At 38.5% G+C, this 57,671-nt stretch carries 56 protein-coding genes and 3 pseudogenes (1 of these 59 running past the window's edge); 16 read left to right on the top strand and 43 right to left on the bottom strand.

The window, feature by feature from the left end; all coding sequences use genetic code 11:
* The 7 genes from tagU to KI363_RS01745 form a co-directional block, all read right to left on the bottom strand.
* Positions 1–91, bottom strand: the 5' end (the start) of a protein-coding gene (gene tagU / locus KI363_RS01775; protein ID WP_158323619.1) for a polyisoprenyl-teichoic acid--peptidoglycan teichoic acid transferase TagU. It extends 839 nt beyond the left edge of the window; the window shows 91 of its 930 coding nt (coding positions 1–91); the start codon lies at positions 89–91; its stop codon lies beyond the left edge, outside the window.
* 590 nt (positions 92–681) lie between these two features.
* Entirely contained in the window at positions 682–1,293 is a 612-nt protein-coding gene (locus KI363_RS01770; RefSeq protein WP_212965158.1) for a YesL family protein, read from the bottom strand.
* A gap of 754 nt (positions 1,294–2,047) precedes the next feature.
* Positions 2,048–3,721, bottom strand: a complete 1,674-nt coding sequence (locus KI363_RS01765) for a glycoside hydrolase family 13 protein (protein WP_212965156.1) — start codon at positions 3,719–3,721, stop codon at positions 2,048–2,050.
* 86 nt (positions 3,722–3,807) lie between these two features.
* A complete protein-coding gene (locus tag KI363_RS01760) occupies positions 3,808–5,289 on the bottom strand; it encodes a glycoside hydrolase family 32 protein (RefSeq protein WP_212965154.1) in 1,482 nt (493 codons plus the stop codon).
* A gap of 282 nt (positions 5,290–5,571) precedes the next feature.
* Positions 5,572–6,390 (bottom strand): carbohydrate ABC transporter permease, encoded by an 819-nt coding sequence (locus KI363_RS01755; protein WP_212965152.1) that lies wholly within the window; start codon positions 6,388–6,390, stop codon positions 5,572–5,574.
* Positions 6,390–7,250 carry a carbohydrate ABC transporter permease gene (locus KI363_RS01750; protein WP_212965150.1) on the bottom strand — a complete coding sequence of 287 codons (861 nt, stop codon included), beginning with the start codon at positions 7,248–7,250 and terminating at the stop codon, positions 6,390–6,392. Before KI363_RS01750 ends, KI363_RS01755 begins: the two co-directional genes overlap by 1 nt.
* 358 nt (positions 7,251–7,608) lie before the next feature.
* Positions 7,609–8,901, bottom strand: a complete 1,293-nt coding sequence (locus KI363_RS01745) for an ABC transporter substrate-binding protein (protein ID WP_212965149.1) — start codon at positions 8,899–8,901, stop codon at positions 7,609–7,611.
* Positions 8,902–9,354: 453 nt separating this feature from the next.
* Here KI363_RS01745 and KI363_RS01740 point away from each other — a divergent pair, with 453 nt between their 5' ends.
* Positions 9,355–10,344 (top strand): LacI family DNA-binding transcriptional regulator, encoded by a 990-nt coding sequence (locus KI363_RS01740; protein ID WP_212965148.1) that lies wholly within the window; start codon positions 9,355–9,357, stop codon positions 10,342–10,344.
* A gap of 202 nt (positions 10,345–10,546) precedes the next feature.
* Positions 10,547–11,293 carry a sulfite exporter TauE/SafE family protein gene (locus KI363_RS01735; RefSeq protein ID WP_212965351.1) on the top strand — a complete coding sequence of 249 codons (747 nt, stop codon included), beginning with the start codon at positions 10,547–10,549 and terminating at the stop codon, positions 11,291–11,293.
* 685 nt (positions 11,294–11,978) lie between these two features.
* Here KI363_RS01735 and KI363_RS01730 read toward each other — a convergent pair.
* From KI363_RS01730 to KI363_RS01710, 5 genes are all read right to left on the bottom strand, one after another.
* On the bottom strand, positions 11,979–12,101 hold the full coding sequence (locus KI363_RS01730) for an AgrD family cyclic lactone autoinducer peptide (protein WP_212965146.1): 123 nt from the start codon (positions 12,099–12,101) through the stop codon (positions 11,979–11,981).
* Positions 12,085–12,684, bottom strand: coding sequence for an accessory gene regulator ArgB-like protein (locus tag KI363_RS01725; protein ID WP_212965144.1), 600 nt, complete (start codon positions 12,682–12,684; stop codon positions 12,085–12,087). The genes KI363_RS01730 and KI363_RS01725 overlap by 17 nt, the downstream gene beginning before the upstream one ends.
* Positions 12,685–12,748: 64 nt before the next feature.
* Positions 12,749–14,014 (bottom strand): hypothetical protein, encoded by a 1,266-nt coding sequence (locus KI363_RS01720; protein WP_212965142.1) that lies wholly within the window; start codon positions 14,012–14,014, stop codon positions 12,749–12,751.
* 38 nt (positions 14,015–14,052) lie between these two features.
* Positions 14,053–14,835: a sensor histidine kinase gene (locus KI363_RS01715; RefSeq protein WP_212965140.1), complete on the bottom strand. Its 783-nt coding sequence runs from the start codon at positions 14,833–14,835 to the stop codon at positions 14,053–14,055.
* A gap of 432 nt (positions 14,836–15,267) precedes the next feature.
* Complete coding sequence (locus tag KI363_RS01710) at positions 15,268–16,221, bottom strand: alpha/beta hydrolase (protein WP_212965137.1); 954 nt, start codon at positions 16,219–16,221, stop codon at positions 15,268–15,270.
* 237 nt (positions 16,222–16,458) lie between these two features.
* Here KI363_RS01710 and serC point away from each other — a divergent pair, with 237 nt between their 5' ends.
* The 3 genes from serC to KI363_RS01695 all read left to right on the top strand — a co-directional run bounded on the left by serC (position 16,459) and on the right by KI363_RS01695 (position 19,384).
* Positions 16,459–17,547, top strand: coding sequence for a 3-phosphoserine/phosphohydroxythreonine transaminase (gene serC, locus KI363_RS01705; RefSeq protein WP_212965135.1), 1,089 nt, complete (start codon positions 16,459–16,461; stop codon positions 17,545–17,547).
* 112 nt (positions 17,548–17,659) lie between these two features.
* Positions 17,660–18,223, top strand: coding sequence for a Uma2 family endonuclease (locus tag KI363_RS01700; RefSeq protein WP_212965133.1), 564 nt, complete (start codon positions 17,660–17,662; stop codon positions 18,221–18,223).
* A gap of 144 nt (positions 18,224–18,367) precedes the next feature.
* Positions 18,368–19,384 carry a Gfo/Idh/MocA family protein gene (locus KI363_RS01695; RefSeq protein WP_212965131.1) on the top strand — a complete coding sequence of 339 codons (1,017 nt, stop codon included), beginning with the start codon at positions 18,368–18,370 and terminating at the stop codon, positions 19,382–19,384.
* Between the two features lie 294 nt (positions 19,385–19,678).
* Here the strand turns inward: KI363_RS01695 and KI363_RS01690 are convergent, their stop codons facing one another.
* Both KI363_RS01690 and KI363_RS21905 read right to left on the bottom strand, forming a co-directional pair.
* Positions 19,679–20,143: a UPF0158 family protein gene (locus KI363_RS01690; RefSeq protein ID WP_212965129.1), complete on the bottom strand. Its 465-nt coding sequence runs from the start codon at positions 20,141–20,143 to the stop codon at positions 19,679–19,681.
* A gap of 151 nt (positions 20,144–20,294) precedes the next feature.
* Positions 20,295–20,690, bottom strand: a complete 396-nt coding sequence (locus tag KI363_RS21905) for a YbyB family protein (protein ID WP_246516685.1) — start codon at positions 20,688–20,690, stop codon at positions 20,295–20,297.
* An 84-nt stretch (positions 20,691–20,774) separates the two neighbouring features.
* Here KI363_RS21905 and sspL point away from each other — a divergent pair, with 84 nt between their 5' ends.
* Positions 20,775–20,933, top strand: a complete 159-nt coding sequence (gene sspL, locus KI363_RS01680; RefSeq protein WP_212965127.1) for a small, acid-soluble spore protein L — start codon at positions 20,775–20,777, stop codon at positions 20,931–20,933.
* 95 nt (positions 20,934–21,028) lie between these two features.
* Here the strand turns inward: sspL and KI363_RS01675 are convergent, their stop codons facing one another.
* Together KI363_RS01675 and KI363_RS01670 are read right to left on the bottom strand one after the other, a co-directional pair.
* Positions 21,029–21,346 (bottom strand): DMT family transporter, encoded by a 318-nt coding sequence (locus KI363_RS01675; protein WP_212965125.1) that lies wholly within the window; start codon positions 21,344–21,346, stop codon positions 21,029–21,031.
* A gap of 1 nt (position 21,347) precedes the next feature.
* Entirely contained in the window at positions 21,348–21,686 is a 339-nt protein-coding gene (locus KI363_RS01670; RefSeq protein WP_212965123.1) for a DMT family transporter, read from the bottom strand.
* A 179-nt stretch (positions 21,687–21,865) separates the two neighbouring features.
* Here KI363_RS01670 and KI363_RS01665 point away from each other — a divergent pair, with 179 nt between their 5' ends.
* Complete coding sequence (locus KI363_RS01665) at positions 21,866–23,113, top strand: serpin family protein (RefSeq protein WP_212965121.1); 1,248 nt, start codon at positions 21,866–21,868, stop codon at positions 23,111–23,113.
* Between the two features lie 66 nt (positions 23,114–23,179).
* Here KI363_RS01665 and KI363_RS01660 read toward each other — a convergent pair whose 3' ends face one another.
* Both KI363_RS01660 and KI363_RS01655 read right to left on the bottom strand, forming a co-directional pair.
* Complete coding sequence (locus KI363_RS01660) at positions 23,180–23,413, bottom strand: hypothetical protein (RefSeq protein WP_191967512.1); 234 nt, start codon at positions 23,411–23,413, stop codon at positions 23,180–23,182.
* 4 nt (positions 23,414–23,417) lie between these two features.
* Positions 23,418–23,666, bottom strand: coding sequence for a hypothetical protein (locus tag KI363_RS01655; protein ID WP_212965119.1), 249 nt, complete (start codon positions 23,664–23,666; stop codon positions 23,418–23,420).
* A gap of 498 nt (positions 23,667–24,164) precedes the next feature.
* Here KI363_RS01655 and KI363_RS01650 point away from each other — a divergent pair, with 498 nt between their 5' ends.
* Positions 24,165–24,629 (top strand): Hsp20/alpha crystallin family protein, encoded by a 465-nt coding sequence (locus KI363_RS01650; protein ID WP_158323026.1) that lies wholly within the window; start codon positions 24,165–24,167, stop codon positions 24,627–24,629.
* 4 nt (positions 24,630–24,633) lie between these two features.
* Here KI363_RS01650 and KI363_RS01645 read toward each other — a convergent pair whose 3' ends face one another.
* Entirely contained in the window at positions 24,634–24,855 is a 222-nt protein-coding gene (locus tag KI363_RS01645) for a hypothetical protein (protein WP_158323027.1), read from the bottom strand.
* 55 nt (positions 24,856–24,910) lie between these two features.
* On the opposite strand from KI363_RS01645, the gene KI363_RS01640 reads away from it, so the two are divergent.
* The 3 genes from KI363_RS01640 (at position 24,911) to KI363_RS01630 (ending at position 27,803) form a co-directional block, all read left to right on the top strand.
* Positions 24,911–25,693, top strand: coding sequence for a V-type ATP synthase subunit I domain-containing protein (locus KI363_RS01640; protein WP_212965117.1), 783 nt, complete (start codon positions 24,911–24,913; stop codon positions 25,691–25,693).
* Positions 25,694–25,872: 179 nt separating this feature from the next.
* Positions 25,873–26,574: a FadR/GntR family transcriptional regulator gene (locus KI363_RS01635; RefSeq protein ID WP_212965115.1), complete on the top strand. Its 702-nt coding sequence runs from the start codon at positions 25,873–25,875 to the stop codon at positions 26,572–26,574.
* A complete protein-coding gene (locus KI363_RS01630; RefSeq protein ID WP_212965113.1) occupies positions 26,571–27,803 on the top strand; it encodes a CynX/NimT family MFS transporter in 1,233 nt (410 codons plus the stop codon). Before KI363_RS01635 ends, KI363_RS01630 begins: the two co-directional genes overlap by 4 nt.
* A 251-nt stretch (positions 27,804–28,054) precedes the next feature.
* On the opposite strand, the pseudogene KI363_RS01625 reads toward KI363_RS01630, so the two are convergent.
* Both KI363_RS01625 and KI363_RS01620 read right to left on the bottom strand, forming a co-directional pair.
* A pseudogene (locus KI363_RS01625) lies at positions 28,055–28,207 on the bottom strand (MFS transporter); the annotation flags it as partial.
* A gap of 74 nt (positions 28,208–28,281) precedes the next feature.
* Positions 28,282–28,737 carry a CBS domain-containing protein gene (locus KI363_RS01620; RefSeq protein ID WP_212965112.1) on the bottom strand — a complete coding sequence of 152 codons (456 nt, stop codon included), beginning with the start codon at positions 28,735–28,737 and terminating at the stop codon, positions 28,282–28,284.
* Positions 28,738–28,910: 173 nt separating this feature from the next.
* Between KI363_RS01620 and KI363_RS01615 the strand changes: the two genes are divergently transcribed.
* A complete protein-coding gene (locus KI363_RS01615) occupies positions 28,911–29,342 on the top strand; it encodes a MarR family winged helix-turn-helix transcriptional regulator (protein ID WP_212965108.1) in 432 nt (143 codons plus the stop codon).
* Positions 29,343–29,507: 165 nt separating this feature from the next.
* Here the strand turns inward: KI363_RS01615 and KI363_RS01610 are convergent, their stop codons facing one another.
* The 5 genes from KI363_RS01610 to trhA all read right to left on the bottom strand — a co-directional run bounded on the left by KI363_RS01610 (position 29,508) and on the right by trhA (position 34,238).
* Positions 29,508–30,794, bottom strand: a complete 1,287-nt coding sequence (locus KI363_RS01610) for an ABC transporter substrate-binding protein (protein ID WP_212965106.1) — start codon at positions 30,792–30,794, stop codon at positions 29,508–29,510.
* Positions 30,795–30,847: 53 nt separating this feature from the next.
* Positions 30,848–31,570, bottom strand: coding sequence for a glycoside hydrolase family 76 protein (locus KI363_RS01605; RefSeq protein ID WP_246516681.1), 723 nt, complete (start codon positions 31,568–31,570; stop codon positions 30,848–30,850).
* Positions 31,571–31,595: 25 nt separating this feature from the next.
* Positions 31,596–31,928 (bottom strand): hypothetical protein, encoded by a 333-nt coding sequence (locus KI363_RS01600; RefSeq protein WP_212965101.1) that lies wholly within the window; start codon positions 31,926–31,928, stop codon positions 31,596–31,598.
* Positions 31,929–32,120: 192 nt separating this feature from the next.
* The gene (locus KI363_RS01595; protein WP_212965099.1) at positions 32,121–33,269 is read right to left on the bottom strand and encodes a GntR family transcriptional regulator; all 1,149 of its coding nucleotides are present in this window, start codon (positions 33,267–33,269) and stop codon (positions 32,121–32,123) included.
* Between the two features lie 321 nt (positions 33,270–33,590).
* Positions 33,591–34,238 carry a PAQR family membrane homeostasis protein TrhA gene (gene trhA / locus KI363_RS01590; RefSeq protein ID WP_212965097.1) on the bottom strand — a complete coding sequence of 216 codons (648 nt, stop codon included), beginning with the start codon at positions 34,236–34,238 and terminating at the stop codon, positions 33,591–33,593.
* Between the two features lie 138 nt (positions 34,239–34,376).
* On the opposite strand from trhA, the gene KI363_RS01585 reads away from it, so the two are divergent.
* Positions 34,377–34,955 (top strand): DUF1836 domain-containing protein, encoded by a 579-nt coding sequence (locus KI363_RS01585; protein ID WP_212965095.1) that lies wholly within the window; start codon positions 34,377–34,379, stop codon positions 34,953–34,955.
* A gap of 103 nt (positions 34,956–35,058) precedes the next feature.
* Here the strand turns inward: KI363_RS01585 and KI363_RS01580 are convergent, their stop codons facing one another.
* The 4 genes from KI363_RS01580 to KI363_RS01565 form a co-directional block, all read right to left on the bottom strand.
* Positions 35,059–35,598: a chromate transporter gene (locus KI363_RS01580; RefSeq protein ID WP_246516679.1), complete on the bottom strand. Its 540-nt coding sequence runs from the start codon at positions 35,596–35,598 to the stop codon at positions 35,059–35,061.
* Between the two features lie 12 nt (positions 35,599–35,610).
* The gene (locus tag KI363_RS01575; RefSeq protein ID WP_212965093.1) at positions 35,611–36,243 is read right to left on the bottom strand and encodes a chromate transporter; all 633 of its coding nucleotides are present in this window, start codon (positions 36,241–36,243) and stop codon (positions 35,611–35,613) included.
* Between the two features lie 158 nt (positions 36,244–36,401).
* Positions 36,402–37,541, bottom strand: coding sequence for an ROK family transcriptional regulator (locus tag KI363_RS01570; RefSeq protein WP_212965091.1), 1,140 nt, complete (start codon positions 37,539–37,541; stop codon positions 36,402–36,404).
* 213 nt (positions 37,542–37,754) lie between these two features.
* The gene (locus KI363_RS01565) at positions 37,755–38,699 is read right to left on the bottom strand and encodes a formylglycine-generating enzyme family protein (RefSeq protein WP_212965089.1); all 945 of its coding nucleotides are present in this window, start codon (positions 38,697–38,699) and stop codon (positions 37,755–37,757) included.
* 320 nt (positions 38,700–39,019) lie between these two features.
* On the opposite strand from KI363_RS01565, the gene KI363_RS01560 reads away from it, so the two are divergent.
* Together KI363_RS01560 and KI363_RS01555 are read left to right on the top strand one after the other, a co-directional pair.
* On the top strand, positions 39,020–39,667 hold the full coding sequence (locus KI363_RS01560; protein ID WP_158323045.1) for a DsbA family oxidoreductase: 648 nt from the start codon (positions 39,020–39,022) through the stop codon (positions 39,665–39,667).
* A 57-nt stretch (positions 39,668–39,724) separates the two neighbouring features.
* A pseudogene (locus tag KI363_RS01555) lies at positions 39,725–40,818 on the top strand (NADH:flavin oxidoreductase).
* Between the two features lie 197 nt (positions 40,819–41,015).
* Here KI363_RS01555 and KI363_RS01550 read toward each other — a convergent pair.
* A complete protein-coding gene (locus KI363_RS01550; RefSeq protein ID WP_246516677.1) occupies positions 41,016–41,288 on the bottom strand; it encodes a UTRA domain-containing protein in 273 nt (90 codons plus the stop codon).
* Between the two features lie 31 nt (positions 41,289–41,319).
* A pseudogene (locus KI363_RS01545) lies at positions 41,320–41,784 on the bottom strand (amidohydrolase family protein); the annotation flags it as partial.
* 162 nt (positions 41,785–41,946) lie between these two features.
* On the opposite strand from KI363_RS01545, the gene KI363_RS01540 reads away from it, so the two are divergent.
* Positions 41,947–42,429, top strand: a complete 483-nt coding sequence (locus tag KI363_RS01540) for a C39 family peptidase (protein ID WP_212965087.1) — start codon at positions 41,947–41,949, stop codon at positions 42,427–42,429.
* A 132-nt stretch (positions 42,430–42,561) separates the two neighbouring features.
* On the opposite strand, the gene KI363_RS01535 is transcribed toward KI363_RS01540, so the two are convergent.
* From KI363_RS01535 to KI363_RS01485, 11 genes are all read right to left on the bottom strand, one after another.
* The gene (locus KI363_RS01535) at positions 42,562–43,707 is read right to left on the bottom strand and encodes an oligogalacturonate lyase family protein (protein ID WP_212965085.1); all 1,146 of its coding nucleotides are present in this window, start codon (positions 43,705–43,707) and stop codon (positions 42,562–42,564) included.
* A 176-nt stretch (positions 43,708–43,883) separates the two neighbouring features.
* Positions 43,884–45,239 carry a sulfatase family protein gene (locus KI363_RS01530; RefSeq protein WP_212965083.1) on the bottom strand — a complete coding sequence of 452 codons (1,356 nt, stop codon included), beginning with the start codon at positions 45,237–45,239 and terminating at the stop codon, positions 43,884–43,886.
* The gene (locus KI363_RS01525; protein WP_212965081.1) at positions 45,226–48,495 is read right to left on the bottom strand and encodes a glycosyl hydrolase; all 3,270 of its coding nucleotides are present in this window, start codon (positions 48,493–48,495) and stop codon (positions 45,226–45,228) included. Before KI363_RS01525 ends, KI363_RS01530 begins: the two co-directional genes overlap by 14 nt.
* A gap of 109 nt (positions 48,496–48,604) precedes the next feature.
* A complete protein-coding gene (locus tag KI363_RS01520) occupies positions 48,605–49,696 on the bottom strand; it encodes a rhamnogalacturonan acetylesterase (RefSeq protein ID WP_212965079.1) in 1,092 nt (363 codons plus the stop codon).
* A 375-nt stretch (positions 49,697–50,071) separates the two neighbouring features.
* Positions 50,072–50,971, bottom strand: a complete 900-nt coding sequence (locus KI363_RS01515) for a glycine betaine ABC transporter substrate-binding protein (protein WP_212965343.1) — start codon at positions 50,969–50,971, stop codon at positions 50,072–50,074.
* A 337-nt stretch (positions 50,972–51,308) separates the two neighbouring features.
* Positions 51,309–51,947 (bottom strand): YesL family protein, encoded by a 639-nt coding sequence (locus KI363_RS01510; RefSeq protein ID WP_212965077.1) that lies wholly within the window; start codon positions 51,945–51,947, stop codon positions 51,309–51,311.
* A gap of 68 nt (positions 51,948–52,015) precedes the next feature.
* On the bottom strand, positions 52,016–52,888 hold the full coding sequence (locus tag KI363_RS01505) for a carbohydrate ABC transporter permease (RefSeq protein WP_158323051.1): 873 nt from the start codon (positions 52,886–52,888) through the stop codon (positions 52,016–52,018).
* A gap of 3 nt (positions 52,889–52,891) precedes the next feature.
* Positions 52,892–53,803, bottom strand: a complete 912-nt coding sequence (locus tag KI363_RS01500; RefSeq protein ID WP_158323052.1) for a carbohydrate ABC transporter permease — start codon at positions 53,801–53,803, stop codon at positions 52,892–52,894.
* 42 nt (positions 53,804–53,845) lie between these two features.
* On the bottom strand, positions 53,846–55,120 hold the full coding sequence (locus KI363_RS01495) for an ABC transporter substrate-binding protein (RefSeq protein ID WP_212965075.1): 1,275 nt from the start codon (positions 55,118–55,120) through the stop codon (positions 53,846–53,848).
* 1,207 nt (positions 55,121–56,327) lie between these two features.
* Positions 56,328–57,341, bottom strand: a complete 1,014-nt coding sequence (locus KI363_RS01490) for a sugar kinase (RefSeq protein WP_212965073.1) — start codon at positions 57,339–57,341, stop codon at positions 56,328–56,330.
* Positions 57,338–57,487 (bottom strand): hypothetical protein, encoded by a 150-nt coding sequence (locus KI363_RS01485; protein ID WP_212965071.1) that lies wholly within the window; start codon positions 57,485–57,487, stop codon positions 57,338–57,340. Before KI363_RS01485 ends, KI363_RS01490 begins: the two co-directional genes overlap by 4 nt.
* Between the last annotated feature and the right edge of the window lie 184 nt (positions 57,488–57,671).

The raw sequence follows: 57,671 nt of genomic DNA, 5'->3' as shown, positions 1-57,671 counted from the left end.
CATACCCTACGATTCCCAATACCAATATTAAAAGAACAGAGAGGAATATCTTTAAACCTGTCCTTTTCTTTTTTTGCTTTGCTCTTTGCATTTTTTATATTTCCTTTCCCTTTAAAATTTAGATTCAACCTCTTCGTTGATCATGTATGAGTCATAAGTACAGTTATCTAAAGAATAGACGTCTATTGTCACAAAAAGTTACATTTCGACCATTTTTTCAAAACTATAAACCTATCCTTAATTATACGAAACTTTGCAAGGCGAATTCAATATTAATTTTGTCTAATTTGTGTCACACTATAACTCACCAATGGAAACAACCTCGCTATCGACCGAATTTCCGCATAGGTATTACTCTTACATTTTCTCCAGCCAAAAAAAGGAAAAGGCATAACCACTTCCTTATCCAAGTGCTCTCGCTGTTTAATTAATGGGCGTCGTAACGATCAAAGGCTTGTTAATCAGGATAAGGATCCTCCGTTAAAACCGCAGATTTGGTCCTTTTTGAGCACACACTTAAAAGCTTTTTTAGCGACAATTTCTTCGTTTATCCTTTAAAAAGTGACGAGCAAAATATGTAGAATATTTAAGAATGAAAATGCTAATAACCGAAAATTGCGCTTTTTATTGTTTGCTGTGGAACAGCTTTTAGTGTGGCAGTTGCTTCCATACCATTTTTTATTATCCCTCCGTCTCTGTTACAAATCCAAGAAAAGCATGTAATGCAATTTGAATCCATAAATACGCTACGGGTGCAATGAGAAATACAGCTAGAATAATAGAAATTTTATAGCCGATCCAGCCCAATGCAATAATCATCAAAGCGACAGCGACTGTATGAAAAGGACGAATTAATGTAATGATAGAGGAACCTCTAACTATATTTTTAAATGTGATTTCCATATGTACGATAGACGGTATTCCATGAATAAATAAAACGAGTAAAATGGCTTCAATTAGGTAAGATCCATAAATAAGCACTTGACTAAAAGCCTCATCTACTTGCCGAAAATGCTGGATGTTGATGAGTAATAACACAGCAACCGCCATTAAGGGGAGACCGAATACATTTGCTTTTACAAACATTTCCTTATAAAAACGCCAAAACATTTTTACTATCGATAGTTCCGCTGTCTCTCGTATATATTGCCTAGCTACCGCCATTACAGCCAAAAGAGACGGAAAAAAGCCAAATATCCCTAAACCCAGTACTGTAAAAACCATGAATAATGCTTGTAAAATCATCACTCTTCCTACTACCTGACTGAAGTTCCGCAAAGATTCAGTCTGCATAGAACCACTCCCCCTTACCTGAATTGTGCCTGTTATTCATCTTTTTTGACAACTGTTTCTTAATAATCAAATTTGTAGGAATTTCTATTTTAAAGGAATTTATCTACCTTGAAAACGGTTATTAAATAAAGCAGCTAGCTTATCTTCTATTTATAGTAAGCGTTTTTATATGCTTGAGCAAGTAATGGGTCATCCGACAGCTCTATGAATATTTTTTTAATAGGTGGAAACCTTCAGGACGATCATGATCATGATCACGATCGAGCTCGAATCGTGACCGAAATCAGCAAGAAACTCTCAATGTAGGCACGATTGGGGGCGAATCGTACCCAAAATCAGGTGGAAACCCTCAGCGTGGTAACAATCATGGTTGAATCGTGCCCGAAATAAGGCGGAAACCGTCTGGATAGTCACGATTGGGTTCGAATCATAACCGAAATCAGCAGGAAACGCTCAGGATAGTCACAATTAAGTTCGAATCGTACCCGAAATCAGAAATTCAAATTGGAATGATCTATTGAAATACGAAAAAGGAGCCTTCAAAGCCAGTTCTTTGACTTTTGAACAGCTCCTTCTTATTTCCAAGTTCACTCTTTAAAGCCGGTCATTTTTGGATTAAAGAATTTTTTCGGACTAGAATTTCCCGGGAAATTGTCATTTCGGGAGAAATCCTGATGGTGTTTTCAGCACGAATATTGCGGAATTTGGGCGCAGCTTCCCGTTCTTCCTCTCCGACGTGTCTTTGTCCATTCTTTTACACTTTATAAACTCTAGCTTCAAATGGTTTTAAACTTATATTTTTCACAGCATCATGATCATTTACTTCAAGATTCGCCAATAACAATTGGCTAGATGTTACCTCAAAAGGTAAATCCTCATTCATATTAGCCGTTTGATCTGTCAAATTAACAAGAATCACGACTTTTTCCTCCCCCGTTGTACGGGTATAGGCATAAATTTGCGGATGATCTGGTAGTAGAAGATCATAAGTCCCATAAGTAAAGATTTCATGTTCCTTTTTAAGCTTGATCATCTTTTTATAAAAATGAAGGATGGAATGTTGATCATGTAATTGCTTTTCAACATTGATTGTTTTGTAATTAGGATTGACACCTAACCATGGAGTGCCTGTTGTAAAACCTGCTTGTGGTTCATCTGACCATTGCATAGGTGTTCGAGAATTATCACGACTAGAAAGCCAAATTCCCTTCATGATTTCCTCATGAGGCACCCCTTCTTCACGCTTGATCCGATACATATTTTTATCCGCTACATCATTATAATCTTCGATGGAATCAAACTTCACATTCGTCATTCCAATTTCTTGGCCTTGATAAATAAAGGGCGTTCCTTGCATAAGGAAGTACATTGTTGCTAAAGCCGTCGCACTTTCATACCAATACTCTTGATCATTTCCCCATGTGGAAACTCGGCGCGGTTGATCGTGATTTTCAATAAACAAAGCATTCCAACCTTTATTTTCAAGCGCTTTTTGCCATTTCGTTAAAGCTTTTTTCAATCCAACAATATCAAGATCGGTATTCCCTTCTGTATTCCATAAATCTAGATGTTCAAATTGGAAAACCATATTAAACTTTCCTTTTTCTTCACTGATCCACTCATACAAATCTTCTTGATTTTCTACCTTTACACCATTGGCCTCTCCAACCGTCATGATGTCGTATTTTGAAAATGTCTCTTCTTTTAATTCTTGAAGATATTCATGAATTCCAGGTACGTTCATATGTTTATCAAATGAGGGCACATACTTTAATCCCTCTGGATTCGGCATATCCGTAAGCCCTTCTTCTTTGTTAATATGGCTGATCGCATCTACACGAAATCCATCAATGCCTTTGTCTAACCACCAATTGATCATATCGTGTAAAGCGTGACGAACGTCCGGATTTCTCCAATTTAAGTCTGGCTGCTTTTTTGAAAAGATGTGCATATAGTACTGTTTCGTTTGCTCATCATATTGCCATGCCGATCCACTGAAAATACTTTCCCAGTTATTCGGTTCTTTACCGTCCTTTCCATCGCGCCAAATATACCAATCTCGTTTTGGATTATCTTTTGAAGAACGAGATTCAATGAACCAAGGGTGTTCATCACTTGTATGATTAATCACTAAATCAATGATTAACTTCATACCCCTTTTATGTACTTCTTCTAATAACTGATCGAAATCAGCCATCGTACCAAACTCATCCATAATATCTTGATAATCACTAATATCATAGCCATTATCATCATTTGGCGATTTATACATTGGGCAAATCCAAATCACATCAATACCTAAATCTTGAATATAATCTAATTTCGAAATCATTCCTTGTAAGTCACCAATTCCATCACCATTGGAATCCATAAAACTACGCGGATACACTTGATAAGCTACTGCTTCTTTCCACCAAAACTTTTTCATTTATTATCCCTCTCTCTTAGCCCCGTATTGTTTTAGGACTGCCCCACACCTTTACTTAATGGGGACCTCCTTACCTACTGTCTTATTTAAACACTTTGTTTTAATGACCATTTTTCAAGTTGAATCATTTCTATTGCTGCATCTGAGAAAAATTCAATCCCTGTTGAATCACGCTCCGGGTAGATGCGCGCACTCATGACTTTTTCTCCATTTTGCATAAAAATTTCTACTGAAGATTTATCTATAAACAAATGAAGTTGAAGCTTGCCATTCTGTAATGCAAGCGGCGCTTTCCGAACACCACCTGGTCCTTTACCCGATTTTGAGCGATCTAGTACGATCTTTTCTTCGTCAACATAATAAGTCAGGTTAGTTCGCTCAGTTCCTGTTTCATTCATACGTAAATTCAAGCCAAATTTCGTTGCCTCTTTCGCATCAATCGACACTTTCATTTCTAAGCAATCTCCGTGAACCCCATCTAATTTCTTGTTTTGATCCACGATCAACTTTTGATAGCGGATCGGATCATAACGTAGTGAAGCTAATTCAGGAATCGGATCGATTCTCAACTTTTCCTTTTCTATCGATAAAATACAGGGAATGGTCATCGCTCCAGCCCAATCTTGCTTTTGTTCAGGCATTTCGCTTTCCCACATGGCCATCCAGGCGATGACGATCCGTCTTCCTTGTTCGTCTAGCATCGTTTGTGGGGCATAGAAATCAAAACCGTGGTCCAAAATCTGCCATTTTTCAGAGGTGAAATTTCCTTTGTCTTGATGGAAGTGGCCCATTACGGCTACAGATTGATGAAGGTTATGATAGTAATCCCCTTCAGGGTGAACACCTTGTGGGGACATAACCAAAACATCCGTGTCATCTAGCTGAAATAAATCTGGGCATTCCCACATATACCCTTGGTTTCCTTGCCCTTTTGCAAGTATGTTAACAAATTCCCAATGAATCAAGTCGCTGGATTGATAAAGGAGCGCCTGTCCCATTCGATTCTTTGTTTGCGAACCGAGGACACAATAGTACATGTCGCCTTTTTTCCACACTTTTGGGTCACGAAAATGAAAAGGGTGAACATCCCCATCGGGTGCTTTGTCGATGACTGGATTTTCGTTTATTTTTTCAAAATGAATCCCATCTTCACTCACTGCCAAACATTGAACTTGCTTTAAATCAGTCTCTTGATCTGGCCCAGTCCATTGATTTCCTGTATAAAACAAATATAATTTTCCATCTTTTTCTATAGCACTTCCTGAAAAGCAACCATCCTTGTCATACGATTCGCTAGGAGCTAATGCAATCGGCAACCTTTCCCAGTGAACTAAATCTTTACTTTTCACATGCCCCCAATACATCGGTCCCCATTCAGGGGAGTATGGATGATGTTGATAAAATAAATGATATTCCCCATTCCACATACAGAAACCATTCGGATCATTCATCCAATTAGCTTCTGGCATAACATGGTAATGCAAACGCCAATCATCCTGACTTACTGTCCGACTTTTTTCATTTATTAGGGAATGTGCCTTTGCAATTTCCTGTTGATGTTTATTCATTTAAAATCTCCTTCATACTACTCGCTTTTTCCAATTTCATCACAATCCATATGAAAATTGAGCCTTTGTAGAATACTTGTGTATCTACATCGACTCAATTTTTTAATGAATGCCCAAAATCCAGATACTCATTCGAAATTTTTGCTCTATTGCGCTACTTTCCCGCCTTATTGCGCAAGTTCGTCTTGTGCATCTTCCTGCTTGATTTGCAGAACTCTTCTCCTCATTGCGCAACTTCAAGCTCCTATTGCGGAACTGCGGGCACTTATTGCGAACTTCTCTTTATTTTACGGCTCCTTCAGACACACCTTTGATGATTTGTTTTTGTGCAAAGAAATAACCAATGATGACAGGAATAATCGCAAGGGTTAATCCGGCTAAAGCTAAATGCCATTGCTTCGTATACTGTCCAAAGAAGAAGAACATTTTAATGGGGATGGTCGCTCTCGCTTCTCCCAAAATTAAGGATGGCAATAAATAGTCATTCCAAATCCAAATTACATTCAGAATCCCAACTGTAACCGAAATTGGTTTCAGTAAAGGGAAGATGATATACCAGAAGATTTGGAAACGATTAGCACCATCAATGACAGCTGCCTCATCAAGCGATTTGGAAATTCCCGTCATGGCGCCATGATAGAGGAAAATCGATAGACTACAACCAAACCCTAAATACATGAAGATTAATCCAGCTTTATTTAACATGTTCACACTTCCAAATAAGGAAACAAGTGGAATCATAACGGATTGGAATGGAATTAGCATCGCTGCAACAAAGATTAATAAGAAAAGACCACTTAATTTACTTTTATTACGTGCTAATGCATATCCGGCCATCGACGAGAAAATAACAATGATGATGATACTACAAACCGTAATTAATACGGAATTCCCCAAAGATTTAATAAAATCAAGGTCCTCGAAAGCACGTGAGAAGTTTTCCGTTGCCAATTCAGTAGGCAATCCTAAAACATCTGTAAAAATTTCCTTTTTGGTTTTAAAGGCATTCACAAAAATCAAGTAAAACGGGGAGAGCCAAAGTAATCCGAGCAAAATGCCAAAAGCTTCTACTAAATATAAATTTCGCTTCCTGCTCTTCACTATAAGTCGACCTCCCGCTTCTTATTGTAATAAACTTGTGTAAGGGCAATTACTGCTACAATAATAAAGAAAATGACAGCCTTCGCTTGTCCAAGTGCCATATCATTTTGTGTAAAAGCTGTTCTGACAATATCCATTGCCACCATTTGTGTAGAATCATAAGGTCCTCCATTTGTGAGTGACAAGTTTTGATCATAAATTTTAAAAGAATTGGATAAAGTTAAGAACAAACTAACTGTAAAGGCAGGGGCAACGAGTGGAAATGTAATATTTTTGAATCGTTGAAAGCTATTCGCACCATCGATTTTGGCGGCTTCAATCAAATCCTGTGGAATACTTTCTAGATAAGCGATATAAATAATCATGATATAACCAGCCATTTGCCAGCAGGTTAGGATCACAATCCCCCAAAATCCTGTGTTCGTCGTTGACAACCAGCCAGTCAGAGCTTCAATCCCAAGAGATTTCCCAATATCACTAAACACACTTACGAAAATAAACTGCCAAATAAACCCTAGAATCAGTCCACCAATTAGGTTAGGCATGAAAAAAACAGTTCTTAAAATATTGCTTGATTTCAATTGTCTTGTCACTAACAGGGCTAACCCTAGTCCAAGAACATTTAGTAATATGACTGTGACAACCGCGATTTTTATCGTAAACCAAAGAGCTGGCAAGAAACTATTATCTTTAAATGCATTTACATAATTTTCAAATCCGATAAATTGACCTACTTCCAATCCATCCCAATCAGTAAATGAGTAAAAAATCCCCATAATAAGAGGGATAAAAACAACAATGCCTAATCCGATTAAGGCAGGCCCTAAAAAAATCCAGAATGATAAATCTTTGTTACGCATACTCACCCCTCCTAAGAAAAGCGCAAGCGCCCGTTTAGCGACGTACAAATTTGGAGCATAAGGTTCAAAGGCTAAATACGCGACGTCCTGTCGCTTCGTCTGCACTAGTACATCCATGTACGTCGCAACGCCTTTGTGACCAACGTCCTATTGGCCTGAGATAAAGGAAACACGGCGAAGAATGAGCCAATGTTGACTTATCGTAGGAAGAAGGCGTAAATTTGCTAGTCGCTGGGCGCTGGAGCTGGATCCAACATTAGCCCAAATTTATAATTTCTTATTCCTGAATCAAAAAACCGGGAGAGCAGCTGATCTCAGTCCTATTCATCTTTGCCAGCTGCTATTCCTCGGTTCCTAATTATTTACGTTTTGCTTCCCATTTTTTAATGGAATCAGATTCGACATCTTCCCAAGGCATTTTACCGTCTAGATATTTTTGCATGTTGGCGGCAAGTTCATCTCCCCAGCCATTAGGATATCCAAGGAATACCCAACCGATTGTTTTTCCATCGGATGCTCGTTGGTAAATTTCCTTCGATAATGGATCGGCAATTTTGTTTGTATCAAAGTCTTCATAAGCAGGGATAAATTTAAGCTCTTCCAAAACAGCTGCTTTTCCTTCATCAGAGGTATAGAGCCAATCTAAGAAATCTTTGGAAGCTTCAATTACCTTGTCATCACTATTGCTGTTGACAGCCCAATAGTTTGGAACACCAACTGGAAGACTTCCTTTATAACCTTCTAAAGGAATCGGTAAAATCCCGATATTATTTTCTGCGAAATCAGGATCCATTTCATATATAGATGGGTAAACCCAATTTCCTTGTTGAATCATCGCTACTTGCTCAAGTGAGAAGTATTCCTCTACCTGTTGAGAATAATCGAGACTTAGAGATGGTTGAATAGAGTATTTATTTTGTAAATCTAACATTCTTTGTAGCTCGGATCCACGGTCAAGTTTTACCGTGTCTGATTCATAAGCATTTAGAACTTGATGATCGAACTCTGGTGCAATATAAACATTGGCCAAATGGTTGCCAAGCACCCATTTTTCTTTTGCTGGCAGGGCAAAGACTGCTTCAATATCAAGGTCTTTCTTTTTACTATCGATTGTTTTTACAGCTTTTTCTAAATCTTCGTAAGTAAGAATTTCATCGGGATTGATACCGGCTTCTTTAAAAACCTTCTTATTGTAAATAAACCCGTAACCTTCTTGATTAAATGGTAATCCTTGCAGCTTTCCATCTTTGGTTACACCTTCAAGTGTCCCCTCTAATGCAACTTTTGCCGCTTTTGTATCCGATAAATCAGCTAAATTCTTTTCAAACTGGGCTGCTTCAGATGGTCCCGCAATACTGAAAATATCAGGTTCATCCCCTGATGAAAATTGAGATTTCAAAGCACTAAGATAGTCAGATCCGCCACCTACACTTGTGATATTAATTTTTACATCTGGATTTTCTTCTTCATATTTCTTAGCTAGATCCTTAAATTGCTTGTTGAATTCTACTTTCCCCTGAAGAATATCAATCGATACTTTATCTTTAGATGATTCCTTTGTACCTCCGCCACCTGAAGAACATCCAGCTAATAATAGACCTGAAACTGCCAATGTTGCGACAACTTTCGATAAAACCTTTTTTCCCTTCATTCTGTTCACTCCTCTTTTTGGTAGTATGTAACGCAAAGAATGTGCCCATTCATTTTCGACAACATTCACTGCTATTTCTTAGAATGCGTGAGGTAGGAAAACTACTCTCACTTTTTACCTTACTGCCAGTGATTATACTACCGTACTTTTTGTGTGTCAAACGTTTCCACACCAATTTTTCGTGAAAAACTAGGTATTTATACCTTTATTATTATTAAATCCACTAGAAAATCAACTTTTTAAGGGTGAAAAATATTCCTCTATATGATAACGATTGACATATTATATAATGAGTGTAAGATAAAATTCTATAGTAGTATACCTTACTCATGCTTTACCTTGTAAATTTAAATGAGAACTCTTTATAAAACAAAGATGAAAGCGCCTATTATTGGTTAAGAAAAGATAGGATATACTTTATAATAGAATTAAAATGATAGGGGGTGTGAAGAAATGGCCAGTATAAAAGACGTGGCAAAATTGGCTGGTGTTTCTGTCACAACCGTTTCAAGGGTATTAAATAATCGAGGATACATAGGAGATGAAACACGCCAAAAGGTAGAAATGGCGATTAAAGAATTAGACTACCAACCGAATCAAATCGCCCGTGCGCTATTGAAAAACCAATCTAATCTTATTGGCATGATTGTGCCTGACCTAAGCCACCCACTATTTTCTGAATTGATTCATTGGGTAGAAGCATTTGCGAATGAAAAGAACTATAAACTTCTAGTTTGTAATTCCTTACAAGAATCGGAAAAAGAAAGTAATTACATTAGCATGTTGCGGCAAAACCGGGTAGATGGAATTATTATGTGTAGCCATTCATTAGAAGTGGAGGAATATTTAAAACTATCTTTGCCACTCGTTTCGTTCGACCGTATTATTTCTCCTTCTATTCCCTATGTTGCTAGTGATAACTATAAAGGAGGAGAGTTAGCTACTACCCATTTAATTGAAAAAGGCTGTCAAAAAATCCTTCATATCTCAGGACCTTTACAGTACGATTTATTAGCCAATCGCCGAACAGATGCATTTCAATTAACCTGTATGAAAAAAGATATTCCATTTGTCACCCTTGAGGGTGCTCATGTGAAAGCTGATTTTCAAAGCAATTGGGAATTTATTGAAAGGGAATTGGCGAACCAACTCACCGATTTTGATGGTGTTTTTTGTAGCAATGACATTATGGCCTACACTCTTTATGTCTACGCTACGCAACACGGAATAAAAGTCCCCGATCAATTAAAAATAATTGGCTATGATTATCATAATTTTACAAGGATGCTTCAACACCCCCGGCTTACCACGGTCAAACAGCCTTTAAATCGTATTGGTAAAGCCCTCTGCTCATCACTAATCGATCAAGTCGAAAATGGAAAAATAGATGACACGAATAACATCGTTATCGATGTTGAACTAATCCGAGGAGACACTACTTAATTTAAAAAAATGAACAGGATCCCCCCTTTAAACAAGCATTTGGAAGAAGCAACCATCTTAGACGGCCGCTTCTTCTAAAAACTGCTTACTGCAAAACTCTACCTTTTCAATCAAATGCCATTGATCTATATTGATAGAAAAACTAATATAAAAATAGATAAGAAGCTTGTTGTTTTACTCAGAGGAGTTGGATGTTTTGCAAATGACGCTTGAATTGATTTTTGTTATGCTTTTGACCGGGTTATTATTAGGCTTTATTGGAGCAGGCGGGTCAGGATTTATGATCGCCATTTTAACAGTTGGATTTGGTTATCCCATTCATATAGCTATGGGAACGGCGCTTGCGGCTATGATGTTTACTTCATTGTCTGGTGCGATTAGCCATATTCGCGAAAAGAATGCAGATATTATCAGTGGTGTAATTGCGGGATTTATAGGGGCTGTGGCGGCATGGTTCGGAGCGGGCATCGCGATTACCATTCCCGAATCGGTGATCACTTGGTTAACAGCTAGTATGTTAGCTTTATCAAGTATCGCTCTTTTTTTACGTTTGGTTTTAGCAACAGGTGACTCCGTTCCATTGAATAAAAAGACCCTTCGTTATCCCATTGCTGTTGTTAGCCTTGGTTTAGTAACCGGCTTTTTATCAGGCACATTTGGTATTGGAGCAACTCCGTTTATTCAATTAGGCCTGATGTTGTTACTTGGATTACCCATGCGTTTAGCCGCTGGTACCTCCATGCTAATCATTTTACCGATCGCCGCAGCAGGAGGAGCGGGATATTATTGGGCGGAGAGCCTGGATGTTCAATTATTGCTTACAGTCCTCGTTGGGACGATGACCGGCTCTTATCTTGGGGCCAAGCTAACAAAACGTGCCCCACAGAAGCTGCTTAAAACCGGGATCATCGCTACTCCACTGGTAGCAGCATGCCTCCTAGTTTTTTAGAATAGTTTAATTGAAACAATTACAAACTGATGAACAAGTAACCTACCTGGTAAGAACACGACGTCCTGTCGTAACTTCGAGTTTCCACCTGATTTCGGGCTCGGGCCGGCCTTGATCATGACCACTCTGAAGGGTTCAAACTGATTTCGGACACGATTCGAACCTGATCGTGACCACTCTGAGCGTTTCCAACTGATTTCGGGCACGATTCGAGCACGATCGTGACCATCTCTTGATTGTTTATCCAATCCTATAGCCTAGCCTATTTAAAGAACAAAAGCGCAAGCGCCCGTTTAGCGACGTACAAACTTTTTAGGGGCCTGACGAGATAAAGGAAACACGATGAACCACGAAATGCGGAAGGCGGTTGCTTAGGGGCGACAAGCAAATGTTCCTGAACCTAGGAAAGGCGGTTTTTCCCTTCCTAGGTTCAGGGTTATTTGACCTCGAGCCCCTACCGCCTGTAGCTAGACACCGAAGGGTGAATCGATGTTGACTTATCGTAGGAAGGCACCGAAAGTTTGCTAGTCGCTGGGCGCTGGAGCCAGACGTCAATACCCACTTTTAGAACTTATCCACAAGCTAGAATTTTATAGTTTCCTAAGCAATAAAAAATCTCAGCGGGACATGGATATGCACCACTGAGTTTTCGTTTGGTTTCTTTTCATAGAAACCCTGTTTCCATTTATTTTGTTTTCTTTAAGCTTGCCGGAATCTTAGGTGCGTGTACCAATGGACTAGATGCGGAGACAAATGTTGAAGCAACGACATGAGTAGCCTTTGAAACATGTTTAGCCAGTTTTTTCACTTTTATCACCTCCTTTAAAGAGTTGGTTTACGATATGATCCAATGCATGAATCGATTTTATTCCCATTGGGGTTAGTAATAGAGCTTGAAGAAGAGCCCCAAAAATAAAGCCTGCTTGCCCCAAATACAAGTAAAAGATAAGAGCCAAAAGTAACCATACTAGAGCGAATATCTTCTTTTTCCTCTCCCACTGTGCCGAATGTTTCAATTGATGTTCCTCGTAGTAGGGAGCAAATTTTAAAATAAGAAGCAAACTAAACAACCAATAACAATAGATATATATGTTCTTTTCCGGTACCCAAATAATGGCGGCCAATAATAGTAAACTTGTGATTGAACAAGCAAGGGATTGATGAAGATGGGCGCCACCGGTTAAAATACGCAGGATCATAAAGGAAAGTCCAACCTGTAAAATCAAGAAATACGCATCCAATATCCAGCCAACAACCATGATTAATAGAACTGTAAATAACAAGTTAAAAATAATCGTAAAGCCAAAGACAAGCACATCATGGGGCGCTGTTTCTTCCGGGTTGGCTCTTTTTATTTGGTCGGCAAACGCAATCGCCCATTTTTCAAACATCTGATCACTTCCTTTATCCCCCATTAACCTGGCAGTAAAATCCTCCACTGAAGAAAGTTTCACATTATAAAATCGGAGAGCGAATGGATAGATTAATAGGTTGAAAATCCGATTGAATGACAGCTCCGAGATGTTTTAACTGTATCAAAGCATCATAATAACTTATGCTTTCATCTACTTTCTCTTCAATGTGGAAAGGACTCGTAATTGTAAAAGCAATAGATTCTTCTTCCCTCATATCTATATGAAAATGAATCGTTTTATCTTGTTCCTCTGATGCTTGGAACAGCATATAGATAAAATCATCCATCACCCTACTAATACAAACAATTTGTTGAAGTGAAATAGACACCTCTTGATGAACCTCTCCTGATACCTCAATGGAAACACCGAAAAGCTGACCTAATTTTCTTTTATTAATTAAAAAGATGTAAAGCAATTCATCAAGTTGTGGGGACAAATTTTGGTCGACAAAAGAAAGTTTGGATGGTGCTTTATCTAAATGATTGGCTTCGATATAATCGGGAATCAGATCATAGGCCTGTCGTTCAGTAAGTTTGAGAATGGCTTGGAAATGTTGGATTGATTCTTCCTTTAAATTTTCAACACGATCAATGATCTGCTGTTCTTGATCGAGAAAAAGCTGTTTCGCCTCCAAAATCTGTTGTTTTTGAAACTGAATATGTAAAAACAAATAGAAGGATAAAATAATAAAACCAAGAACCATCACTAACAAAATGACCAATTGTTTGTTGGGAGATTCTTCACTTAATAGTGTGTAGGCCGTGAGATAGATAAAAGCAACCGTAGAAATGGCGATCAACGTAATAAGGATTCGATACTTCTTATTCATCCTTGGACCTTTAATGATAAAACGGACCTCATTCAATTGATAGGTTGAAAACCGTACGATCATACTGATTACGAATAAAAATAAAATGGTTAACAATTGAATCGTCGTCTTATTAAAAAAGATGAAAAAGAAAATAAAATGATCCAATTGAAAAGCTCTTACAAGAATCTCCATAAAAATCATTTGTATAAAAATATAAAAACCATAGCCAATACTTGTAATGACAAATGCTTCTAAGATTTTGTTAGCCAAAAGCCATCTGACTAAAAGAAATGCAGAGATAATTTGCAGAATAATAATGTACGTAATCGAAATCGAACTATGATGTAGAGAAAGTGAAAGGACACTCATAATCCCTGCACTCGATATAATCGCTTTATAATGCCTTTTCCAAGAATACCCCAAGATCATAATCGGGAATAAAAACAAACATACCCATTCAAAAAAGGAGAGGATGAGCGTGATGATTATATTCATAATCTGAACTCCTTTTCAATATTAGTGTTTTATGTTTTTCATGGTGCGTTCTTTATTAACGGAAGCCGTATTCGAACCTGAGTACCTTTAGGTTGTTGATTTTGAATAGACAATTCTCCATTCAATGTTTCAACAATCGCCTTGCAGATCGGCAACCCCACACCTGTTCCATCCTCTTTAGTTGTGAAAAATGGAGAAAATAAGTGGTCAATTAAATCCTCAGGAATTCCTTTTCCATTGTCCGTTATGAAAATCCATACATCCTTATCCTCTTTTTTTAAACGGGTATGAATCACACATTCCCCTTCAGATGCTTCAATGGCATTATTCATCAAGTTGACGAGTAATTGTTTCATACGTGATTCATTTCCTGTAATATAAATTTCATCTAGTAAATCCGTAGAAAATTGTACATTTTCATATTCTGGTTGCATTTTAAAAACGGCAATTGTCTTTTCCACCATATATTTCACATTAATAATGGAAAGATGATCTTTCTGAAAATCTGTTGTTGCTAGAACAAGAAGCTCTTGAATTAACGACTCCATCCGCAAAGCTTCATCTTTAATAATGGAAAGATATTGACTAATCTTTGGGTTCGTTTTAACAGTCTGATCTTGCTCAAGGAATTGACTAAACCCAATAATAGAGGTCAGTGGGTTCCGAATTTCATGGGCAAAAAAGGCCGCTAAACGCCCAATAATCTCATCATGGCTTTCCTCTTTTTTCTCTTTCACTAGTATCTCGGATTTATTTTTTTGTTTTTTAAGTGGTAGCATCTTTTTCCAAATCATTTGATTAAAAAAAGGCCAGTTGTTCATAGATGTTCATACTCTCCTACGATCTATGGAACATCCTACTCTTCCGGATTCCATTTTTTTGGTAATTATTACCTCTACTAGACATTCTACAATAGCTTTTTTAAAAAGGCCGTCGAAATTCGTCGACTCCTTAAAAAAATTTACAATTTTCCACCAAATTAGTTTTCCTTCAAAATAATTGTTATTCTCTCCCGAGAACACCACTCTATTAGACGTAAGGATCACGTTATATTTTCTCCCTCTTCTTTTTCTGTTTAGCATCTATTCTTCTTCGAAAGTCAAAAAAAGGTATCCAATATGTCGATTTCGACAATTGCATACCTTAACCTTTGCCAAAAGGTTCTTTATTGAGGAAGAAGTAAACCTCTTTTAAACAAGAATGCTATCCCCATTTCAGACAGAGGAACTTGCTTTCATCACTTTCGAATACTACTAATTTATTATTATCCGATCTAAAAATTCTTTTAGTCGGCTTTCATATTCTTCCGTTACATTATCAAAAGCTTTTGTATGGCCTGCATCTGGAACGATCCATAATTCTTTTTCTCCACCTGCCGCTTCATATAATTCGTGCCCCATAGCAGTCGGAACAAGATCATCAGCATCTCCATGAATTATGAATAATGGCCGAGTATTTTTTTTCACTTGTTTCACAGCTGAGGCCTCTTCAAAGGTATATCCCGCTTTTATGTTTGTAATCACACTCGTCACATTTAAAAGTGGGAAAGACGGAAGATGATAGATGTTTTTTAATTGATGTTGAAGCTCAGCCTTAACAGAACTATAGCCACTATCGGCAATAATTCCTTTGACTTCACTTGGTAGATTTTCTCCACTTGTCATTAGAACCGTTGCGGCCCCCATCGAATTACCGTGTAGCAGGATTTCCGTTGCCCCATACTCATCGATTAAAAGCTGAATCCAATCAAGATAATCAAGCCTTTCATGCCAACCATAGCCAATGTAATTTCCTTCGCTCTCCCCATGTCCCCGAGCATCCGGCAACAAAATATCAAAGCCTTCCTGATAATAAAACTTCGCTAATTTGCCCATGTCATCTCCAGTATTCCGAAACCCATGCGCTAATATTACTGCTTTTCCTGTCTTTTGCTCATTTTGAATGTATTTTGCTTTTAGCCTTAGACTATCAAATGAGATCATTTCCAGTATTTCAGGACTCTGGTCATCATACCATGCTTTTGCCTCGGCTAAGAGAATTTGATCCCCTTCACTCGCCATTGCATTGACCGTTGTTGCCTCTTTATGGATTTCAATTTCAGTCCCTCTTTTTACGCCTTGCCCATAAAAATAATTCCCTGCGATCACTAAAGCGATAAGCAAGATCCCAATGATACTTCCTAACGTAATCCATATTCTTTTTTTCAACTTCCTACCCCCTATACACCCTCTTCAATTGTCCCCTTGTGCTGAAAATATGTCATTAGTAAATTAATATGCTCGATTTCTTTCATCCCCCTCATTATATCATGTCAAAAGAGGACGGGATGCACCAAAAGCGTAAGCGCTAAAAAGTGAAATCGATATTTTTGTCTATTTTTGCCCTCTCTTCCCCTTGAAAGGTGTATAATGCAATCAAGATTAAAATCTCAGGAGTGATACATATTGAAACAACGAGCTTATAATTTTAACGCGGGGCCTTCTGCGCTTCCGCTCGCTGTATTGGAAAAAGCCCAAAAGGAATTTGTTGATTTCCAAGGGACTGGGATGTCTGTAATGGAACTAAGTCATCGTAGTGCCGCTTATGAAGAGGTACATAATCAAGCGATTGCACGCTTAAGATCTTTGCTCTCTATTCCTGACCAATATGAAGTACTTTTCTTACAAGGTGGGGCTAGTTTACAATTTTCGATGATTCCAATGAACTTCTTAAGCTCTGGGCAAAAAGCCGGCTATATCACGACCGGATCATGGTCTGAAAAAGCCTTCAAAGAAGCAGAATTATTTGGTGAGCCCTATCATATTGCAAGCTCAAAAGAGAATCATTATCGAGATATCCCAGCCCTCAGTGAATTAACCTTCAATGAACAGGATGCCTACATTCATTTGACATCCAATAATACGATCTATGGTACGCAATGGAAGGAGTTTCCTCAAACAGAGAATGTCCCTTTAATTGCGGATATGTCTAGTGATATTCTGTCTAGGCCAATTGATGTTAGCCAATTTGGACTTATTTATGCTGGTGCACAAAAAAACCTTGGTCCAGCTGGTGTGACGGTCGTGATTATTCATAAGGATCTATTGGAAAAAGCAAACGCTGAGGTCCCAACCATGTTGAAATACAGCACCCATGCGAAAACAAACTCGCTTTTCCACACTCCTCCTACATTCGGAATTTATATGCTTGGAGAAGTGTTGCGATGGGTTGAAGAGCAAGGCGGGCTCGATGTCATTTCACAAAAAAATGAAAAAAAAGCCAATATTATTTATGATACGATTGATCATAGTAATGGTTTTTATTACGGTCATGCAGAAAAAGATAGCCGTTCTCTTATGAATATCACGTTCCGTTTGGGTAGTGAAGAATTAGAAAAGAAATTTTTAGCAGAAGCCAAAGAAGCCGGATTTGTCGGTCTAAATGGCCATCGTTCCGTCGGTGGCTGTCGCGCATCCGCCTATAATGCTGTACCAAGAGAAGCTTGTGAAGCATTAAGTGAATTTATGGTTGAATTTCAACGAAAGAACAGCTAAATTTTGCGGGAGAAGTGTTTTTACCTACTTCTCCCTTTTTTGGAATAAGCCTCTATGTTGCGGCAACGCATTTGCTTTTATACAAAGGTTGGATGTTTGAAGGGGGATTCAAATGACTAATTTAGACAAAAGTAAAACCTATACATTAGATGAATTTTTATTATGTGTGAAAGAAGAACGCGCAGAATTATATGAAGGTATACCTGTTTTTATGTCGCCAGCCTCCTATGAGCACGAAGGTGTCGTTGCCAATTTGATTGGAGAATTCATGAATGCTTTGAAAGGAAGCACATGTCAAGTATTTGGGAGTAATCTCCAAGTAATCTTTCCCTTTAAAGACGATGTAACGGTTTTGCCCGATATATCGATTATTTGTGATAAAAATAAACTGCGTAATAAGCGCTGCTATGGGGCGCCGGATATGGTTGTAGAAGTGCTCTCCCCTAGTACAGCACGAAACGATCGTTTGCGTAAATATCATTACTATGAAAAAGCAGGTGTCCATGAATACTTAATTATTGATTATCAAAATCAAACAATCGAAAAATACGTACTCCATGAAGGGCACTATCAATTAGAAGAAATCTATTCCAACGAAAATAAGCTTTTCCGTTCCACACGATTCTCTGATATTACTTTTTCTATTGATGATATATTTTCCTTTTTAAATGAATAAAAGCACTTTAACATTTGAAGAACAGTCTCAGCGTTTCGTTACTGGATCGGACAATGACTAGGCAGGTTCATGGGTTATTTTATTGAAAACAATCCCGTGAAGGAGATTTTATCCCCAATCCAAAATAAAGGAGCTACTTAAAAAATGAATTCATTTAAAATTATTGTTGCTGGCTGTGGAGGCATGTCGAATACGTGGTTGGATTATGCGGCGCAAAGGGAAGATGCTGAAATTGTAGGACTAGTAGATGTCCATTTAGAAGCTGCAAAGAAAATGGCGGAGCAGCGGAATTTAATGGTCCCTACATTTTCTGATTTATCCCAAGCGATTGAAGAAACGAAGGCTAACCTTGTCTTTGATGTCACCATCCCTGCCGCTCATAAACAAATTGTTACAACGGCATTAAAAGCCGGCTGCCATGTTTTTGGAGAAAAGCCAATGGCGGAATCGCTGGAGGATGCGCAGGCTGTTTTAGAAGTGGCCGACCAAACTGGAAATAAATATGCTGTCATGCAAAATCGAAGATATTTAAAACAAATTAGAGCTTTTCACGACCTTCTTTCTAGTGACACAATTGGAACAATCGGTTCCCTTCATGCAGATTTTTTCATCGGGGCTCATTTTGGAGGTTTTCGCGATTTAATGGATCATCCTCTAATTTTAGATATGGCGATCCATACTTTTGATCAAGCGCGTTTTATAAGCGGAGCTAACCCCGTATCTGTTTATTGCCATGAGTATAATCCACCGGGATCATGGTATAAAGGCAACGCTTCCGCCATCTGTATTTTCGAAATGAGTGATGGATCAGTATTTTCCTATAATGGTTCTTGGTGTGCAGAAGGAATGAATACATCATGGGAAGCGGACTGGCGTGTCACAGGAAGCAAAGGGACTGCATGCTGGGATGGAAACAGTAATCCTACCTACGAAGTGATTGATTCCAATCAACAATCCAGTTTTATTAATCCGATGAAAAAGGGAATAGTGGAATGTGATTGGAATGGGCAGGAAGGGCATTGGGGATGTTTAGATGAAATGTTTGCCTCCCTAAAAGAAGATCGTTTAGCTGAAACTGATTGTCATGATAATATCGAAAGTATGAAAATGGTTTTTGGTGCAATTGAAAGTGCAAAAACCAAACAAAAGATTATGTTTTAGATTTTTGATCATAAGAGTCAGTGGGGTTTTCCCATCCCCACTGATTAACGAGGGCGGACAATGTCTAAATTCGCAACATGCTGTTGGAATCTTCAAAGTGGGAACGCAAATCGTGCCCGAATTCTTAGGAGAAAGCTCGAAGCGGGAACGGCCGAGTGCGAATCGTTCCCGAAATCAGGGAAGGGAGTCTGAGCGAAAACACTCCAGTACGAATCGTGAAAAAATTCATTCACATAATAAAATTTATACTCCCCCGTGGTCCTCAGGTTTAAGCCTCCTGTAAACAAATCATCATCATTTGTATTCTAAATCATAATCTTGACACCATCGTATGGCAATTTCTTTATAGGCATTATCGCGAAAAGTATACCATTCTTCTTCAAGGTCCAATTGAAAAACAAGATCTTTAAACCTTCTGAAGGCTCCTCTTCCCCTTATAGCGTTTAATAATTTATTCTTTTTATTTCCGTCGGAAAGGACGTAGCAAAAGTCTTCCATCATTTGGTATTCATTAATATCATATTTTGTCGGAAGTTCTACGTAATTCTCAAAGTTTTCAACCACATCAATTGCTATTTTCAGATCTTCTTGTTGCCAATCAGGCAAATGATCAATAGGTTCATCTTCTTCAGCTGCCCGCAGATCATTTTGTGAAACCGAAAGAACTTCTCCCGTACTTCTATTGAGGTATGTATTCCATTCATCAAATTGCATTTCCATCCCATCGATAATATCACGCAAATTTACTTTTGCTTTCATACACGGCATCTCCTTCCTACAAATAAATTATTCCTCTTTATAATGATTTCCCCCCTGATCATCTTCCATAACCTAAATAAATGGGTATTGGAGAAATATCCCTTTAATATTATACACAAAAAGATCACCTCTACTGGTGATCTCCACTTTTCTATTCTTCATCCGATTCCTCTTGTTGTTCATTGTAATACTTTACACTTGTCATCGCGCCTTCATCTACCATCTTGGCATCTTCTATTTCAGAAGGTTTCCCCAGGCCTCTCATATAGGATGAATTGAACTTACTGACCGCTTTCGTAAATTGGCTTTTGATTTTTTCTCGATTTCCACTACTTGATAAGTAGGCAGCACCGGCTACTGCTCCGGCCACTCCGATTATTTTTCCAAATTTCCCCATTGATATCAGCTTCCCTTCTTGTTTAGCAAATCCAATAAACAAATGAACAGATGCCATTTTCCAATCGACAACTCCAAAATCGGCAACGAAACTAAAATCGTACCAACTTAATCTTAAAGATCCTTTTACAGGATATGCATGTTTGGGCAAAATGACATAACAATTTCATGTCTCATAGATTTCCTATCTTCGGAAATAATAAAAGGTGAATTCATATTAAATGAGGTGAAAGCAATGACAAGGGAAAAAAATACTCCAAGAAAAAAACTTCATACCCAAAATAAAGGAAAAACTGCTCCAAGTGTTACGCCACAAGGCTACGCTGATACGGAGCTTGCGGAAGAACCAAAAAGCAAGCTAGAAAATGCAGCGAAGAAAAAGAACACAAAATAAAATTGGGACTTACGTAAATGGTCTCAATCGTTTACTGCGTCTTATCAGAACTGCACCCATTAATGAGGTGCAGTTTTTCAATATTGAAACGTACATTATCCTCCCAAAACCTTTAAGCCGACGGCTCCGGTAATAATACAAAACAGAAATAGGATCCGCTTCCAGCCTGCCGATTCTTTAAAAAAGAGAATTCCGATGAGGACAGCCCCGACAGCGCCTAAGCCTGTCCATACCGCGTAAGCCGTTCCCAATGGGATTTCCCGCATCGCCATGGAGAGAAAAATAAAGCCGCCTCCAAAGGTACCAATAATAGCGAGGAGCCAACCAATCGATTTATGACGTAAATAGAGATTAATGCTCATCACACCAAATATCTCACCAAAGCTTGCAATAATTAAGTAAATCCAAGCCATTTTAATCCCCTCCCTTTGTTGCTGGCTCTTCATCAGGCGTTGTGACTTTAATCCCAATCACTCCAACGATAATTAACCCAATGAAGAAAACCTTCGCGAGCGAAAATTCAGCATCAAAAATGAGAAAATCAATCAAAACGATGGCCGCAGCACCTGAACCCGTAAAAACAGCATAAACGGTACCTGCTGGAAGTTTTTCACACGCTTTAATAATAAAATAGAAACTGAGCACAATCACAATTCCAGTTCCAATCCACTCAATGATAGAACTAGAATATTTTAACCCAATCACCCAAAACACTTCGACAATTGCGGCTAAAAGCACATAGATCCAAGCCAATTCTATCTCCTCCTCTATTCCTTGCATTTTAGCACATCCCCACTACTTTATCCTTGAAAAATCCTTTGGATGACCCTAACATCTTAAGCAAGCCTTTTCAATTAATTTTAAGATTGATTTAAAAAAACTGTAACGATTTTCCACCGGCGAAGTCTAATCTATAAAGGAAGGTGATCCATTTGAAAAACATAGTTGTGATTCCCCTATTGGTCGTAGCTTTAATCTTACCTCTGATGGGATGTGGTACAGTGGCAAATAAAGATGGTTTAGCTATAGCGAGCGACGTAGACTATGGGAAAGATGATTATCAAAAAATTAATTCTGCCAATAATGAGTTAGGTTTTCGTTTATTATCGAAGGTAGATTCGGATGAACATGGGAATATCTTTATTTCTCCTACTAGTTTATTGATGGCTCTTTCCATGGTCTATAATGGGGCAGATGGTGAAACAAAAGAGGAGATAGCAAAGGCATTACAAGCGGAAGGGATCGATGTCGAGGATTTAAATAAAGCCAATGCCTCCCTTATGTCCATGCTTCATGATCGTTCTGAAGATATTGAGTTAAATGTGGCCAATTCTATTTGGTTGAATGACCATTTCCATTTTCAAGATCCTTTTAAAGCCAATACTGAGGATTATTTTAACGCGATGATCGAAGAAGTCGATATACGTGACAGCAAAACGCCCGATGCAATCAATAACTGGGTAAAAAAATCAACCAATGGAAAAATCGAAGATATCGTTGATTCCCCATTAGATCAAAATATTGTTTCGATTCTCATCAATGCGATTTATTTTAATGGAAATTGGACCCATGCATTTAATGAGGAGTTGACTGAAGATCGTCCCTTTTATTTGGAGGACGGATCAACGAAGGATGTACCTGTCATGACGCTCAATGAGAAACTAGCCTATATGGAAAATGAGTATATTCAGGCGGTAACCCTTCCTTATGGAGAGAAGGAGGATATGAGCATGAACGTGATTTTACCGAAAGAAAACACAAGTATCGAAGAAATGAGCACATTACTGACCAATGAAAACTGGCAAGCATGGAAGGAAGAATTGACGCCACAAGAAGGAACTGTTATGTTACCTAAATTTCAGCTCGAGTACGAAACGATCCTCAATCAAAGTTTGGAAAAACTAGGGATGAAGACAGCCTTTAATAAGGATAAGGCAAATTTCCAAAAGATGATTCAAGAAGATGAGCAGATTTGGATTAGCGAAGTGAAACAAAAAACCTTCATTGACGTGAATGAAAAAGGAACAGAAGCAGCGGCTGCCACTTCCGTAGAAATGAAAATGACCTCAGCCCCAATTGACGCTCCTTTTATCATGGAAATCAATCGCCCATTCCTTATTATGATCACAGATCATTCAACAGATACGATCTTGTTTATGGGCTCCATTTACAATCCCTAACATGCAAAAAGGCGAACTGCGTCATAAGTTCGCCTTTTTTGCATATTTGTGAGTAAATGCTCGTTTTTATATGATACTACTCTTTTGGGAATTCGTGTCATTTACATCCATGTCATTAACAACACTAAGTGGTACATTCATGATGGAAAAGTCACCATTCTCCTCCCCTAACCCATAGTTTTGTTTCACAGCCTGAAAATTGTCTATACGCTGCGATGGGGCAAAGTTTAGTGATGAGTTTCGATCCATTGCATTCACCTTAAATGCTAACAAGTTTACGACCATAGGTCCAAATACCAAATTATCATCCCTCTCCTTTCCTAGGTAGTGCATTAAAGGAGGATGGAGAATCCACTTGATCTCGGTCATCGACAAAACTCTGCGGGCTTAAAAAGGCACTTTCATCTCCAAAGTTTTGTCCGAATCCTTGTGTTTTCTTATCCGAGTTATTCCAGTCAGCCAATAAGTTTTGGCCTACATTAACGGCAGAAGCGTTTTCGAAGGAATTAATCTTCAACATAAATATATTGATATTGATTGAAGCTCCTTTCATGCATTGCCCCTCCCTCCTTTTAGAGGATGTTCAAAAAGTCCGGTAAAAATGACACTGCGAATTTCTTCGTTGGCTTGCTTCTACGCTGCTCATGTATCAGGGAAAGGATCTTCCGTTAAAATCGCCCACGTCCTGTGGGCAACACGGAAGTCAGTACATCCTGTACAAGTCCGCTGCTCGAAGCTGCGCCGCCTTGAACTTCTTGGTCCTTTTTATCCTCCTTTTTGAACTCGCACTTTTAATGAATATATTACTGGACCCCAAGATTTATGAAACAAAAAGCGAAAAGGTCCCGCGTGTTCCCCATTAGGAATCAATGTAATGAATGGTTCACTGTGCTAATACATATATATAAGAAGTTTCATCTTTCAGTTTGCTAATCCGGCTGACAGAGAAAATTGGTATCCAACTCTTGGTTCAAAAAGTCCCCTTTATAAACGTAGGAACTTACCCTATTCCTGTCTAGACAAAAGGACGTATAGTTAGGAGGTAAGGATCATGGATATGGAGAAGCTAAAACAGTGGATGGAAATGGCGCAAAAATACCAGAGTGGGAATTTTTGGGATGTCATTTTTGACCAAGATTCAAATACAGACGAGCAAAATAATCAAACCTATAGAAGGGAATCACAGGCAAATCCTCCCTTAAATCGATTCCCTTTAACAGATATTTATTTAACAGATACCCAGGTAATTGTCATCATTGAATTACCTGGATTTCAAAAAGAGGATGTTCAAGTATCACTTTCAGGAAATAAATTACTTATCAAAGGGGTCAGTAAAATACCCATCATGACCGGAACTCCCTTTTTGAACGAACGGAAGTATGGTGAATTTGAAAGGCTAATTGAACTACCAGAACCTACAGAACGAAAAGATATTCAAGCAAAATTTGAGAATGGACTCTTATTTGTCACATATACGAGGCGATATACCCAACATGAACATATTCCCATTCTGTAGGAATTTACCTTCTCATAAGATCACTATCTATGAAATCCGAATCCTCTACAATGGCCACAGAATGGTTTTGTATGACTCCATCGGCATTTTGTTCACCAAAACCTTGATTTCGATGATTGACGACATGATTGCCTCGCGAAGTTGTTCTACCAATCGAAATAGAAGAGCTTCTGTCCAACGTACGAATCTGTATTCCGTACATTTGTACGATAGTCGGAGCTTTCATTTGTAACATCTCCTTTCATTATTTACTTTTTAAAACAAAAAAGGGTGAAACGATTATGCCTATAAAAGGATTATTCAACAGGGATGAAAATAATGTTGATGAAATACAAAAATTATCAAACAGGGTGCAAGCACTTGAACAACAATCACGAAAAGTCAATACCTTAGATGTACATATGAAAAGGCTTCTTCAGCTTGAGAATGAACGTAAAAAGGAAGATTTTTCTACTAAACATGCTGCTATAAAGGAGCGGAAAGAAGTATCCCGAGAATCGAACAGGAAAGAAACTTTGCAAAGAGAAACACTCATTGCGATGGAAAAGCGCCTTATTTTGGAACTATCCAAGTATATTTCACAGAAATTAGCTCCGATCCAAAAGGAACTAAACCGTTTAGAAGATCGCATCGCCATTATGGAAAGTCATTTTTCCTTGATAAAGGAAAGCGTGAAGGAAAATAATCAGCAAATAAGTGATCTAAAGGATGAATTAGAAAGAGTGAAAATCGATCCAAGTTTAAAAAAAGAGGAACAACCCCTTGTCATTCGAGAAATAAAGGTAGATAAAATTTTATTAGATAAATATGAACAAAACAACAATTTCGGTTCCGTAGGTATTAAAGATTTAAGCGGGGAATTAAATATCGGGGCAACGTACGGAAAAACCGCCCTTCCTGCCGAAATTGCCGAAGATCTAAAGGCTGATTTCGAAAGCTTTAAGAATGATATAGTGGATACAGCTGAGGAATCTAGCGATGAATCCAGTAGTGAACAAAACGTAGAGAGCGAAAATCAGTCTTTAGATGATGATGATGATTTTACAGAAATCCCGATTAATTAAATAGGACGGGCCTGGACTGTGCCTTATATGCTGTGTATGATCGCTTTTCGAGTGGACTTTTTTGGGGCTAGTCCCCCAGTGCTTTATAGCATTTGGGACTGGCCCAAAAATTTACTTTTTTATTCCACTATGTTAATATATCCAATGCCCCAATCATCCTACAAATTTTTGGAGTGTGAGTGATGTTAAAGAAAACAAGTCGATTGTCTTTGGTGGAGCAGGTTGTAATGCAAATTGAGAGTTTAATTGAAAAGGGACATTGGGCGATTGGCGATAAGCTGCCTCCAGAAATAGAGCTTATGGAGGAGTTTGATGTCAGTCGGAATACTTTGAGAGAGGCGATTCGCGCGCTTGTTCATGCAGGTTTATTGGAAACAAAGCAAGGTAGTGGAACGATTGTCCGCTCTTCAAGCTCGCTAGGTGCCGCAATGGAACGTCATCTTGAAAAATCCAATCTGATTGAAACATTGGAAGTAAGATTAGCTCTAGAAAGAGAGGCAGCACAGCTAGCCGCCATCCATCGAAATAATGATGATCTTCAACAGCTTGAGACATGTATGGACCAATGCCGAGACGCCGTCCAAAGAGATGCGGTTGAGGATTTTATTACAGCGGATATGGCTTTCCATAAAGCAATGGCGAAGGCCTCGCATAATCAATTACTTCAGGAGCTATATGAATATATGACAGAGCCTTTATACGCCTCCATCCGCAAATTAATGATTACAGACACACCATTTGCCTATGAAAATTTGATTCATAGCGAACTATTAGAGGCCATTCGAGAGCAAAATCTCGAAGGGGCTACAAAATATGTCAATGAATATATTTTGGACTTTAAAAAGAGATTGGCTTTAGAAACTAAGGAGGAAAATTCTTGAGTAAGAACCCAACAACATTAGAAAATCCATCAAGTCATCAAACTCAGTGGCTTCTATTACTAGGAATTATATTAGTAGGAGCAAACTTAAGAGCCCCCTTAACATCTGTTGGCTCTCTTATTTCGTTTATACGTGATGATTTAGGTTTGAGCCATGCTGTGGCTGGAAGTATTACAACGCTACCTTTACTCGCTTTCGCCTTTCTTTCTCCATTCGCACCAAAACTAGCCAATCGCTTCGGAATGGAAAAAACAATCTTTTTCTCCTTACTGCTTTTAACGATTGGATTGATGGTACGCTCCCTTTTTGGAACGAGCTTTTTATTTATAGGTACGATTATGATCGGAATGGCCATTTCTATTGGGAATGTTCTTTTACCTGGATTTATAAAAATAAATTTCCCTTTAAAGATCGGGTTTGTTACAGGGATTTACGCTGTTTTCATGAACCTGTTTGGTGCCTTTGGTTCTGGTTTAAGTGTACCGATTGCTTCCATTAAAGGAATGGGGTGGAAAGGCTCACTCGCATTTTGGACAGTTGTTGCGATCATTGCGCTACTCGTTTGGCTTCCACAATTAAGAAAAGCCACTGAATCCGCCAAGGTAGTAAAGGCTCCTGTCCAAAAAGGCAAAAGTATTTGGCGTTCGCCATTAGCTTGGCATATTACCGTTTTTATGGGATTACAATCATTAATTTTTTATACATTAATCACATGGTTACCTGAAATCCTGCAAACACATGGGTATAGTACAAGTGCAGCTGGTTGGATGCTCTTCCTTATGCAGTTTGCGCTTATCCCGATTACATTTATCATCCCAGTTACAGCTGAAAAATTGAAAGACCAAAGATTATTAACTGGAGTCACTGCGATTTTCTTTATGGCTGGAGTCGTGGGTTTATTCCTAGGTAGCAAGCTACTCATCCCCCTCTCGGTTATACTGATTGGGATTGCAGCCGGAAGTGCCTTTAGCCTATCGATGATGTTTTTTAGCTTACGGACTTCAAATGGACAAGAAGCTTCAGAGATGTCAGGCATGGCTCAGTCTTTCGGTTATCTTCTAGCCGCTATAGGCCCGATGTTATTTGGTGGTTTACATGATTTATTTCATAGCTGGAAAGTTCCCTTACTTCTACTATTTTTAATAGCAGTGATCATCTTTATAGCCGGAGTAAATGCCGGGAAAAATACAGTCATTTCAGATTCTACTAGAACAAAGAAATCAGCATGATAAGAAAAGCGCAAGCGCCCGTTTAGCGACGTACAAACTTTGGAGGATGAAAAAGGATAAACGGCTAAGGGCGCCACGTCCGCATGTCTTCGTCGTTTTGAGCAACATCCTGTTGGCCTCCGTCTTGGCGCAACGCTAGGTGACTCCATTTTGGAAAGTAGCTTGATCAAAATGGAGTCTTTCTTTACGATGTATTTGTTTCATTTTCATAAAAAAGTTTGATCATTTTCTACTGTTGGTCTTATAGTGATAGGTAAGATCGGATCTGCCAAGCCTAATCCCATAAAAGCAATAATACTCGCAAAAAAGACAGCCCATACTGATTTCGGCTGCTTCAAAATACTTCCTTCTTCTTGAATCGATTGATTCACTACTTTCGCTGTTGTTGTAACATCCTTTGCCATAAATCTTCTCCTTTTCATTTCGTACATTATAATTAAGTTTAAGGTGCGGGTTCAAAAAGGAGGATAAAATCCTCTTAAAGAAAACGTTTAAATGTATGACGAATCACGTCTCCACGGCTGATCACTCCGACCAATTTTCCATCTTTTTCGACAGGTACCTTCTTTATTTTTCTTTTTCCTAATAAAGTCGCGACTTCTTCTACTTCTTTATCCCATGGGACTTTGATCACTCTCTTCTTCGCAATGTTCAGCACCGGTAAATCGAGTACACGCTGAACTCTTTCAGAAAAATCCTCATGATCCCCCTCGACGACATTCACCATATATAGGGAATCGACCACAATATCTTTATGTTTTCCGATATAACGCATAATGTCGCCATCACTTATATAGGCAATCAACTCTTTATCTTCATTGATTACTGGGAGTCCACTAATCCCATGAGCAATAAACTTTTGAATCACAGCACGGATCTGATCTGTTTCATTCACATAATAAACATCACGAATCATAATATCATTGGCTTTCATTTTCATCCTCCCTTTCCAGTAAAATTCGAAATTTCTTAGTAAGTTTCCCCTTAGCCAAGAAATTAGTCTATAGTTGATTGTACCGCACAACTATTTTCTTGTCTAAACTCCTTTTACGCAATCAGCTTGCGCATAGCTATGTTTGCCGTTAGGATAAGAGTGAGGTGTCGTAAATGGATAAAGATGCGATCAAACTGATTGAAAATGAAATCAGTCTATTTATTCGCCGCATTGTCATATCAGAAAAACAAAACCGAATGCTTGAGCGATCTGCCTATGTCTTACTAAGGCAATTATCTGTCGAAGGTCCTGCAGGTGTAAAATCCCTGTCGGAACAACTTGATTTAGATATTTCCACTGTGAGCAGACAGGCAGCCGCCCTTGAGCAAAAAAAATATATCGATAAATTCCCGAATCCGAAAGATGGCCGTTCTTATTTTTACCGAATTACCGACTCTGGTATAAAGGAATTAGACGATAATAGACAACGACGCTATAAGCGATTATCTGATCTATTGACCGAATGGACGGAGGATGAAAAACAAACTTTTGGCCATTTGTTGAAAAAGTATAACCAGACGGTTTTTGAGAAAACAAAACCCTAGCTATAACAACTGGCTATACACTAAAATCGCCACTTTCAACATGTGGCGATTTTTTCCCTTTCATCCCCACAACAGGTTAATCGATCCATCCACTTAAAGTAAAAGTATTGGCTCGTTAGAAGGCATTTAAGCTATGAAAGGAGAGAGCCAAACCCTCTCCCTTTCTTATTCTTGTGTTTTAGCCTCAAGTATTTTGGCTTCGGATTCCTCTGTCACAATACGGAGAAACTCATTAGAATCCATACCGGATTCATAGAATTTTTGTAAATCGATATCTACATATTTATCCCAAAGGCTAATTCGTTCAGGTGGCGGGGCTGTTTCATTTTTAAAGATTGCTTCAATATTTTTCCCATGGGTACTTTCATAATCTGAATAAAAGTCTTTCTGTAATTCCTTATTATTAGACACAATCCCAATACCGTTTTTAGCCATCCATTGTTGGTATTCATCAGATGCAAAGTAGGCAAAGATTTTCAAAACATCCTCTTTATGTTTACTTTCTGGATTTAAGGTCAATGTATGCAGAAATCCTCTTGGAGCTACACCTGGATGATCCGGCCATGTCGGAATGGCTGCAACATCATAATTCAGTCCATCATCTTTCCGCCAATTTAAAGCTTGAGCATTTGTGACCACCATTGCTGTTCTTTGTTCTATAAATCTATGATCCGTGAATAACCCCTCTTCTTCTTCAACATTAGGGAGTGTATCAAAATAGCGCTTATACAGATTCAAAAAATCGGAGAATTCATCTTGGTTGATAATCTGTACTTCCCCTGTTTCAGGATCCGTCTTATTGACAGAAAGTTGGGAGAGGACAACCTCATCTTGAAAATCAAGACCTCGATAGGAAGTACCGTCTCGTTCTTGCGTTAACCGGCCGGCTAATTCAATTAATTCATACCAAGTCAGATCATCACTCGGGTAATCTTCTCCAAACAGATCAAATATATCCTTATTATACATAATCACATAATACGTATCTTCATATGGCCATGCTAAAAGGCGTCCCTCTTTATCTCTTGCCCGAATTGTATCAAGCAGAGCTTGGTTTAAATGACTTGTGTCGATCTGATTGGCTTCCAGCAATTCGGTTAAATCTTGATCAAGCTCGAAATATTCCATATCTTCTTGCGATAAGGTAAAAAAGAAATCGGGATTCTCCCCACTGCTAAACATTTCCTCAAGAGACTGCCGATCAAAGTTATTGCCAGGAGTTTGTTCAACTGTAATATAAGGGAATTTGTTTTCAATTGGCTCCTTAAAACGCTCATTAAACATCGTCTCATCCCAAAGGGCAACTGCTTTTAACGTAATCGGTTCATGCTCTTCTCCTTCGCTAGAATCAGGTGTTTTAGGTTCTGTTTCGGATTTTTGACTTGAACACGAAATAAGCAATAACACTAGCAAAACAGCAAATCCACAAAATAAACGCTTACATCCCTTCATTCCTTTCTCCCCCTCGCATTTAAATAATTAGGTGATAAACTCCTAAACCATTTTCACTCCATTTTTGCGAATAAGGCATAGATTTCAACCATCGGGGCTTGATCTAATAACCATTGATGTTTTTTATCCATTCCGGTTTTTCCAGACCAATCCGGGCTTAAAAGACCATGAACATCACGAGCATGTGCCCATGCATAATCTATATTGTTCCGCATTGTATCAATAAAAGTACGATCTTTATCAGGGTCAACCTCATACAAGGCTAAATACCCTTTAAATAATATCGCATTAAACCACGGAGTTGGTGGTAATAAGTGAATAGAGATATCCGGATGCTTGGTTGTAAAATGGGTCAAACTGTTTTGAGCAAGCATTCGGGCTTCCTCTAAATAAATTGAATCATTGGTCGCCTTAAACAAAAGGGCATTCGCATGTATAACCGTTCCTGTATTATACGTATAGGTAGTTCGATCAATGGAACCATCTATTTTTACATGATCACCATATACACCACTTTCGGGATTCCATAAAATCTTTGTCCATTCCAAGATTTTCTTCGCCCAAATCATATATTCGTCCTGACCCGTTTCTTCGAATAACTTCATGGCTAATACAGCAGCAGGGCCATTCGAACACGTGTTTTTCGAAGTTTTATGGTCCTCTTGCCAATAGATTCCACCACCAAGTTCATCAGACCAACCACTAATCGAAAAATCAAACATCTCCTTTGCCATATCAAGATAATGGCGGTCTCCCAAAGTCTTATAAGCTTCCACAAAATCCAATCCCAGCCATTGATTATCATCGTAAAATTTCGAACCTCCCCCCCTGTTCGATTACATAGGAATCATAAGCAGCGGGATCACTATCTGTGTCTCGATATTTTTCTAGACTGTTTAGTACGTGGATTAGCTCCTTTTGATATTTTTCTCCCTCCCCCTTCATTTTTGCAAGCGCATTGACCGCAGACAAAACACCAGAAAACGGCCAAAGATAAGAAAAATCACGATCATCTGATCTTTTCTCATAGTTTTCTAGAAAAAGCCGTTGTTCCTTTACAAAATAATATTTTACTAGTGTCTTGTACGTTCGCTCAGCCATTTCCATATAAGGTTGCTCCAATTTTACATCCAAACCTTCATCCCTCCTAATCTTAGATTCTAAAGATTTGTTTTCCCAACATACCGCCCCTTTACCTTTAGTCCTTGAGACATTTTAAACTGGTCTCTTCTACCAAACACGGGGATTAAACCGCTTTCATATATAGTAATAGTATACCAATACCAATGTCAATATGTATTGATATACTATATTCGTCAAAAATTATCATTTTTTTACATGAGTTGTGGATTCCCCAATGACTAATTCTGCATCTAATAACTGTTTTGGGGAGACAGATGAGTGTGTCTTCATTTTTAAAATATTTTCAACTGCTTTTCTACCAATTTCTTTTTCTTGTTGTTTTAAATGAGTAAACAAATAAGCATCCTGTAACGGAAACTCAGGGCTGTCAAAACTGATGATTGAAATGTCTTCGGGGATTTTCAACTGTAATTCTTCAATCGCCTTTTTAGCGATTAAAGCCAGATTGTATTCGACTGCAAACAAAGCTGTGATTTCCGGGTTTTTCTTTAAATGCTCCTTTACCTTTTCGATATCTCGTCGAATATTTTCCTGAGAAAATGCATTCGGTAAAGTGCTTGTAAGATCTGTTGCCCAAAGTGCTTTATTGACAGCTAACCCCTTCTCATCATACACCTCGATAAATCCGTCCATTCTTTCTTCGATCGCAGTCGTATCAATAGGCGGAGGAGAGATGAGACCAATATGTCGATGACCGACTTCAAATAAATAACGGATCGCCTTTTTAGTGGCTTGAACATTATCCGTACTAATAGAGGTGGCAGCAATACCTTTGAAATATCGATCGATTAAAACAAGCGGAAATTTATTAATCACTAACTTTAAAATTTCCTCATTAAAATACTTTCCTTGGGCTGGAAATACGATTAAACCATCAACCCCGAGCTGAAGCAATTCTTTAATCGCCTTCACCTCATTTTCAACCAACCCCATCGTCCGGCGAATAATCGGAAAGCATTCATGTTCCCTTGCAGCTTCTTCAACACCATGGACAATATGAGTCCCATAGCTATAATCAAAATCTGTCATCACAAGTCCGATCAACAAACGATTCATATCCTTTTGAGCGGTGGACTTGGTGGCCGGCTGTTTTTCTTGGTCCGTCTCTTTCCTCACAAACGACCCCCTGCCGGGTAATCTCACAATCAAGCCATCATTGGCCAATAACTCCAATGCCTTTTTGCTCGTAATTCGACTCACATTATAGGAATCAGCCAATTCCTTCTCAGAAGGCACACGGTCCCCTTCTCGATAATGTTGTTTGGCAATTCTCTCACATAAATCATTATAAATTTGTTCATACATCGGCTTATTTGTTTTTTCGACTTCCATTCTTTATCCTCCTCAACACACCATATATATTAATATATCATTTTACCTAAACAAAAGAAACGGTCATTCATAAATGATTTAACATGCTGGAGGACGAAAATATATTGATGGGAATTAGGTTAATGGCACAAGCATATAATCTTGGGCCAGATAACCTAATCCATTTTCTCTTACAAAAAATGTTAATAAAGAACGGAGAAATGAACAGTGGAATTTAATGAAGATTTATTTACAGCAAAGTCTGGCACCACCCGAAGAACGCAAAACTTTGTCCAAAGGCATCATTTGACATAACCCGTCAAAAACCGGGTGGTGCACCTTTTAGATCACAAAATAATATACGGAGAAAAAGTGACATAAGCTTCCCGCAAGGATAAATAAATGGAAGATTTCATGAAATCCCAAATGCTTAAATTCCAAAAACTTTGGTTTTAGACCATAGATAACCCCACCAATGGTATATAAAAGTCCTCCGAAAATGAGCAGGAATAATCCACTTGCTCCTAAATTTGAACTTAATGGAACAATAGCCATGACGATGATCCAACCTAATCCTATATAAAGCGCTGTAGAAAGCCATCTTGGACAGCGAAACCAGATCATTTTAAATAAAATTCCACTTACGGCTACAACCGTCACAATCGAAAAGACAGTCCATCCGATTTTTCCATTTAACGCAATTAAACAAAAAGGCGCATAGGAACCAGCGATCAGAGCGAAAATCATTGCATGATCGAATTTTCTTAATAACGCAATCACTCGATCTTTCGCGACAGCCATATGATAAGCCGTAGAGGCGGAATACAATAAAATTAAACATAAACCAAACATCATAACAGCACCTAATTGTAAACCAGATCCCCCATTCATCGCTACCTTCAGCACCAACGCAAACAAACCAATGACTGATAAAATAGCTCCAACCAAGTGGGATAAAGCATTAAACGGCTCTCGAATATACTGTGTCATAATAAATACCCTCATTCCTATAAGTAGTTTTAATAACTACATATAATAATACCCCTATTCACTCAGGTAGTCAATAGTTTACCATTTATCAACAATAGGATAAAATAAAGAAAAATGGATAATATGGTGGAGATGACGATGAAAAATATAGATGAACTCATAAGCAGTCTTGCCCTTACGAACCACATTTCTCTTCAGGATATTCCAAAAATGGACCTGTATATTGATCAAGTGATTGAATTATTTGAGGAGAGTTTTAAAGAATCAAAACGAGAACAAAAAGAAAAAATATTGACCAAAACAATGGTCAATAATTACGCAAAAGGAAAACTCTTTTTCCCCGTCCAAAATAAAAAGTACTCAAAAGAACATATCATGCTGATGAGTTTAATTTATCAGCTGAAGGGTGCCTTATCGATTAAAGATATTAAAGATTGTTTACAAATTCTTAATAAAGAAATTGTGGATGATAATTTTAATCTAGAGGAATTTTACGAGAGCTACTTACAACTCTCTTTTAAAAACATCGCTGTCTTCCAAGATGACCTTAGACAAAAAGCGGAAGAAGTAAAAGAAGAAATCGATACAATCGATGGAAAAAACAAAACGGAGATGGAACGGACATTACTAATCGCTTCCCTTGTAAGTGCGAGTAATCTTTATAGAAGAGCTGCGGAAAAGCTAGTTGATGGAATTATTGAGAAAGAGGAATCTTAAAAAAACACGTATCACTTGTGAAGAGTGGTACGCGTTTTTTTAAATTGTACTAAGAATAAATAGAGGATTTATCTATCACATACAGTAGCGCAGCAACCTTCATTTAAAAAATCATAACCCCAATCACCCCCGCGCATATAATAACGAGAGTGGGATGAATTTTGAAATAGGATAAGGCGATCAGTGAACCCAGAAAAATTAAGAATAGGCTGACCATTTCCCATGAAAGTTGCAGGGATACTACACCATTTGCAATAGCAAAATGGATGGCTGCATAAATGATTAGGCTTGTCACAATCGGACGCAGACCATAGAAAGCAGATTGGACCCATTTATTTTGATTTAGTTTATAGAAGAAGATCGCAATGACGAGAACAATGAGAACAGAGGGTAGGGTAATCGCAATGGATGAAACAATCGCTCCTGATACACCCGACACTTGATAGCCAACGGCCGTTGCACTATTGGAGGCAATGGACCCCGGCGTCATTCCGGCAAGGGCAACGATATCTGTAAATTCAGATGTTGTGAGCCATCCTCGGTTTGTTACTTCTGTTCCGATCACCGGGATCATCGCGTATCCTCCGCCAAATGAGACTGCACCTATCACGAAAAACACAAAAAATAATTCCAATAACAGCATGTTGTTCCCCCCTTATGAACTCATTTTTTCCTCAGGTTCTTCTATATATGATTCTTTTTTCTTTGGTTGTTTGGAGTTATGGGGAACTGAAATATGAAGTAATTCCTTTACCTTTACAAGCATAATCCCAAGCAATGCGCCACTCACTATAACAACAATAGGGTGCCAATGGAACACAACCATCATCACGACCATAGCAACCATTAAAACAAAAGTTGATTTATCTAAAATGGAAGTCTTCGCAATTTTAATCGCTGCATAAGCGATTAACGCCACAACCGCCGCGCGAATTCCTTGAAAGGCAGCCGCAACATGCGGATTTCCCTTTAATGTAAGAAAAATTAAATTCAACAGCAAGACTAGTAAAAAGGTTGGAAGAAGAACACCAACCATTGCAACGATGGCACCACGTACACCAGCAACTTTATGTCCAATAAAGGTTGCTGCATTGACCGCGATCGCCCCGGGAGCTGTACCTGCAAGGGCAAACATATCAGATACTTCCCCCATTTTTACCCATTTCCTTTTGGCGACGACTTCCCTTTCAATTAAAGGAATCATCGCATAACCGCCCCCAAAGGTAATCGGGCCTATTTTTAAAAAAGTCCAAAATAATTGTAAGTATAACAACCAATCTTTTTTCAACCCACACCCAGCTTTCTGTTTTCTCGTATATTATTTCTATTATAACACACTTTATACCAAAACGGATGAAAGTAGCGGAAAATAAAAGGTAAGACTAAAGTGTTCTCACCTTTTTAAAGAAGTCGTTGTAATGCCCAGTTCAGGGCGGCATTTTTTGTTTATTCAAAAAAATGTTCAAATACTTGGATAGCAGCGCCAATACTTGTGGCCTTTTCCCCGAGTACTCCTTTCCGAATCGTAATCGGGTGATTGCGAGCACAAATATGCTTGTTCACAGATTGAACAACTTCTTGATAGTACTCTGAATCATGGTAAATTAATTTCCCGTGTAATATTACGGTGTCAGGATGCAAAATATGGATCATATTGGCAATACCTATGCCGTAATAATGGGCTGATTCCATGATGATTTCTCTAACTGACGATTCCTTGCTGTTTAATAAATCATCGATTGTCGAAGGGATTCCAAGAGAATCTAAGCGGTTCAACATCGCCCCGAAGGAAACGTACGTTTTCAAACACCCTTTGCTCCCACAGGTGCAGTCCCTACCCTCTGCCTCAACGACAATATGTTCATAGGAAGTGGCATCTCCTTGTTTTTGATTAAATAAACGTCCTTCCTGAATATAGCCACACCGAATGCCATATCCGCTAATACAGTATAAAATATTTTCTTCATGATCGTTTCGAGCATAGTATTCTGCTACAGCCGCTGTATTGGCTCCATTATTTAGAATAACGGGAACAGAGAACCTTTTATGTAAAATCTCCCCAATGGGAACATCTCTCCATCCTTCAGCTGGAAAAGATTCAGGATTTAAGATCACACCATTTTCTCGGTCAATGGGACCAACAGCCCCAATACCAATCCCTAATAGAGAGGGGATTTGGTAACGTTCCATAAGTGCTCTGATCATATCATTGATCTTTTCAATCGTCACCTGCGGGGTATGTTGCTTCATGAATGAAAATCGGTCGTTCCCAATAACTTCATAATTCAGATTTAGAAGCATCACTCTTACATCCGTACGAGCAATTTCAATTCCAATCACGTAAGCGGCATCTGAAACGATTTCATACAAAACCGGTGGCCTTCCCCCAGTTGGATGACCAAACCCTGCTTGACGAATTAAACCTCTATCCGTCAATTCAGCTAGCATCCGCGTCATAGTCGTATTCGGCACATGAAATTCCTTTAGTAACTCGGCTTTTGATATTCTTCTTTTTCGATGAATATACTTATATAGTGCCTTTTTTAATTGGTTCTTTTCACTTTTATCGCTTAAAAAATCCCTCACTTTCTCCATCTCCTCCCACTCTTGTTCCCCATCTTAAAACCATGTAAACCCATCTACTTTATGTATTATTAATATGATAGTACCCGTTCTATTTTAACCATGTCAAGACATATCTCATATCTCCCCAACGTGATTAACCTCCAGAAATGGTGTTCTATTCATAAACACCTTCTGAAGGTTATCTTAAAATTATTATTCACTTAACATAGGAAGTTAGTTTACATCTCCTACGCAACGAAATCCAATATTTCCGGTAGAACTATCAGGGGTGTTGGAACTTCTTGCAGCCACTCTATAACGATTACAATAAGATTTATGACAAAGATACGAACCGCCTCGCATTGATTTATTACTACCTTTGTCAGGTCCTTTTGGATTATCTGTACGATTGTTTAAATGATAGGTAGGACTAAACCAATCATCACACCATTCCCATACATTCCCAACCATATTATATAATCCATAACCATTTGGAGAAAAACTATCAACAGGACAAGTACCCAAATATCCATCTGCCTTCGTGTTTTTCACAGGAAACTTCCCTTGCCAGATATTACATTGATGCTTCCCACCTAGGATTAAGTCATCGCCCCAAGGATATTTTTTTTGAACGAACCCACCACGGGCCGCATATTCCCATTCTGCCTCTGTTGGGAGCCTTTTTCCGCTCCATTTGCAGTAAGCCTTTGCATCATTCCACGAAATATGAATCACTGGATGATTCATCCGATCTTGAATGGTTGAATCTGGTCCCTCAGGATGCCGCCAATAAGACCCTTCTACTGGCACCCACCACGGAACCCCTACAGGTCGTTGAGATATTTTATTTAATGTTTCTTTTGATAAAAACAAATGAAATACGAATGACCAGCCAAATTGCTCTGCCTCTGTCACATAACCCGTTTCATTTACAAATTGTGCAAACCGCTCATTTGTCACCGCATATTGATCTATATAAAAGGGATCAAGCTTCACTTTTCTAATTGGCCCTTCCCCATCAGCAGGAAAACCTTCTGTATCTTCCGTCCCCATTAAAAATTCCCCACCTTCAAGAAGGACCATATTTTCCTTGGAAAAGTCTGCTTTTTCTTTTAAATCCGGATTGACCGAGCTTGCTTTTTTCCCATCACGGTGTTGGACTTGACAACACGATTTCATTCCCGCACCTCCATGCCAATAGATTTACTTTCATAGCATTACATTCTAAAATGATCGTCTTTTCCATTATAGCATGTTTTACTTTTACAATAGAATATTAGATTTTCTTACATTGCTTAAGACGGTTTTTGAGCTTTTTGTTGCATAGGACTGATTAAAACCATTCTCTCTCATTTTAAAACTTTGCTGTTCATTTGTGGATCATATACAATGGAACAGCATGCATATGCGAAAGTTTATTCCATCCGATCAGTCTCCCCTTTAAATGGGGACGCATTGATCTACAATATAACCCGAATTATGAATGGGAGGTGATAACCGTGTCGATAAAGATAAAGGTGTATTCAGATTATGTATGTCCTTTTTGTTTTTTAGCAGAACAACCTCTTAAAGAAGCTATAAAAGGAAAAGATGTAGAAGTGGAGTGGATGCCGTATGAGCTGCGTCCATCTCCAAATGAAACCTTAAAGCCGGAAGGGCATTATTTACAAAGTACGTGGAAACAGTCCGTTTATCCAATGGCTGAACAGATGGGGATTGACATAGTCCTTCCGAGAGTGTCACCCCAGCCATACAGCCATTTAGCATTTGAAGGTTATCAATATGCCAAGGAAAAAGGCAAAGGTAATCAATACAATGACCGGATGCTGCGAGCTTTTTTCCAGGAAGAACAAGATATTGGCAACATTGATGTACTAACAAAATTAGCTGGTGAATTGGGGTTGGACGAAGAGGATTATCGGGATGCCTTAACTACAAGAAAATACAAAGAAGCACATAAAAAGGCACTGAAACATGCTTATGAGGAGGCAAATGTTACCGCCGTCCCGACATTTGTCATTGGAGATACAACGATCGCGGGGATACGTTCAAAGGAAACCTTGGAACAAATCATTAACGATGAATTAAATAGACAAAAGTCGGTTATTTTAACGGAAGGTATGGCCTGTGATATAGATGGTTGTTAATTTATTTCATAAAAGTAAATACTGTATATGGTATTGAATACGAAGGGGGTTTACATGATGACAAACGAAGATTTGCTATTTAAAACATTGACATTGGGAAATATGAAACTAGATAACCGGGTAGGAGTTGCTCCAATGACACGGACAAGCGCTACATCGGAGGGGCTTGCGACTGACCAAATGGTTTCCTATTACACATCATTTGCAAATGGCGGTTTTGGGCTGATTATAACGGAGGGAATTTATCCGGATGATAAGTATAGTCAAGGTTATTTGAATCAGCCAGGTATTGTTTATAAGGAACAAATACAGGCTTGGAGGAAAGTGGTAGATTCTGTTCATCAAGCCGGGTCGAAAATTTTTGCACAGCTTATGCATGCAGGGGCCCTTTCACAGGGAAACCGCTTTGTGAATGAAGCAATTGCTCCTTCTGCTGTTCCGCCGAAAGGAGAGCAAATGGAGATCTACGGGGGAAAGGGGCTTTTCCGACTCCCAAAGAAGCGACTAAAGATGAAATCACAGAGGTCATTAATGGTTTTGCGAATGCGGCCAAAAATGCCCAATCTGCTGGTTTCGATGGAGTAGAGATTCATGGAGCAAATGGCTATATACTGGATCAGTTCTTGACCGATTATACGAACGAGCGTACAGATGAATACGGGGGATCTACGGAAAATCGCGTCCGTTTATTAGTTGAGGTTTCTAAGGCCGTCCGGAAGGCCGTTGGGCAGGACTTTACTGTCGGAATCCGCATTTCACAAGGAAAAATAAATGATAACGAACATAAATGGGCGAGAAAAGAAAAAGATGCTGAAATCATCTTTGGTCAATTAGGACAGGCTGGTCTTGACTTTATCCATGTGACGGAATATAAAGCATGGGAGCCTGCATTCGATTCTACCGGGGCATCACTTGCCTCCCTGGCAAAAAAATATGGAGGGGTTCCCGTAATAGCCAATGGTCACTTAGAGAATCCAACAAGAGCAAGGGAAATGATCGAGAATGAGGATGCTGATTTGGTTACCTTGGGTAAAGGGGCCTTATCTAACCATGATTGGGTCAACAAAGTCAAAAATGGAGATCCGCTAGCAGAGTTTAAGCCGGAAGAAGTGTTAAACCCGGATGCTAAAATTAAGGAATTTGAAGTATAAAGTAGCTAAATTAAAGAGTCATTCCCGAAATATTAGCGCTACTCCTTAATGAAAAATAAACAAAAACTTAATTTGATCACAGGAAGAAATGACTTGCGACATCGATGTAGGTTGATCCTGAGGTATGTTTTAAAATTTTACTGGACTTTCTAGAAACCATAAACTAAGGCTTTATCCCATTGTAATGGGATAAAGCCTTAGTTTTTCTTTGATCCATCGTAATTGACTACATAATGATGTTCACCAGTCTTATAATCCCCTTCACTGTATTCAATCAGATTTCCCTGGTCATCAAAAGAAAAGCGCATTCGTTTTAATAATGGAGTGCCTTTTTCTACGCCTAAATGCTTTTCTTCATGTTCAGGTGCCTGAGCGACAGCAAATTGATCTTGAAATTTACTTAAATAAATCCCCTGCTCTGAAATAAGTTGATACAGAGAACGATCATGAACACCGGATAATTCTAGCAAGAGAATAACCTAAATCGAGAAATTTAGATTATACATTAGCCATACTAAAAACAGGGCCATTGATCCGATTTCCGCGATAAATATCGGTACTAATCGTATGGAGACCGATATGATGTCGCTTCACAGCTTCTGCCACTTTAAAGGAAAAACTAGCTGTTCCATGGCCGACATCGAGATGGACACCGCGTTGGATAGCATCAAGGAATTCAGGAAGTGGCTCCCCATTTAAATAATGGGTAATCACATCCCCTTTTTTCAAAAGGGCGAGTATTGATTCGATTTTCGGTGGAGCAGATCCAATATGAACCATCAATGGCAGAGAAGTTTCGCTTGATAGCTGCCTAGCAATATGTAAGGGTTCAATCCCGCTCTCGCCCACAACACTACGGCTGATCCGTGCTTTTAAACCAACAATCTTATTCGAATACTGTTGGAGGGCTTGAATCACTAGCTCACGATCAATCCAATCAAGATGAGATAACTCGTCCACCCGCTCTCTTATAAAAGGGATTTTTTGCTGGGATGGTGAATGGAATATATGGAGATGATCAATCTTTACAAGCAGGTGTCTAATACGATCAGTAGACGATTCTTGCAGAAATGTCTTGATTTACAATGCTCCGTCAAATAATTACTATGGACAAGAAAGGTGATTTTATTGAAACTAAATGTGCCTCTTATCAGTCAACTTCCAGAGTTACCAACAGGTTGCGAAATTACGGCTGTCACGATGATATTGCAGTTCAGTGGGATTGAAGTAGACAAAATGACATTAGCAAAGGAAATGCCTTTGCATGCATCTGATCCTACGCAAGGTTATGTGGGTAATCCCTATGAAACATCAGGCTGGACCATTTATCCGCAAGCTCTTTTAGAACTGATTATAAAATATACAGGAAATGTTCGAGATTTAACAGGTCTTGATCTTCTGGCATTAGAACAACAATTAAATGAGAAAAAGCCCATTGTTGTTTGGGTCTCACCTTTGCATGGCTTTACCGTGCACGCCCTAGTCCTAACAGGATTTGACCAAACGTATTACTATTACAACGACTGTTGGTCTAACCAAAGGGAAAAAATGAAAAAAGAAGATTTCCTCCAGATTTGGGAAAATCAAGAAAGAAGAGCAATATCTTATTGATTATGAAACCCTTATTTCTAGTACCTCGTTAATCAAATTTTTCCATAAATGCATTTCTACCTAAATTTCAAGTTCTTAAAAGTTTAACAACAACTCTTTAGGACTGAAAACAAGTGTGAATCAAGGCTAGATTTAATTTTTTATTTCATAATTAGGCAGTGAATTAAAATCATTAGGCAAGTTAACCAAGTATAAATTCCCATAGCCATTTTTATCGCTAGTAAATAATAATTTATCCCCACCTGGGCTAAATCTTGGGTGGGCATGTACTTTCTGGACATGAAAACTACAGCGATGTTCACATAATACTTTTGGTTTTGTAAACTCCCCATTCTCTTGGCTCCAAACAATCAGTTTATCTAGTGGTGCACGGCCATCAACAACGATCTTGGAAAAATCATTGGATTGGGCATGCCAATTTCGGAATGGAAATTCTACCTCTTCCATATGCTGATTATCGAAACTTATTTTCCCAAAAAAGGCAGTCCCATTGGCACGAAAGCCATGATAACCAATCGTCTCCCCGTCTGCATGCCAATATTCATGGCCAACCATTTCCAAAGGCTCTTTTCGCTCCCGAATTTTCCATACTTCTCCTGTTCGAAGATTCAAACCCCAAATACAATGGTCCACTAATTGCCATGGTCCTTCATGGCAAAATGTAATCAAATCTTTCTTTGTTGGCGATGTATTAATATGCGTAATGAAGTTTTCTTCCTCAAACACCACTTTAGCTGTTCCATCTGCAATTGAAATCTGGAGAATTTGTGATTTTGGCCTTACCTCCATTAATTCCCGATGACCGATATAGCCATTTTTTAAGTCAATTTGGATTTGATCGGAAAAGTCTTCACGCATACAAGTAATGATATACTGACCGTCAGCGGTACAATTAATATTTCCGCCAACAAGGGATTCGGGGCCCTCATAAACCATCCTTTCCTTCAATGTCTCGAGATTAATTTCAATGATTTTATTTTTTCTTCTAAAATAAGCTTGTTTTTCATTAGGATGCAAACAAGCCGACATATCATATGTTGTGTCATAATCAGTTAACTGCAGCATCTCACCTGTTTGAAGATCCATTCGAAATAAATTTGTTTTATTTTCCCTATCGGAGCAGAATAATAGTTTATTCTCATTATCATACCAGCCGTTTTCTGTAAAATATAAATGATGACTATGTCCTGTATAATTGGTTAATTGTGTAATCGGAACACCTGTAAATCGGTCGTTGTATTGTGACCATTCTGGGGACCAAACTTTTCCTTTTGTCATTGTTAACCTCCAATTTGATTTTAAGAAATTTACTTTAAAACTTTTGAATTCAATTGTTTGACTTTAACTCCCTTCATCTAGATATCTATTTTGCAACTTGATGTGAGGCATTTCTTTTCTCTCGATTCTCTCATGCCATTTGTTAACTTCATCTAAAACTCCCAAAGAAGTGTACTTTACATAAAGACTTCTTTTTCTGTCACTCTGCGCTGTCCACTTCCTTTGATTGGTGCCTGTTCAATCAGTGGTCGGTCATTTTCGACTTCTTCGATTCTTCGTAGTAAACGCTCCCGTAGCTTATGAGCCACCTCTTGATGAGATTTAAGGCCAATTAAATTCGTTAATTCATACGGATCTGCCTCCAAATCATAAAGGAATTCCTCGGTATAATGATCTGATTTAGAATCATGTACAGGGTCTTTTGTTGGATCAGAAACACTATATTTCCATTTCTGTGTGCGGATCGCTCTTCCCACCTGTGCCTCACTAATTTGGATAAAGACATCCTCCTGCCAATCCCCATTTCCCCCATGTATCAGTGGCAAAATCGAACGTCCCATCATCTCCTCTGGAACCTCCAGACCTGCTGCATCAATTAATGTTGGGGGGAAATCAATTAAACTTACTAATTCTTTTTTCTGCCCCCCTTGCCTAAATCTAGGTCCAGTAATCGCTGCAGGTATACGAATGGAACTTTCATGGCAAGAACGTTTATACTCCTTGTTTCTCGTTTTGAAATGGCAACCATGGTCCGATGTAAATAATAAAATCGTATCGTCATATAAACCAAGACTTTTCAATGCATCCATCAATCTTCCCAGCGCTTCATCCAGTCGTTTCACCATTCCATAATAGCCTCCTAAATGTTGTTGTGCCGTACCACCAAGAGCAGCAAGATCAGGCGGCGTCCATCTTGATGTATATTTCTCGCGGTAACCATCAGGTGCTGGATAATCATCGATTCGATTTTGATGATGGGGTTCAAGATATGAGACAAAGAGAAAGAATGGATTATCTTGATGTTGATCGATGTAGCGTATAGCGGCATCAGTCAACGCATCCACACGATATCCGGGTAACTCTACTGGTTCACAATCATTGTTATAAAGGGTAGTTTGATAGGCTTCAGATGTGTGTTCTAAGGCATTCGAAGCTAACCAATATTCATACCCACCCCTTCTTTCTACACTCACGGGTTCTTCCGCTGCGAGATGCCATTTGCCGATATAACCTGTCTGATAGCCTCCATCTTTGAATTGTTGAGCCAGCGTTTTTGTGTCAGATGGCAATGGTACTCCATTATGATAGCACCCTGTTTGAGTCGGATAACGTCCAGACTGAAAAGCGGAACGGGCAGGTCCACAAACTGGCTGACATGTAACAGTATTATAAAGATGCGTTCCTTCTTGAGCCATCCGGTCAAAATTAGGTGTTAAATCTAGAGGATTCCCATGTACACCTGTCGTATCCCAACGTTGTTGATCTGTGAAAAAGACAACGACATTTGGTCTTTTATTTTTACTTTTGCTCAATCGATTCACGCCCCTTGCGATGAAGATCTTCTTTTTCTATCTTGCGTACATCTTTTAAAGTATGTGAGTCATCATCAAAATATTTCCCCTCTAAAAGTCCGATTAATGTATTCGTCACTTTCACTTCAACGATATTTTCCCCTTCTGACAAGATGCTTGTTTTCCCCTCCCATTTATATGGAGACCATGCTTTAACACCAAGAGAATGGCCATTCACCATGACCTCAGCACATTCATGAAAATATTCAAACTCAGAAAATCGCAATGTAAAATTGGCTGTCTCTGGTAATCTATCAATTTGAACCTTCCTCTGGAAGCGAACAGCTCCCGCATAATATGGCAATCCTTTGTAAGGCCCAACAATCGTTGGGGCATTTTTAGGCAGATCCGTCAAAACTGGTTGTAGATTATTAGAAAAATCAACACCAAAGTCTCCCATTAAATACAGTGGATCGACAACACCTTCCCAGTCATGATGAATCTTCCCTTTTATCTCGACAGTATTTTCTCCTTGTTTTATCAGTGATTGAATATCACAAACAACATTGTTATGATCGTAGACAAATTTCTGGTGGAAACGATCCTGACCCACAATCGATCCATTAATAGAAATTTCCAGCTCACCTTGAACTGCTTGACAATCCATGACTAGTAAACAATGTGATGGAAGTCTCTCAACCTTAAATGCTGTTTGATAACACACATCGATTGGATAGGCCATTTTCACCTTCATTGGTGTTCCAAATGTTTGTCTGAATTGTACTGGCAGTGTATGTTTATTGGCTAGATCCTCACATTGATCAATAAAAGTCTTTGCCTGCACAGTACAGGTAGCTTCTCCGTGCGTCAGTAACTCTAGATTAAATTCAGCCAATCTTAACATATTCTCTTGCAATGGCTTCATGTCCCAATTGTCCGCAGTATTTATATCCAAAACTGCGGGCTCATCCGCAGTGAAAGAGTCTACCATTTCTACCTGATTTTCTTTGATCTGAATCAGATAGGATTGATAAGGGGCAAATTCTAACCCAAGTTTCCAACCATCTTCAGACCAAGTAGCATGCAATAGTTCTTCAAGTCCTGTTTCCAAATTCAATTTTGAAATCTCTATATCATTTCGTTTTATAAACAATTCGGCTTGGTGTGTATCCCCCTCTTGATTGCTTATGAAGACGACCTCTGCCCCATCATCAAAGCGACGTTGTTGCAGTAAAAAAGATTTGGCATCATCATCCACTTTGAACTGGATACCTCCCTGCAAATATTGATCAACAATTTTAAACAAGGCCTGCATTCTTTCTTGTAAAGGTTGACCCACTGTACAAGGGATGAAGAAGGCATTTTTCTTGCCCTTAGTATAATAAGTGAGTAAGTCCTGCTGCTCACCTTCCCAGAAATCAATTTTTGCTTCTGAAGCTAACCCAAAGGTCATCTTAATTTCTGCAAAAATTCCTTCCTCCTCATCGATTTTTTCATAAGGGAGAAGACCATTAGCAATAACCGTTCCACCTGCCTCAATAAACTGCTTGATTTTCTGCCAAGCATCCGTTTCCAAATTTGTGATTGGCGGGATTATTAGAATAGAATACTTAGCTTTCCCTATCGTCATTTGCCCATCAGAAATTTCCGCTCTCTCTAATAATTCCGGATCAAGATGATCATAATCTTCGTAATGAGTCGTTAATTGAAAACATAGATCTGCCCAATGCTGTTTTAATTGTTCTAATTTCTCTTTCTCTGCTTCATCTTTACCTGTGTAGGCAAAAGAAGAGAATGGATTCCCCATATGTGTCCACAAACTTGTTGTTGGATCAAGCACAGCAATCGGGCGTACAGGCGTCCCTTCACTCATAAGATAACTCATTCTTGCTGTATAATCTCCTAGCATTCGGTAATGTTGCCAATATGGATTTTGTAAGAATTGGGAAGGTGGAGCATCATGCTTGACCATCGCATCCAAAGTATAAAAGAAAGCATGAAAATTAAAAAAGTTAACTCCAAATGCTGCTAAACGATCAATCATCCATTTCGCATCCTGTAAAGTCATCGACCAGCCGACGCTATGGAAACTTTCAATTAATGCCCGGTCTCTTCCAAGCTGGTTGCTTAGAGAACTAATCATTTTTGGATTCGCTCGTAAACTATAAAAATAGCGCTTTAAAATCCAATCTAATGGTCGACCTAATTTTTCATGAGCACTATCCCCACCAGGAACATGGCTATATGTTTGCCCTGCCATCCTGACAGACGGGACTTCAGCCACATACTCTAATCCATACTGTTCACACCAATCATGCACTTGCTTATGATACGCTTCCCTGAAAAGAAGATGGTTGGCTTGGAAATAATGGTAACGGATTTTCGGAGCTAAATCACCATCTTGGTAAAGAAGCAAATGTAAATACTCACGAATATCATAGCCATATTTTTCTTGTATAAAGGATACAAAGCGTGGTGACCAAGGATAACGTCCTAATAAATGAATTTCATCTGTAAACATTCCTTTAATGGTTTTCCCAAAATGTTTCTTCAGTTTCTGTGCATAGCGCTCATGAGTCGTTTGTATAAAAGTCGTCATTGCTTCCGTGTGGCAAGGATCTACAAAAGTTCCATAATATTTAAAATCATTAATTTCTCCTTCAAGAAAACAATGGATTTCCCACTCCCCATCAGGAGCCGTCCAATTCAACATTTTCTTCGGATTATAGGTGAAAAAACGCTTTTGATTATAAGCTGTTAGCCCAGTCTTCTGGTAAACAGGATCAACCTGAATATTCCCGATATATTCTTTCACATCGATCGCATCATTCCAAATAGGAGCTTTCGTCTGGGGATCTATCGGCACAGCCTTCGCAAACAGCACTTTCCCCCATGATAATTCAATTTGCACTATTTTCCCGCCCTCTATTTTTTCAACAGAGTGATGTAAAATCGATTGTTTGGCATCTGGATGCTCTAATGTCACTTCGCCTCCAGCCATCCCACTTGGGTAGGGATATTCATCATACAACCAAACCTCCATATGATACTTAGCAGCTATTTCAACCGCATACTCCACTTCTTGAAACCATTCATCTGATAAATAAGGCACTGTCATTCCTTGACGTGCACATAAGAAAAAGCCTGTCACCCGTTTATCTGCCATCTCTTTAATTTGCCGCTCTATTTCCTTTTCTGACATCTCCCCATTCCAAAACCAGAATGGGTGAATCCCGTATTTGGCATCTGGATTTTGAAAAGTTTTCAGATCAAACATTTTGTCACCTCATAGATTAAAATTATATTTTTTAATATCTACACAAATGCTGAAATCAGGAAAATCTCCTCATATCATTCATTATGAGCGGTCATTTTTATCTAGGTCCTTACCTAATCAACGGTGATTCCATATCTTTAAGTATATGAGAGCTTAATGGCTCAACTCTCGCCTCCAGAATACCTTTAGCGACCAGCCTTGCAATTTCAATCGCACCTGATTCAGAAAAATGGGTATTATCTTGCGCACCTTCTGGAAGGTTTTTATATTGTCCTGGTTCTGCCCACAAAAACACTTCCTTAGAACGCTCTATCCCTAGTTCCTCAAAATATACTTTGCTTAACGCCGCTAAGTCGACAAACGGTACCTTTTCTTGCTGAGCTAGTTGCCTCATTGCTTCGATGTAATCCCCATGGGTATTCTTGATGCTGCAATTCTCTTCGAAGAAACGGCGATGCATGGGTGCAACAAGTATTGGATGGGCTTCGATCTCGCGGGCAAGATTAATGTATCGCTTCAGATAATCCTGATACGTCGTAAAGGGCTTGGTGCCGCCCACATTATCTTTCTCATCGTTATGGGCAAATTGAACGAGAAGATAGTTGCCTTTATACATCTTTTTGGCAATACGATTTAAACGACTTTCCGCAATAAAGCTTTTGCTGCTTCTACCAGAACGTGCATGATTCGCAACAGCAATACCTTCATCTAGAAACAAGCCAATCATTTGTCCCCAACCTGAATAAGGGAATTGGCCGGATGGCTGATCTGTTACCGTAGAATCACTGGCAAGAAACATCGTGAGAATGCTCATCATCCGTTTCACTTCAACATGCTGCACACTGGGAGCTATACCGCCAAATGCAAGCTTTAATTGCCCGTCATCAATATGTACGGCAAAGGTTTTAGTTAAGGACTCCCCTGTCTCTGTCCTTACTTCATACAGCTTTAGATGACCCAATCCCTCCTTCACCGTCGTGATGGCCGCTTGATCGGGAGAGCCCAGTGTCAGGGTAACCTTGTAATTCCCATTCGGTACGTCCATCAAAAGCGTTGGCACAGGTGTCAGAAAATAATCACCAGGCCAAGAGTCTCTTAAATCTTCATATCTCGATGGATTTGGCGGAACAGAAAAACCATGCCATTTCTCTTTGTCATATTTATTCTCAATCTTCGGTACAAATGAATAACCAAACTCCATCTTTTAATCCACCCTTTCTTCAATTGCAAGTTCCTCAATGGACAGCGCTTTCAAAATTCCTTTTCAATCAAAGCAAGGTATTATTAATATCCCCCTAACTACTTACCTTACAAAATTATTTTCTTCCTCTTTTTAATCTTTTGTATACTCTTACTATACAAAATTAAGTTTATTTTAACAACGTTGTTACTTTTACGATGAAAAATAGATAAGCTTTTTCCTAAAACAAGACGGTATATGAATTTCTATGATTACACAAAAAGATCAAAGTGATAGATGCCAGGAAAGATGAGCGGCCTTAGCTTTATAGAAAATAAAGCTAAGGCCGCCTAAATCATTTTTATTATTTCCGCTGTCTACTTAATCATGGGCAGTTTAATCTTTTAAATCCTCAATAGAATTTACATCTTCCATATAAGTCGGAACTGCTAAACCTTGTCGTACACCCTCCATGTTTACACCAAGATCGTCCAAATCACCCTCATATTTTTCGATGTAATTTTTATGTGTGATCGGAAGCCAAGCAGCCAATGTGGCATCAGCACTGCCATCCGCAACACCCGCAAACATTGGTCCAGGTTCTACAGAGGATATGGTGACGTCGTATCCCATCCCTTCTAATACCTGCCTCATCATATAATGGCTAGCAATTTCACTATCCCAAGGAGCATATGCGAGTTTAATTTTATCCCCCTTCACTTTAGGTACATCTTTTGTCCATTCTGCAACCTTTTCCTTATTATCATCTACCCAAGCCTGTGCTGCCATTTCTGGGTCCTCCCCATCTTCAATGGCGACCATAATTTCTCCCATGTCCTCTGTATCCCAATGAAAACGTTCCAATATGGTGTAGGCTTCAGGCTTGTCCTCTTTTAATCCCTTTCTAGCGAGTGTGTGGATTTCTTCTGCATCTCCATATAATAAATTAGGATCATCTAAGAATTTGAGATCATATTTTATAAACTTCCAATGTGGACTCCATGCCGTAAATACAATCGGCTCCTCTTTATCATAAGCCCTTTTCAAAGCAGCCGTCATAGATGCCCCAGATCCCGAAACCAACTCCCAATCAGAAAGATCATACTCCTCAAGCGCTTTTTCTGTTGCTTGCATAAGCCCAGAGCCAGGATCGGTTCCAACGATTGTATAGTCTACTTGGTCACCAACAGTCTGACCTTTTTGTGCATCATTTTCTTTTGCGGCACTGCTCCCACAGGCAGCCAGTCCAACTGCTAAAAGAGTGGCTAAACTCAGTCCAGTTATTTCCTTGAAAATTTTCATAGTTGTTAGTCCTCCTTGTAAGTTTGTCTAATCATGAAGGCATTGTATAGAGGAGAAAGTAATCTAGCAGGTATGACCGGATTTTTTCTATTTGCTCTCGCAAAAGGGAATACCTATAAAACTATAGTATGAATCTCTCTTTGGGACAACGACCATATAGATAGCTTAGCGACGGTGAATCGACGTAAGCGCGTATTTAATGAACAATTAAGATCGTTAACGTATATATGCTAGGGTATCCTTTCACTCATGACCAATTACAAATAGGAGAAAGTTGGGAAAATCCCTCTAAAATTATGAGAAACTCTAGTTCATAGTGTATTTCAGTTTTTTAAATACGTGTTGTCATTGCCTGTTGTTCATATTCAATTTTCTTAAACGATCGATAACCAAACCACATAAGATTTAGACTAAATAAGCTCACGCAAAGCAATGGAATGAGCCCGGAAAAATACCAATATAAACAGAAAATCACGATACAACCGAGGATCATCATAAGTGTTGATGAAAGTTGGGAAATTCCAATTAGCAAAGCATATTTAAAATACGCAAAAAAGGAAATTTCAAAGTGAACATACACAGGGAAAAAGTTTAATAAAGTAATAAAATATAATACCCCTAAACAAAACATGACAATAAGAAGGGCTTGAAATAGGAAATGAGAAGAAGTTTTAAAATAAATAATATCGATTCTCAATATATAGCCGACTACTAAAAATAACAAACCAAATAGATTGGCCTTAAAGAATTCACGTCGAAAACTATTCCAATAGATTTGCAAGGCTGATTCTGTTTCATTCCCCATAATCCACTGCCGCAAAAGGGTAAATAAACCAACCGTTGCTGGCATAATCCCAAAAATTCCTAGCCCTAATAGGGTGAAAATCAACCATAGTACATTAGCATAGACAAGTTTGATCACCCATTCTCCCGCTTGGTAGACCACCTTCATGAGTCCATTTAATTGCATGAATCGATCACTCTTCCTTTTGGGGGACTTGACAGCAATTTGTGTCAAATCCCCTTATTTTCTTTAGATCAGCCCTTTACTGCTCCAATCGCGACACTACCGATAATTCGCTTAGAAAATAGAGCAAAAACAATAATAATCGGTAGAACAGACAAAGCGACACCTAAATACTGAACACCGTAATTTGTTCCATAGTAACCTTGAAGAAGTTGAACTAACAAAGGCAGTGGATATTTTTGATTGGAAAACAGTAAGACCAATGGTCCGATAAAGTTATTCCAGGAACCGATAAAAGCAAAAATGCCTAATGCGGCCAATGCCGGTAAAAGCATAGGCAAAATAATCCGATTAAATGTTTTAAATTCTCCTGCTCCATCTACCCTTGCCGACTCCATAATTTCATCTGGGATGGTCCCATCAATAAATTGTTTGACAAAGAAAACGGCAAAGGCATTGGCAGCCGCAGGTAATATCAATGCTGCATAGGTATCCAATAAATTCAAAATATACATAATCCGGAAAGTGCCCACAAGTCCGAGCTGCTGGGGAACCATCATCGTCGCTAATACAAACCAGAATAACACTTTATTCCCTTTGAATTTATATTTAGCAAACCCATATGCATTTAAAGCTCCAAAATAAAGCGTTAGCGCGGTTGAACAAGTAGAGATAATCAAGCTATTCAAAAAGCCACGCCATATATTAATATTCTCATTCATCGATTGGTAATTTTCGATTAAGGCATGTCCAGGTAGAAAGATGAACTTAGAAGCAATATCAGCATTAGTATGTGTCCCATAAATAATCATAATATAGAAGGGAACGATACAAATAATGGATAGACATATGAGTAAAACATGAATGATTATATGACTTGGTTTCATCTTTTTAGAATTCCGAAGTGGTCGGCCAATTTTTGTTTGCACTGCCTTTTGCGCCATCTTTTATGACCTCCCTTGGATATTTTCAGTATTTGATCTTCGATTTGTAACAGCAAAGGACAAAATTGAAAAGATCACAATCACGATAAACAACCCGAATGCGATCGCCGAACCGTAACCATATTGATATCTTGTAAAGGCGGTCTCATATAAATACATCACACTTGTTAAGGTGGCTTTGTCTGGTTCCCCTGAACCATCTGTCAAGGTATATGGTTGATCAAATATTTGCATACCACCAATAATGGAAGTTATGACCTGGAAGAGAATGATGGGTCTTAAAAGTGGTAATGTAATATGGAAAAAGACTTTCACTTTGGAAGCGCCATCAATTTCGGCAGCTTCTAATAAATCTTTTGAAATTCCCTGAAGACCTGCAATATAGATAATCATGGAATAGCCAAAATACTGCCAAAAGAGAATGGATGAAACTAATATCCTCATAAATATTGGCTTATCAGCCCAATGAATAGGATCCTGAATAAAGCCAAGACTCATTAATAATTGGTTGAAACTCCCCGTTTGCCAACTAAAAATTAATCCAACTAAAAGCCCCAATGAGGCAGCTGTCACAATGTTTGGAAAGAAAAATACAGCCCGAAAAATACTTTTTCCTTTAACAAACTTTTCATGAAGAATTACAGCGAGTACAAGACTAACGGTTAATTGTGGAATAACCGAGACTCCCCATATAAGTAGTGTATTAAACAATGATTTGTAAAAGAAAAAATCGCCAAAAAGTCGTTGATAATTCTCAAAGCCAACTAAGACTGGGGTACCAAAACCATCCCAATCGGTAAAACTTAAATAGAAAGAGTATACAATCGGATACAATCCGAAAATCAGGAAAATAATAAAAAATGGTGCGATAAACACATACCCATAATGATCCTTTCGTAAAAGCTTTGAAAACATACTCATTCCTCCTTTACCGAAATATACAACTTTAATCCTTGCTTAATCCACATTAATTTCAGGGAAGTTATGACCGACTTCCGTTTTGAATGACTCAAGCATTTCTTCTTTCGTTTTGTACCTTCCATTCAAGTAATTATTCACTTTGTCACTCCACAATCCATTGATATCATTGTCATATTTTGTTTGTGGTGCTGAAGGTACTTGCTCCCCTGCCTCTACGAAAAACTCAAAGTATTTTTGCCCACCTAAGAATTCGGACGTTAATTTGGGAGCCAATTCAGAATCAATATCTTTATTACTTAGAAAATACTGTTGGCTTTTAGCTAGTTCCTTTGAAAATTCCGGGTCAGACGTATAAAACTTCATAAATTCCCAAGCTAGGTCTTTATTTTTACTGTTGTTATACATAGCTAAAAATGTGCCCCCACCACTAAATGTTTTCGGTCCATGAGCTAATCCCCATTTTCCTGAAGTCTCGGGGGCATTTTTTTCAAAAATATGTGGCAATCCCCATGTTGGCTCTGCATAAAACATAACAGACCCTTTTTGCATCGAAGCTGTCCATGCCGGTCCCCATGACTCATATTTTGCCTCCACATTTTTTTCCCTTGCTTCCTTTACTAAATCCAATTCATTAAGGCGGACAGAATCAATCACTAGGTTTCCATCCACGACCCAGGGTTCTTTAACATTCGAGCTTTCTACAATGTTAATATCACTCCAACTTGATAGGGCGTGAACCTCTCCATTACTCTCTTCATAAACCCTTTCGCCAATTTCCATGATTTTATCCCAGCTATTAATCATTTCGCTTACTTCATCAGGATCATCCGTACCTAAGTATTCTTTTGTAAGGTCTCTCCGATAATAGAAAGCTCCCGGTGTTCCCTGGTACCCTAACCCTCTAATAATCCCGTCTTCATCCTTTTCCATATCCTGAATATATTGGAACTGCTGCTTCAGAATTTCCTCAGCGTTATAGGGTGCCTGTGATAAATTTTCTAGGCGCGGTATTTCCTTAATTTGCGGCCAATACGTATTCTCTACAAAGAAAATATCTGGTACATTTTTCTCTACCTGTAAAACAGAAATCAGTTTTTGTACGTAATTATCATTTGTAATAAATAGAAGATTGACATGTATATCAGGATTTTTTTCTTTAAATTTTTCTACGGCGTATTTAGCTTCATCCGTAAAAGTCCAGATGGTCAGTTCCTGCTTCTTTTCATTGGATGCTGACAATGAACATCCAGAAAGAATAAGAGACAAACTTAGAAGAACAATGATACATACAAATAAAAACTTTTTTCGCATTTCTACACCACCCTTTTATTTATTGGAGAAACAAAAGAAATAATTCTATATGTATATCACCCCCTAAAATAAATTTACGTTTCTTTAAGGATGCTTTAGACGATCTAAGGACAAAGTTTATCGGTATATGTATGGAAGTGAGATACGGAAATACACTTTGGATTCTTAGAAATTCAATTCTATCGATCAAACAGTACAGTAAGATTGTTTTAGTGGTGATCTTTGCTGGAAGGAATGTAGAGTTTTTACTGAGATTAATATGAATGCGCTATCATTTTAAATGTGTATCACTTGTTAAAAAGGTCTTAATAAAAGTCCGTATATACACCTGACAGCCCGCATTGTTTGAAAAATTGCGTTACACTAAATTATTTAGTTCTAATCTAAAAGAATAGAAATCTACTGTGTAATCATCTATATGGTTTAAATATTTAATCACTAAACTTTGGGATTTATTATAACAACGATTTATTAGTTTGTCCATCGAATATACAAAGTCTTCGGACCTATGTTTATATTCCATCTATTTTTACTAATTAACGTAGATTGTATGTAATTAATAAAGGGCAAACGCAAATAGTAGGGTCTTAATCATTACTTTTTCCTACTACATTATGAAGGGAATCATGATAAAATGATCCCCTTCTTACACTTTACTCAAAGTTGCATATATTTGCGAAACCGAGCAAAATCAAAGTGACTTTCTTGTAAAAATTTTAAATGACTTGAACTTTTATCTACTTTTAATTTTCACCAGCAAATAATATAGATAAAATAATGATGTTCCTTTGATCTCTTTTTGACCACTCCTCCGTCTAGAGAACCTAGATTCTTCTTCGCAAACATTTCACTCGGATCTACGTTTTCGATGTTCTATCAACTTTTCGTACATCCAACCCCACCTTGGCTCTGCGTTTTTGATGATCCCTCGACTTTTCGTACATCCATCCCCACTTCGGATCTACGTTTTCGATGTTCTATCGACTTTTCGTACATCCAACTCCACTTTGAATCTACGTTTTCGATGTTCTCTCAACTTTTCGTACATCCAACCCCACTTTGGATCTACGTTTTCTATGATCTCTCGACTTTTCGTACATCCACTTCACTTTACATACCTCCAAGGAGGGGCAGAGGTGAAATTTGATAGAACAATACTTGTTAGTGATGGGGTTTTCCCTCCTTGCTCGTTAATTTCATTACTTTATTATCGATTAACTTCCCCTGATTTTTGCTCGGCGAATGCCGTGATTTCTTCTTTCGAAAATGGATTTACATCCCCATAAACGGTATGTTTTAGGGCGGATGCGGCTGTTGCAAAAGAAACAACTTGTTCCGGGCTCATATCGGTTAATAATCCATATAAAATGCCCGCTGCAAAGGCATCTCCACCACCCACGCGATCAACCATATGATCAATATGGAATATTTTTGACTGATGGAGCTCACCTTCCATATAAAAATTCCCCTGCAGTGTATTCGTAGATGCTGATAGGACTTCCCGAAATGTAGAACAAAAATAGGTTATATTTGGATATTGAGCTTGAATACTTTTGTAATAGTAATCTAGTTTTTCTGATTGATTCATATCTCTAGCTGCCTCAGGAATCCCTAATATATGAAGTGCATCCAATTCCCCACAAGAACATACATCCACATAAGGGAGTAGAGGTTTTAGTGTTGCCGCAGCATCTTCCTGACTCCAAAGTTTAGAACGATAATTAAAATCAAGACTTGTTAAAATTCCCATTTCTTTTGCTTTCCTTAATGAATAGGTTGTGATTTCCTTTAAACTAGTTGAAAGAGCTGGCGTTATGCCTGTTACATGGAAAAGTGAAGCCCCTTCAAAAATAGCGTCAAAGTCGATTTCATCCAACTTCATCTGTGAAAAACTAGAGTGCTTGCGATCATATGTAACCTGCGTGCCTCTTCCACCTACCCCAGGCTCAATATAATAAGTTCCCAAACGGTCCCCATTTTTGATTAAATAATCTGTACGGACTCCATTTGCTTTTAAATGTCTTTCTACCCCTCTTCCAACCGCGTTATTAGGTACTTTACTTACAAAATAGACATCCATTCCCAAATGAGCTAAGGAAGCACTGACATTTGCCTCTGCCCCACCGTAATTTACAAGAAGATGATCGGATTGCTCAAGGCGTACACCAACTTTGGCAGAAAGACGTAATAAAATTTCGCCCAATGTAACGATTTTCTTCATATCCACGTTCCCCTTACTTTAAAGACTTCTTGCATGTATGGCCGTGTATTATCAGGAATCTTTGTTGCCCCTTCCTTGAAGTCTGCCCTAACCACTGCGGCAGTACCTGCATCTGCAAATTTGGAAAGCGTTGTAAACTTCTTCATTTGGCACCCCTTCTTTTAAGTTAGTCATGAATTTCATATGTTTTCACATCGACACTGTGATGCTAGTATAGTTTCATGGACACATCTAAGTTAAATTTATACAATGACTTTTAAGGAGGATGTGTCCGATGAGTAAGAAAAATAATGGGAAACGGTATAACGATGATTTCCGAAAAATGATTGT

This window comes from Lederbergia ruris (assembly GCF_018332955.1).
GTDB lineage: Bacteria > Bacillota > Bacilli > Bacillales > Bacillaceae_C > Lederbergia > Lederbergia ruris.
This window is presented reverse-complemented; position numbering and strand designations above follow the sequence as displayed.

Bases quoted from the DNA above. Each gene is read 5' to 3' on its own strand.
- KI363_RS01770 (WP_212965158.1), bottom strand. From the start codon at position 1,293: ATGCAGACTGAATCTTTGCGGAACTTCAGTCAGGTAGTAGGAAGAGTG.
- KI363_RS01765 (WP_212965156.1), bottom strand. From the start codon at position 3,721: ATGAAAAAGTTTTGGTGGAAAGAAGCAGTAGCTTATCAAGTGTATCCG.
- KI363_RS01760 (WP_212965154.1), bottom strand. From the start codon at position 5,289: ATGAATAAACATCAACAGGAAATTGCAAAGGCACATTCCCTAATAAAT.
- KI363_RS01750 (WP_212965150.1), bottom strand. From the start codon at position 7,250: ATGCGTAACAAAGATTTATCATTCTGGATTTTTTTAGGGCCTGCCTTA.
- KI363_RS01745 (WP_212965149.1), bottom strand. From the start codon at position 8,901: ATGAAGGGAAAAAAGGTTTTATCGAAAGTTGTCGCAACATTGGCAGTT.
- KI363_RS01740 (WP_212965148.1), top strand. From the start codon at position 9,355: ATGGCCAGTATAAAAGACGTGGCAAAATTGGCTGGTGTTTCTGTCACA.
- KI363_RS01735 (WP_212965351.1), top strand. From the start codon at position 10,547: ATGACGCTTGAATTGATTTTTGTTATGCTTTTGACCGGGTTATTATTA.
- KI363_RS01725 (WP_212965144.1), bottom strand. From the start codon at position 12,684: ATGTTTGAAAAATGGGCGATTGCGTTTGCCGACCAAATAAAAAGAGCC.
- KI363_RS01720 (WP_212965142.1), bottom strand. From the start codon at position 14,014: ATGAATATAATCATCACGCTCATCCTCTCCTTTTTTGAATGGGTATGT.
- KI363_RS01715 (WP_212965140.1), bottom strand. From the start codon at position 14,835: ATGAACAACTGGCCTTTTTTTAATCAAATGATTTGGAAAAAGATGCTA.
- KI363_RS01700 (WP_212965133.1), top strand. From the start codon at position 17,660: ATGACTAATTTAGACAAAAGTAAAACCTATACATTAGATGAATTTTTA.
- KI363_RS01695 (WP_212965131.1), top strand. From the start codon at position 18,368: ATGAATTCATTTAAAATTATTGTTGCTGGCTGTGGAGGCATGTCGAAT.
- KI363_RS01690 (WP_212965129.1), bottom strand. From the start codon at position 20,143: ATGAAAGCAAAAGTAAATTTGCGTGATATTATCGATGGGATGGAAATG.
- sspL (WP_212965127.1), top strand. From the start codon at position 20,775: ATGACAAGGGAAAAAAATACTCCAAGAAAAAAACTTCATACCCAAAAT.
- KI363_RS01675 (WP_212965125.1), bottom strand. From the start codon at position 21,346: ATGGCTTGGATTTACTTAATTATTGCAAGCTTTGGTGAGATATTTGGT.
- KI363_RS01655 (WP_212965119.1), bottom strand. From the start codon at position 23,666: ATGAAAGGAGCTTCAATCAATATCAATATATTTATGTTGAAGATTAAT.
- KI363_RS01650 (WP_158323026.1), top strand. From the start codon at position 24,165: ATGGATATGGAGAAGCTAAAACAGTGGATGGAAATGGCGCAAAAATAC.
- KI363_RS01645 (WP_158323027.1), bottom strand. From the start codon at position 24,855: ATGAAAGCTCCGACTATCGTACAAATGTACGGAATACAGATTCGTACG.
- KI363_RS01640 (WP_212965117.1), top strand. From the start codon at position 24,911: ATGCCTATAAAAGGATTATTCAACAGGGATGAAAATAATGTTGATGAA.
- KI363_RS01620 (WP_212965112.1), bottom strand. From the start codon at position 28,737: ATGAAAGCCAATGATATTATGATTCGTGATGTTTATTATGTGAATGAA.
- KI363_RS01615 (WP_212965108.1), top strand. From the start codon at position 28,911: ATGGATAAAGATGCGATCAAACTGATTGAAAATGAAATCAGTCTATTT.
- KI363_RS01610 (WP_212965106.1), bottom strand. From the start codon at position 30,794: ATGAAGGGATGTAAGCGTTTATTTTGTGGATTTGCTGTTTTGCTAGTG.
- KI363_RS01595 (WP_212965099.1), bottom strand. From the start codon at position 33,269: ATGGAAGTCGAAAAAACAAATAAGCCGATGTATGAACAAATTTATAAT.
- trhA (WP_212965097.1), bottom strand. From the start codon at position 34,238: ATGACACAGTATATTCGAGAGCCGTTTAATGCTTTATCCCACTTGGTT.
- KI363_RS01585 (WP_212965095.1), top strand. From the start codon at position 34,377: ATGAAAAATATAGATGAACTCATAAGCAGTCTTGCCCTTACGAACCAC.
- KI363_RS01580 (WP_246516679.1), bottom strand. From the start codon at position 35,598: ATGCTGTTATTGGAATTATTTTTTGTGTTTTTCGTGATAGGTGCAGTC.
- KI363_RS01565 (WP_212965089.1), bottom strand. From the start codon at position 38,699: ATGAAATCGTGTTGTCAAGTCCAACACCGTGATGGGAAAAAAGCAAGC.
- KI363_RS01535 (WP_212965085.1), bottom strand. From the start codon at position 43,707: ATGACAAAAGGAAAAGTTTGGTCCCCAGAATGGTCACAATACAACGAC.
- KI363_RS01525 (WP_212965081.1), bottom strand. From the start codon at position 48,495: ATGTTTGATCTGAAAACTTTTCAAAATCCAGATGCCAAATACGGGATT.
- KI363_RS01520 (WP_212965079.1), bottom strand. From the start codon at position 49,696: ATGGAGTTTGGTTATTCATTTGTACCGAAGATTGAGAATAAATATGAC.
- KI363_RS01510 (WP_212965077.1), bottom strand. From the start codon at position 51,947: ATGCAATTAAATGGACTCATGAAGGTGGTCTACCAAGCGGGAGAATGG.
- KI363_RS01505 (WP_158323051.1), bottom strand. From the start codon at position 52,888: ATGGCGCAAAAGGCAGTGCAAACAAAAATTGGCCGACCACTTCGGAAT.
- KI363_RS01500 (WP_158323052.1), bottom strand. From the start codon at position 53,803: ATGTTTTCAAAGCTTTTACGAAAGGATCATTATGGGTATGTGTTTATC.
- KI363_RS01495 (WP_212965075.1), bottom strand. From the start codon at position 55,120: ATGCGAAAAAAGTTTTTATTTGTATGTATCATTGTTCTTCTAAGTTTG.
- KI363_RS01490 (WP_212965073.1), bottom strand. From the start codon at position 57,341: ATGAAGAAAATCGTTACATTGGGCGAAATTTTATTACGTCTTTCTGCC.
- KI363_RS01485 (WP_212965071.1), bottom strand. From the start codon at position 57,487: ATGAAGAAGTTTACAACGCTTTCCAAATTTGCAGATGCAGGTACTGCC.